The 42,966-nt window shown below is 67.1% G+C and carries 37 protein-coding genes; 21 read left to right on the top strand and 16 right to left on the bottom strand.

The features are described from left to right. Positions 1–27 precede the first annotated feature (27 nt). The 5 genes from HMPREF3114_RS00235 to HMPREF3114_RS21325 form a co-directional block, all read right to left on the bottom strand. A complete protein-coding gene (locus tag HMPREF3114_RS00235; protein ID WP_005416939.1) occupies positions 28–354 on the bottom strand; it encodes a thioredoxin family protein in 327 nt (108 codons plus the stop codon). Then, positions 326–793, bottom strand: a complete 468-nt coding sequence (locus HMPREF3114_RS00230) for a flavodoxin (RefSeq protein ID WP_080375118.1) — start codon at positions 791–793, stop codon at positions 326–328. Before HMPREF3114_RS00230 ends, HMPREF3114_RS00235 begins: the two co-directional genes overlap by 29 nt. 25 nt (positions 794–818) lie before the next feature. After that, a complete protein-coding gene (locus HMPREF3114_RS00225; RefSeq protein WP_005416944.1) occupies positions 819–1,859 on the bottom strand; it encodes a ribonucleotide-diphosphate reductase subunit beta in 1,041 nt (346 codons plus the stop codon). Positions 1,860–1,958: 99 nt separating this feature from the next. Beyond that, the gene (locus tag HMPREF3114_RS00220) at positions 1,959–4,322 is read right to left on the bottom strand and encodes a ribonucleoside-diphosphate reductase subunit alpha (RefSeq protein WP_053500920.1); all 2,364 of its coding nucleotides are present in this window, start codon (positions 4,320–4,322) and stop codon (positions 1,959–1,961) included. Positions 4,323–4,619: 297 nt separating this feature from the next. Beyond that, on the bottom strand, positions 4,620–4,754 hold the full coding sequence (locus HMPREF3114_RS21325; protein ID WP_256337620.1) for a hypothetical protein: 135 nt from the start codon (positions 4,752–4,754) through the stop codon (positions 4,620–4,622). Between HMPREF3114_RS21325 and HMPREF3114_RS00215 the strand changes: the two genes are divergently transcribed. Then, positions 4,753–5,730, top strand: coding sequence for a zinc-binding dehydrogenase (locus HMPREF3114_RS00215; RefSeq protein ID WP_053500918.1), 978 nt, complete (start codon positions 4,753–4,755; stop codon positions 5,728–5,730). The two genes, HMPREF3114_RS21325 and HMPREF3114_RS00215, sit on opposite strands and share 2 nt — an antisense overlap. A gap of 280 nt (positions 5,731–6,010) precedes the next feature. Continuing rightward, complete coding sequence (locus HMPREF3114_RS00210) at positions 6,011–8,638, top strand: TonB-dependent receptor (protein ID WP_053500100.1); 2,628 nt, start codon at positions 6,011–6,013, stop codon at positions 8,636–8,638. Between the two features lie 110 nt (positions 8,639–8,748). Here the strand turns inward: HMPREF3114_RS00210 and betT are convergent, their stop codons facing one another. The 4 genes from betT to HMPREF3114_RS00190 all read right to left on the bottom strand — a co-directional run bounded on the left by betT (position 8,749) and on the right by HMPREF3114_RS00190 (position 12,078). Further along, on the bottom strand, positions 8,749–10,728 hold the full coding sequence (betT, locus tag HMPREF3114_RS00205) for a choline BCCT transporter BetT (protein ID WP_053500102.1): 1,980 nt from the start codon (positions 10,726–10,728) through the stop codon (positions 8,749–8,751). A 196-nt stretch (positions 10,729–10,924) separates the two neighbouring features. After that, a complete protein-coding gene (locus HMPREF3114_RS00200) occupies positions 10,925–11,305 on the bottom strand; it encodes a VOC family protein (protein WP_021204273.1) in 381 nt (126 codons plus the stop codon). 96 nt (positions 11,306–11,401) lie between these two features. After that, a complete protein-coding gene (locus tag HMPREF3114_RS00195; protein ID WP_053500105.1) occupies positions 11,402–11,725 on the bottom strand; it encodes a DMT family transporter in 324 nt (107 codons plus the stop codon). After that, a complete protein-coding gene (locus HMPREF3114_RS00190; protein WP_053500107.1) occupies positions 11,725–12,078 on the bottom strand; it encodes an SMR family transporter in 354 nt (117 codons plus the stop codon). Before HMPREF3114_RS00190 ends, HMPREF3114_RS00195 begins: the two co-directional genes overlap by 1 nt. A gap of 159 nt (positions 12,079–12,237) precedes the next feature. Here HMPREF3114_RS00190 and HMPREF3114_RS00185 point away from each other — a divergent pair, with 159 nt between their 5' ends. Next, the gene (locus tag HMPREF3114_RS00185; RefSeq protein WP_053500109.1) at positions 12,238–13,089 is read left to right on the top strand and encodes a LysR family transcriptional regulator; all 852 of its coding nucleotides are present in this window, start codon (positions 12,238–12,240) and stop codon (positions 13,087–13,089) included. Positions 13,090–13,122: 33 nt separating this feature from the next. Here HMPREF3114_RS00185 and HMPREF3114_RS00180 read toward each other — a convergent pair whose 3' ends face one another. Then, positions 13,123–14,043, bottom strand: a complete 921-nt coding sequence (locus HMPREF3114_RS00180; RefSeq protein WP_053500111.1) for a M14 family metallopeptidase — start codon at positions 14,041–14,043, stop codon at positions 13,123–13,125. A gap of 131 nt (positions 14,044–14,174) precedes the next feature. On the opposite strand from HMPREF3114_RS00180, the gene HMPREF3114_RS00175 reads away from it, so the two are divergent. From HMPREF3114_RS00175 to HMPREF3114_RS00165, 3 genes are all read left to right on the top strand, one after another. Then, positions 14,175–16,256 (top strand): TonB-dependent receptor family protein, encoded by a 2,082-nt coding sequence (locus HMPREF3114_RS00175; protein WP_053500113.1) that lies wholly within the window; start codon positions 14,175–14,177, stop codon positions 16,254–16,256. Positions 16,257–16,318: 62 nt separating this feature from the next. Further along, positions 16,319–18,091 carry a chloride channel protein gene (locus HMPREF3114_RS00170; protein ID WP_053500121.1) on the top strand — a complete coding sequence of 591 codons (1,773 nt, stop codon included), beginning with the start codon at positions 16,319–16,321 and terminating at the stop codon, positions 18,089–18,091. Between the two features lie 101 nt (positions 18,092–18,192). After that, on the top strand, positions 18,193–18,909 hold the full coding sequence (locus tag HMPREF3114_RS00165; RefSeq protein WP_070488711.1) for an MgtC/SapB family protein: 717 nt from the start codon (positions 18,193–18,195) through the stop codon (positions 18,907–18,909). A gap of 1 nt (position 18,910) precedes the next feature. Here the strand turns inward: HMPREF3114_RS00165 and HMPREF3114_RS00160 are convergent, their stop codons facing one another. After that, on the bottom strand, positions 18,911–19,315 hold the full coding sequence (locus HMPREF3114_RS00160) for a MerR family transcriptional regulator (RefSeq protein WP_053500115.1): 405 nt from the start codon (positions 19,313–19,315) through the stop codon (positions 18,911–18,913). A 63-nt stretch (positions 19,316–19,378) separates the two neighbouring features. Between HMPREF3114_RS00160 and HMPREF3114_RS00155 the strand changes: the two genes are divergently transcribed. Continuing rightward, positions 19,379–20,206, top strand: coding sequence for a class I SAM-dependent methyltransferase (locus HMPREF3114_RS00155; protein WP_053500116.1), 828 nt, complete (start codon positions 19,379–19,381; stop codon positions 20,204–20,206). A gap of 80 nt (positions 20,207–20,286) precedes the next feature. On the opposite strand, the gene HMPREF3114_RS00150 is transcribed toward HMPREF3114_RS00155, so the two are convergent. From HMPREF3114_RS00150 to HMPREF3114_RS00135, 4 genes are all read right to left on the bottom strand, one after another. Then, positions 20,287–20,577, bottom strand: a complete 291-nt coding sequence (locus HMPREF3114_RS00150) for a DUF6959 family protein (protein ID WP_014037513.1) — start codon at positions 20,575–20,577, stop codon at positions 20,287–20,289. Positions 20,578–20,698: 121 nt separating this feature from the next. After that, complete coding sequence (locus HMPREF3114_RS00145) at positions 20,699–21,535, bottom strand: OmpA family protein (protein ID WP_053500118.1); 837 nt, start codon at positions 21,533–21,535, stop codon at positions 20,699–20,701. 61 nt (positions 21,536–21,596) lie between these two features. Continuing rightward, on the bottom strand, positions 21,597–26,921 hold the full coding sequence (locus HMPREF3114_RS00140; protein ID WP_070488708.1) for an ESPR-type extended signal peptide-containing protein: 5,325 nt from the start codon (positions 26,919–26,921) through the stop codon (positions 21,597–21,599). Between the two features lie 235 nt (positions 26,922–27,156). Beyond that, a complete protein-coding gene (locus tag HMPREF3114_RS00135; RefSeq protein WP_053500175.1) occupies positions 27,157–28,137 on the bottom strand; it encodes an AraC family transcriptional regulator in 981 nt (326 codons plus the stop codon). Positions 28,138–28,829: 692 nt separating this feature from the next. On the opposite strand from HMPREF3114_RS00135, the gene HMPREF3114_RS00130 reads away from it, so the two are divergent. The 13 genes from HMPREF3114_RS00130 to HMPREF3114_RS00070 all read left to right on the top strand — a co-directional run bounded on the left by HMPREF3114_RS00130 (position 28,830) and on the right by HMPREF3114_RS00070 (position 41,422). Next, the gene (locus HMPREF3114_RS00130) at positions 28,830–29,018 is read left to right on the top strand and encodes a Flp family type IVb pilin (RefSeq protein ID WP_005416979.1); all 189 of its coding nucleotides are present in this window, start codon (positions 28,830–28,832) and stop codon (positions 29,016–29,018) included. A gap of 89 nt (positions 29,019–29,107) precedes the next feature. Then, positions 29,108–29,653: an A24 family peptidase gene (locus HMPREF3114_RS00125; protein ID WP_053500173.1), complete on the top strand. Its 546-nt coding sequence runs from the start codon at positions 29,108–29,110 to the stop codon at positions 29,651–29,653. Further along, positions 29,650–30,126, top strand: a complete 477-nt coding sequence (locus HMPREF3114_RS00120) for a TadE/TadG family type IV pilus assembly protein (protein ID WP_053500170.1) — start codon at positions 29,650–29,652, stop codon at positions 30,124–30,126. The genes HMPREF3114_RS00125 and HMPREF3114_RS00120 overlap by 4 nt, the downstream gene beginning before the upstream one ends. A 25-nt stretch (positions 30,127–30,151) precedes the next feature. Further along, positions 30,152–31,186, top strand: coding sequence for a Flp pilus assembly protein CpaB (gene cpaB / locus HMPREF3114_RS00115; protein WP_053500168.1), 1,035 nt, complete (start codon positions 30,152–30,154; stop codon positions 31,184–31,186). 18 nt (positions 31,187–31,204) lie between these two features. After that, positions 31,205–32,563, top strand: a complete 1,359-nt coding sequence (locus tag HMPREF3114_RS00110; RefSeq protein WP_005416985.1) for a type II and III secretion system protein family protein — start codon at positions 31,205–31,207, stop codon at positions 32,561–32,563. A 28-nt stretch (positions 32,564–32,591) separates the two neighbouring features. Then, on the top strand, positions 32,592–33,848 hold the full coding sequence (locus tag HMPREF3114_RS00105; protein WP_070488705.1) for a CpaE/TadZ family protein: 1,257 nt from the start codon (positions 32,592–32,594) through the stop codon (positions 33,846–33,848). Next, positions 33,833–35,179 (top strand): TadA family conjugal transfer-associated ATPase, encoded by a 1,347-nt coding sequence (locus HMPREF3114_RS00100; protein WP_053500164.1) that lies wholly within the window; start codon positions 33,833–33,835, stop codon positions 35,177–35,179. The genes HMPREF3114_RS00105 and HMPREF3114_RS00100 overlap by 16 nt, the downstream gene beginning before the upstream one ends. A 2-nt stretch (positions 35,180–35,181) precedes the next feature. Further along, the gene (locus HMPREF3114_RS00095) at positions 35,182–36,138 is read left to right on the top strand and encodes a type II secretion system F family protein (protein WP_053500162.1); all 957 of its coding nucleotides are present in this window, start codon (positions 35,182–35,184) and stop codon (positions 36,136–36,138) included. Between the two features lie 28 nt (positions 36,139–36,166). After that, positions 36,167–37,102 carry a type II secretion system F family protein gene (locus HMPREF3114_RS00090; RefSeq protein WP_053500161.1) on the top strand — a complete coding sequence of 312 codons (936 nt, stop codon included), beginning with the start codon at positions 36,167–36,169 and terminating at the stop codon, positions 37,100–37,102. After that, positions 37,102–37,992: a tetratricopeptide repeat protein gene (locus tag HMPREF3114_RS00085; RefSeq protein WP_053500159.1), complete on the top strand. Its 891-nt coding sequence runs from the start codon at positions 37,102–37,104 to the stop codon at positions 37,990–37,992. Before HMPREF3114_RS00090 ends, HMPREF3114_RS00085 begins: the two co-directional genes overlap by 1 nt. Beyond that, positions 37,989–38,456 (top strand): DUF3613 domain-containing protein, encoded by a 468-nt coding sequence (locus HMPREF3114_RS00080; RefSeq protein ID WP_053500158.1) that lies wholly within the window; start codon positions 37,989–37,991, stop codon positions 38,454–38,456. The genes HMPREF3114_RS00085 and HMPREF3114_RS00080 overlap by 4 nt, the downstream gene beginning before the upstream one ends. Before the next feature lie 8 nt (positions 38,457–38,464). Further along, positions 38,465–40,618: a TadG family pilus assembly protein gene (locus tag HMPREF3114_RS00075; RefSeq protein ID WP_070488702.1), complete on the top strand. Its 2,154-nt coding sequence runs from the start codon at positions 38,465–38,467 to the stop codon at positions 40,616–40,618. A gap of 99 nt (positions 40,619–40,717) precedes the next feature. Next, a complete protein-coding gene (locus tag HMPREF3114_RS00070; protein ID WP_032954256.1) occupies positions 40,718–41,422 on the top strand; it encodes a DUF2968 domain-containing protein in 705 nt (234 codons plus the stop codon). A 74-nt stretch (positions 41,423–41,496) separates the two neighbouring features. On the opposite strand, the gene HMPREF3114_RS00065 is transcribed toward HMPREF3114_RS00070, so the two are convergent. Next, a complete protein-coding gene (locus HMPREF3114_RS00065; protein ID WP_005416995.1) occupies positions 41,497–41,883 on the bottom strand; it encodes a hypothetical protein in 387 nt (128 codons plus the stop codon). Between the two features lie 186 nt (positions 41,884–42,069). Between HMPREF3114_RS00065 and HMPREF3114_RS00060 the strand changes: the two genes are divergently transcribed. Beyond that, positions 42,070–42,894: an alpha/beta fold hydrolase gene (locus HMPREF3114_RS00060; protein ID WP_053500154.1), complete on the top strand. Its 825-nt coding sequence runs from the start codon at positions 42,070–42,072 to the stop codon at positions 42,892–42,894. Positions 42,895–42,966: the final 72 nt, after the last annotated feature.

The following is a 42,966-nucleotide window of genomic DNA, read 5'->3' as shown; positions in this document are numbered from 1 at the left end:
CGGAGAGCAGCCGAGCATGGCTCGGCTCTACAGATGCAGGGCGATCGCGGCCTCGATCTGCTGCGGCGACTGGAACCCGGCCAGGCGCGTGCGTTCGTTACCATCACGGAACAGGGACAGCGTCGGCGTCTGCCGCAGCCCCAGTTCCCTGAAGAACGCCTCACCCAGCACTTCCAGCTGCACGCGAAGCAAGGTGGTGCCCTGCCCCGCCACGCTGTTGGCCACGCGGTGCAGCGACACTTCCAGCATCCGGCACCCGGGGCACTGGTCCTTGTGGAAATCCACCAGCACCCGCGGGTGCTCAGCCAGCAGCTGCTGGAACTGCTCAGGCGTGGTGGCGTCGATGATCTGCATCGTGGTTGCTCCAGTAGTGGGCCAGGACCGCATCGGTCCAGGCGTCGATGGCTTCGGCATGACGCTCGCCATGCGGCATCTGTTCGATCTCCAGCGGCGGGTAGTCGCTGCGGAAATAGCGGATCAGCCGGTGCACGGCACCACAGTAGTACTCCTGCCCCCACTGCGTTTCGCCGGTGCCGAACACCGCCAGCTGGCGTGGCTGCTGACCGCGCTCGGCAATGCCAGCCACCCACGCCTTCATCTCCGCTGGCGTGCGCCCGGCGTTGTCGGTCCAGCAGCCCAGCAGCACCAGGTCAGCCTCGCCGGCAGCCAGCGGCGGCGCCTGCCGCAGGTCGTCGGCCTCCTGCCAGTGCACCGCATGACCTGCGGCGCGGCAGCGCTCGGCGATCTGCCGGCCGAGCTCGCGGGTGTTGCCGCTCAAGGAAGCGACCACCATCAGGATGCTCAGCGCGGTGCCGGGCTCAGAGGTCGTCGAAGCCGTTGTCGACGTTGGTCTTCTTGTAACTTGCATTGCGCATCTCGAAGAAGTCGGTCTTGGTCTCGGTGAAGTTGTCGGCGTAGGCCCTGATCCAAGGCATCACGTTGTCGGTGGTGTCGCTGTACAGGCGCTCGATGCCGAGCATGCCGGCCATCTTGTTGGCGCGGTACTTCACGTAGCGCACCATCTCGTCCACGTCGATGCCATCGATGCCATCCAGCACCTCTGACGACCACTGCGTCTCAAGTTCGATGGCATGCTCGAATGACTGGTGCACATAGGCGGTCAGCTCGTTGGTCTGCAGCTCCGGGTTCTCGCCGATGATGGCGCGGATCAGCTCACTGATGAACTTGGTATGCGCGAGCTCGTCGCGATTGATGAAGCTGATGATCTTGCCGGTACCGTTCATGCGGTTCTGCCGCACCATGTTGTAGAAGTACGCGAACCCGGAATAGAAATTGATGCCCTCCAGGATCGACGACTGGATCAACGACTTGAGCAGGGTCTCGGCGGTCTTCTCGCGCATGAAATCGTCATACGCGCCCATGATCGGGGCATTGCGCTTGATGATGGTCGGGTGGGTGCGGGCGATCTCGAAGATCCGGTTCTGGTTCGGCAGGTCGGTGATCGAGGCCAGCACGTAGCTGTAGCTCTCGTTGTGGATCACTTCCTGCTGGCCGATGATGGCTGCGTTGGCATGCGCGGCCGGGTCGGTGATGTACTCGGCCACGTTGTAGATGAAGCGGGTCTGCGGTGAATCCAGCGTGGCCAGCAGACCGATGATTGAATCGTAGGCGTTCTTTTCGCGCCCTGACAGCTCGCCGTACTGGCGCGCGTCCAGCTTCATGTCCACTTCGTCGGGAATCCAGAAGTTGGTCGACAGCTCCTTGTAGGCCCGATAGAACGACGGGTACGGGATATCGTTCCAGTTGAGGATGCCGCTGGTCTGGCCGTTGATGATGCCGGTGCTGCGGTTGGGGTGGCGTGGTTCGAGTATCTTGATGCGATCAAGGGGGGTTGCCATGGTGTTACCTGCAGGGGGTAGCGCCGGGCCATGCCCGGCGGAATGTGCGACGGCCGCGCGATGCGCTCGCCGGGCGTGGCCCGGCGCTACCGTGGATGGTCAACTGGCGCACCACTCGCATTCGCTGATGTCGATGTCGTTGGAGCGCACGTAGTAGGTGGTCTTCAGGCCTTCGCGCCAGGCGCTCAGGTGCAGCTCCAGCAGCGTGCTCGCACGGATGGTGCTGGGCACATACAGGTTGAAACTGATCGACTGGTCGACATGGCGCTGGCGGCGCGCGTTCTGGCGCACGCTGGCGAACTGGTCGACCTTGTAGGCGCCCTTCTCGTAGTACGGCCAGGTCTCCAGCGACAGGCCCGGCGCCGCCACCGGCCGCCGGAAGTCCTTCTTTTCCTCGTAGTAGAACGCGCTGTAGATCGGGTCGATCGATGCGGTGGAACCGGCAATCTGCGCGGTGCTCATGTTCGGCGCGACGGCCAGCAACCAGCCGTTGCGCAGGCCGTGCGTGGCGACCTCGCGGGCCAGGCTGTCCCAGGCCGCGCCGCTGTAGCCGCGGTCACTGAAATAGCGTCCGTTGTGCCAATCGCTGCCGGCGAACATCGGGTAGCTGCCCTTCTCCTGCGCCAGTTGCGCGCTGGCCTGGATGGTCAGGAAGTTGATGCGTTCGTAGAGATGGTCGGCCAATACTTCGGCATCCGGAGATTCCCACTGGATCGCCTGCTGCGCCAGCAGGTGGTGCCAACCGAACGTGCCCAGGCCGATGGCGCGGTACTTGCGGTTGGTGATCGTGGCCTGCGGCACCGGCAACGCATTGAGGTCGATCACGTTGTCGAGCATGCGCACCTGGATCGGGATCAGGCGCTCCAGCACATCGGTGGCCAGCAGGTCATCCGGCGCACTGATCGCCCGGCCGAGGTTGATCGAGGACAGGTTGCAGACCACGAAGTCGCCGGCACGGCGCGTGGTGACGATCTGGTCGCCGCTGACGATCTCCTGGATCATCCGCGTCGGGCTCATGTTCTGCAGGATCTCGGTGCACAGGTTGCTGGAATAGATCATGCCCGCGTGCTTGTTCGGGTTCCTGCGATTGACCTCGTCGCGGTAGAACAGGAACGGGTTGCCGGTTTCCAGCTGGCTGAGCATGATCCGCTTGAACAGATCGATGGCCTTCACCGTGCGGCGGCTGATGCGCTCGTCCGCCACGAGTTCGGCGTAGCGGTCGCGGAAGCTGCCCGCGCCGCGCGTCTCGTCGTAGAAGTCCTGCAGGTACCAGCCCTTGGCCTGCTTCACCTCGTGCGGGTCGAACAGGTACCAGTCGGCGCGGCGTTCCACCGCTTCCATGAACAGGTCGGGTACGCACACCGAGGTGAACACATCGTGCGCGCGCAGGCGCTGGTCGCCGTTGTTCAGGCGCAGGTCCATGAAGGCTTCGATGTCGCGATGCCAGATGTCCAGGTACACCGCCACTGCGCCCTTGCGCTGGCCAAGCTGATCAACCGACACCGCCGTGTTGTTGAGCTGCTTGATCCACGGCACCACGCCGCCGGAGGAGTTGGCCACGCCACGGATCGGTGCGCCGCTGCTGCGCACGTAGCCCAGGTAGGCACCGACGCCGCCGCCGTGCTTGGACACGCGCGCGATATCGGTGTTGGAGTCATAGATGCCCTGCAGGCTGTCGTCCACCGTGTCGATGAAGCAGCTGGACAGCTGGCCGCCCACCTTGCCGGCATTTGCCAGCGTCGGCGTGGCCACGGTCATGTACAGGTTGGACAGCGCCCAGTACGCCTCGCCAACCAGCTGCATGCGGCGTTCGCGCGGCTTTTCCTCCTGCATCAGGTACAGCGCAATGGTCAGCCAGCGCTCCTGCGGCAGTTCATAGACCTCGCGGCTGCGGTCGCTGGCCAGATAGCGCGTGGCCAGCAGGTACAGGCCGTTGTAGGCGAACAGGCGGTCGCGTTCCGGATCGATCATCTCACCGGCCTGCTGCAGCTCTTCCTTCGAATAGCAGCGCAGGATGTCGTTGCTGTAGATGCCACGATCGGCGAGGCTTTCCTGCAGGCCCACGTAGGAGCCGTACTTCAGGCTGACATCGTAGAAGCGGTTTCGGCTGGCACGCTTGTACAGGCGGCGCAGGTAGATGCGCGCGGCGAACTGTTCCCACTCGGGCGCGACCAGGTCCACCCGCGATTCGGCCTCGCGGATCAACAGATCGACCAGGTCATCGGCGCTGATGCTGGGCTTGCGCTCGACCATTGCCTGCACCACGCGGCGGTAGTCGCTCACATCCAGCTGCGGGAACTCGGCATGCACGGCATCGATGCTGCGCTGCAGGCGCTCGGCGTCGAACGGCAGGCGGCGGTTGCCGGCCTCCTTGGTGATCCAGGTCGGTACGCGCTCGCCACCGGCGCGCAAGGCGTCGCCAGCGCCGGCCGGATCGGCCACGCGGAAGGTACTGTCGGTCATGGTGGTGAAACTCCAGGCTCGCACGCGCATTGGCGGTCGATGCCATGGCGGCCCTGGACGCGATACCGGCGCACGGGGCGAACGGGTGGATTGCCAGGGTGCGGGAACGTAGGTCGTCGGCATCTGCCTGCGCCTGCGGCCGGTATCCGGGCCGTGGGGGCGACCTGCGTCCGCACGATGGCGGCCGCGTCGACACGGCAAGCCTTCAGGGGCGGGCCGCGGGACGTTTGCTGCATGTCCGGCGGCGGCGGCTGACCGGGAGTGACGGCCACAACATAGTGGGGATGACGCGCACCGTCAACACAAGATGCGGTAATCACGACATGCCGCGACGATCAGTCGCAGGATGCCGTGTTGCACCCGCAGCACCTTGTCGACGCGGCGCACATCCCCAGTCCGGTACAACATCACTTTCTCCGGAACCTCGCTCATGCGCGCTGCCCAGTACTCCTCCTTCGGCAACCCGGCCGACGTCCTCGCCATTGCCGATGCCGCCCTGCCCGAGCCCGGCCCCGGCGAGGTGCGCATCCGCACCGTGCTGGCCTCGATCCACAACCACGACCTGCTGACCGTGCGTGGCCTCTACGGGTACAAGCCGACCTTGCCGGCGATCGGTGGCAGTGAAGCACTGGGCGTGGTCGATGCACTCGGCGATGGCGTGGACGGCCTGCAGATCGGCCAGCGGGTAGCCGCCGCCTCGGTGCACGGCACCTGGGCCGAGGCCTTCGTCGCACCGGCACGCATGGTGATTCCGATGCCGGAGGCGATCCCGGACGAGATGGCCGCACAGTTGATCGCGATGCCGCTGAGCGCGCTGATGCTGCTGGAATTCCTGCACGTCCAAGCAGGCCAGTGGATCGTGCAGAACACCGCCAACGGCGCGGTCGGCAAGTCGCTGGCGATGCTGGCAAAGGCGCGCGGCGTGCACGTGGCCAACCTGGTGCGCAATGCCACGGCCGTAGCGCAGTTGCAGGCGCTGGGCATCGATCATGTATTCGACACCTCGGTGGACGGCTGGAAGGATCGCGTGCGTGAAGCGACCGGCGAAGCACAGGCCGCGGCCGCGGTGGATTCCATCGGCGGTGATGCCAGCGGTGACCTGGTCGACCTGCTCGGCCACCACGGCACGCTGGTGTCGTTCGGCGTGATGAGTGGCGAGCCGATGCACATTCCAGCCGGCGGCCTGATCTACAAGGAGGCCACGGTGAAGGGTTTCTGGGGCAGCAAGGTCAGCCAGGCGATGGCGGTGGAAGACAAGCGCCGGCTGGTGGGTGAGCTGCTGAAGCGTGCGGCCAGCGGCGAACTGACCTTGCCGGTGGAGCAGATCTTCGCGCTGGACGATATCGCCCAAGCGGCGAAGGCGGGCGCCGGTTCGGGCCGTAACGGCAAGGTGCTGCTGCGGCCGTGATCGTCTGACATTGCGTTCTGTAGAGCCGAGCCATGCTCGGCTGCTTTCCGGTTAGTGTGTGGAGCCGAGCGTTGGCTCGGCTCTACAGGGGCGTGCGGACCAACGGTCCGCACCCACCAAAGATCGGTCCGCACCCACCGAAGCATAGACCGCGCCGCCGAGAGCGCTTACTTTCGTTAAGAACCTGTGATGTATAACTGAATGCGCTTTCGTCATTGGAAGGCGCAGGTACCTGCATGCGGTACTGACGGCTCCTCCCCCGTTCGGCGTTGCCGCTTCCATGTACCGCACCACCCTGAACCTGCTTGCCGGCGCGATCGCGCTGAGCCTCACTGCTGGCACCGCCAGCGCCTCTGAAACCACCGATGCCGGCAAGGACAGCACCACCCTCGGCGCCGTGCTGGTGACCGGCTCCAACATCAAGCGCAGCGATACCGCCGGGCCCAACCCGGTGCAGATCGTCAGCCGCGAACAGATCGAGCAGACCGGCCGCTCCACCCTCACCGACGTGCTGCGCAATCTGTCGGCCAATGCCGGCAACAGCTTCGACGAGCAGTACACGGGCAGCTTCGCCGCCGGCTCTGCCTCGATCGGCCTGCGTGGCCTGTCACCGAAGAACACGCTGGTGCTGGTCAACGGCTACCGCGTGTCCAACTTCGGCTTCGCACTCAATACCCAGGACACTTTCGTCGATCTCAACGCGTTGCCGATCAGCGCCGTCGAGCGCATCGAAGTACTCAAGGACGGCGCCTCGGCGGTGTACGGTTCCGATGCCATCGCCGGGGTCATCAACATCATCCTGCGCAGGAACTTCCAGGGCGTGGAAGTCGGTGGCGGCTTCGGTACCGCCACCCAGGGCGGCTTGAACGAACGCAAGGCCAACCTGTTGGCCGGCTTCGGCGACCTGGAGCAGCAGGGCTGGAACGTGCTGTTCGGCTTGGACCTGCTCAAGCGCGATCGCCTCGACGCCGACCAGCGCGCCTATACCCGCAGCGGCGATTTCCGCGACAAGCCCGGCGGACGCCTGGCCGGCTGGTCCACCGCCGGTGGCAACTGGCTGTCCAACCCACGTGCACCTCAGCCGTTCGCCAACTGCCCCGAGGGCAGCCAGCTGCGCCCGTACAGCGACTTCGGCAGTACCCTGCCCGGCCAGGCCTGCGCCTTCAATGCGCAGCCGTTCAAGACCCTGCAACCCGGCGCCGAGCGCCTGCAGGCCTCGTTGAGTGCAACCTACCGCTTCAATGACAGCGTCGAGGCCTTCGCCGATGTGCTGTACAGCCACAACAAGGCCGACCAGATCTTCAGCGCGCCGCTGACCGTCGGCCCCGGCCTGCGCGCCTACAACCCGGCCAGCGGCACGCTGATCGACGTGCCGGCGGTGCTGCCGGTCGGCCATCCCAACAATCCGGGCAGCACGCCGCTGCCGTTCGAGTACACCTTCTTCGATCTCGGCCCGCGCCTGAAGGACAACACGCAGGTGTTCTACCGTGCCCTGGCGGGCGTGCGCGGCAGCGGCGAACGCTGGGACTGGGAAGTGGCAGCGCTGACCTCGCAGAGTGCGCAGCGCGAGTACGTCGACAACTTCGTCAATCGCTATGCGTTCGAGCAGATCCTGCGCGATGGTAGCTACAACTTCCTCAACCCGTCCAGCACGCCGGGCGCGCTGGATGCACTGCGCCTGCAGACCAAGCGTCCGGGCTGGTACAAGCTGCACGCGTTGAATGTGAAGGCCTCGACTTCGCTGTGGGAGCTGCCGGCCGGTGCGGTCGGCTTCGCCTGGGGTGCCGAGTTCCGCAAGGAATCGCTGGATGCGCGCACCAGCGCGCAGGTGCTGTCGGGCACCGAACTGCGCCCGGCCATCAACGTGGTGAACGGCGAGCGCCAGGTCAGCGCCGCCTACGCCGAACTGAGCGTGCCGCTGCATCGCACTCTGGAACTGCAGGTGGCCGGCCGTGGCGACCACTATGACGACTTCGGCGAGGCGTTCTCGCCGAAGGTGGCGCTTCGCTGGCAGCCGCTGGACAGCCTGCTGCTGCGCGGCTCGTTCTCGCGCGGCTTCCGTGCACCGTCGCTGCCGGAAATCGCACCCGGCCAGACCGTCAGCTATGGCTCGGTGATCGATCCGCTGGATCCGCTGCAGCCCGGCGGCAGCCGTGGCGTCACCAACATCCGCACCGGCAACCCCGACCTGAAGGCCGAACGCTCGCGCAACTTCAACGTGGGTGCGGTGTGGTCTCCGGATGGTGATACCAGCATCGGCCTGGACTGGTACCGCATCGAGCAGGACAACCTGGTCAAGCCGGACAGCGCGCAGTTCATCGTCGACAACCCGACCCTGTTCCCGGGCCGCGTGCAACGTGATGCGCAGGGACGCATCCAGTTCATCTCCAACCAGTATGCCAACCAGGGCGAGTTGACCACCTCGGGGCTGGACCTGGACGCCAGCCGTACCTTCCGCACCGACGGCTGGGGCAACTTCACCGTGGCCGGCAGCTGGACCCACCTGCTGAGCTTCAAGCAGCCGCTGGTGGCTGGCCAGTCGCCGTACGAAGGCGCCGGCAACAACCGCCACGGCGCACTGCCGCGTACGCGCGGCACCACCTCATTGAACTGGGCGGTGGGCGACTGGAGCAGCACGCTGAGCCTGCAGTACGTGAGCGGCTACGACCAGCGCGTGGCGACGGCGACCAGCAACCCGGGCCTGCGCGACCGCATCAAGCCGTATCACCAGCTGGACCTGTACGTGGCGTACGAGGGAATTCCGAATACCACGCTGTCGCTGTCGGTGCTGAACCTGACCGACAGGGATCCGCCGTTCGATCCGGCTGGCGGTTCCAACGGCTTCGACATCAGCCAGTACAACCTGCGCGGACAGTTCGTCTCGCTGGGTGCGCGCTATCGGTTCTGATAGGCCAGCTGTAGAGCCGAGACCATGCTCGGCTGCTCTTCGGCAACAGGAAGCCGAGCATGGGCTCGGCTCCACAGGGGTGTGCGGACCAACGGTCCGCACCCACCGCATCACCTGCTCAGGTGCAGGAACTGCAGGTGCCGTTCGTACTGGCTGATGATGTCGTTGATGATCTGCTTGCGGCTGTAGCCCACCAGGTCGTAGTCCTGGCTGCCTTCGAACAGATGCACCTCGGCGCGGTAGTAGCGCTGGTTGCGCAGCTGCTGCGCGGCAAACGACGGGGTCAGGTAGCCGCTCAGGATCACCCGGTACAGGAAGTCCTGCTGCTCGCCGTGGTTCACCGTCAGCTCCATGTCGCCAGCCTCGAAGCGGGTGGATACATCCCAACCCTGCCCGCGCAGCTGTTCGGCCACCGCCTCCATCGCCGGCTTCACGGTGTCATCCATGAAGCGGTAGACCTGGTCGCGCACCGGGAAGTGCATGGCCTGGCTCAGGCGCTGGCGCCAGCCCTGATGATGGCGATCGTCTCCGATCAACGGCGACGGCCGGTACTGCAGCGCGCGCTTGCGGTGCGACTCGTCACTGAACGCGCGGGTCAGGCCCCACATCATCAGCAGCAGGATCGCCGAGAACGGCAGCGATGCCAGCACCACCGCCGATTTCAATGCATCGATGCTGCCGGCCAGCAACAACCCTGCGGTCAGCACCGCAATCACCGTGCCCCAGAACACGCGCAGCCAGCGCGGACCATCGTCTTCGGGTGATCCACCATGCGACGACAGCGTGGACAACACCACCGCCCCCGAATCAGCGGAGGTCACGAAGAAGATGAAGCTCACCAGCACCGTCACCGCGATCACCGTGCGGCTCCACGGGTAGCCATCCAGCAGTGCGTACAACACGGTCGGTGGGTCATCCACCGCCAGCTGCGCCAGTTGCTGCTGGCCGTGGTGGAGCACCTGGTCCAATGCGCTGTTGCCGAAGATCGACAGCCAGGCCAGGGTGAAGCCGAGCGGGATCAGCAGCACCCCGAACACGAATTCGCGGATGGTGCGGCCACGTGAGATGCGCGCGATGAACAGGCCGACGAACGGTGCCCAGCCGATCCACCAGGCCCAGTAGAACACCGTCCAGCCGCCCAGCCATTCCGGTCGGCCGCCATAGGCGTACACATCGAAACTCTTGCCGACCACGCTGCCCAGGTAGTCGCCCAGGTTCTGCATCAGCGTGCTGAACAGGTACTGCGTCGGCCCGGCGAACAGCATGAACAGCACCAGCGCGATCGCCAGCAGCATGTTGATGTTGGCCATCCAGCGCACGCCTTTCTCGACGCCGGACACGGCCACGGCCACGGCCGCGCCCATCATGCTGACCACCAGGATGATCTGCACCAGGTTGGAGTGCGGAATGTCGAACAGGTGCGAGAGGCCGGCATTGAGGTGCAGCACGCCGAAGCCCATGTCGGCACCGATGCCGAATACGGTGGCGACGATGCCCAGCGCATCCACGGTGTAGCCGATCGGGCCATTGATGCGCTTGCCGATCAGCGGGTACAGCGCCGAGCGCAGGGCCAGTGGCAGGTTGTGGCGATAGGCGAAGTAGGCCATCGCCATCGCCGCCAGCGCGAACACGCCCCAGCCGTGCAGGCCCCAGTGCAGGAACAGCAGCTGCATGGCCTGGCGCGCGCCAGCCTCGCCTGCGGCCGGATCGCCCTGCGGCGGCTGCAGGTAGTGGGTCAGCGGTTCGGATACGCAGAAGAAGAACAGGGTGATGCTGATGCCTGCGGCGAACAGCATGCCGGCCCATGAGAGGTAACTGAACTCCGGCTCGTCATGGTCGGCACCCAGCTTGATGCCACCGTACTTGGACAGCGCCACGCCCACCACGAACACCAGGTACAGGGTCATGGCCAGCAGGTAGTACCAGCCGACGTTGAGGGCGGCCCAGTCCTGTGCCCTGAGCAGAAGGCGGCCCGCGCCGAGCGGGAACAGGCTGACGAACAGCGCGAACGCCACGACAACGATCGCCGCGAAGGCGAACACAGGCCGAAGGGTGCGCACCGGGGATTGTTGCGGCTCCAGTACTTCCATGGGGCGGCGTTCTCCGGTAGATCAAAGGGTTAGCCGACCGATTCTGGCTGAACCGCAGTGGACAGAGCATGAAGTTGCGGCCTGTGGTCGCAGGCCCGTCCGCTCATTCCGTGGTATCACGCGCGCGCTGCGACGCACCCTTGCTTGCGCGGGCCGCGCGCACCGCCTGCGGCGCGGCCACGCGCATCCTGTCCGATCACGACATTACATGCACCGCACACAGCTTGTTGCCATCCGGGTCACGCAGATAGGCCAGGAACACCTGCCGACCGGACATGTTGCGGACGCCGGGCGGATCTTCGATGGCGGTACCACCGTGAGCCACTCCAGCTTCCTGCCAGGCACGCACGGCCTCTGCACTGCCCAGACTGAAACCGATGGTGCCACCGTTGGCATGGCACGCTGGCTGCCCATCGATCGGCGCGGTTACACCGAACATCCGTCCATCCTTGAAGTACAGCAGCCGTCCCTTCTCGTCGAATACGCCCGCACGCGCGGCCATCGCAGCGAACAGGGCGTCGTAGAAGCGACGCGCGGCATCCATGTCGTTCGTTCCTACGGTGATGTGGCTGAACATGCGGGCACTCCATGTGGAAAACCGCAGTGTCGATGAGCGCGGGCCACTTCGCAAATCGCTGCATCATCGCCGCCCCGCTCGCGACCGGGCGTGCTGCTACCTGGCGGTGCTGAGCAGCAGTACCGCCGCCGTGACCAGGGCGATGCCAACCCAGCCGATCGGCCGCAGGCGGTTACCGAACAACAGGCGGCCGCAGGTGGCGGTGCCGATCACGCCGATCGCCCCCCACATCGCATAGGCCGTGGCCAGATCCATGTAGCGTACGGCCTGGCCCAGCAGGGCGAAGGCGATCCAGACCAGGACGATCGCACCGACGCCCCAGCGCCAACGACGGAAACCTTCCGACTTGGCCACCATCATGTTGGCGGCGACGTCGATCAGCGCCGAGCAGATCACGAAAAACAGGGCCAGGGTATTCATCAGTGCGCCTCCCCGAGGGTGACGCAGACGATGCCGGCCACGGCCAGCATCAGGCCGGCCAGCTGCTGCAGCGACAGGCTCTCGCCGAACACAGTGAGGCCGACCACGGTCAGCAGGGTCAGGCCAAGGCCTTCCCACACCGCGTAGGCCACGCCCACAGCAATGCGGCGCACCGACTGCGCCAGGAAGAAGTAGGACAGCGCCAACGCGCCGGCCATGATCAGGTAGCCGCTCCGGCCGCCGTCGCGGGCGGCATGGGCCATGAACGAGGTGCCGACCACCTCGGCGATGATCGCCACGGTCAGGCAGGCCCAGGCGGCCAGCGCGCCACGGGCGGGAACAGTACGGGACATGTGAAGCTCCTTGCAGGGCGGGGACCGCGCCGCCTCCTCAATGGGTCCACGGCATGCGTGGAGGGTCCGGAACGCCCGCAGACAGGGGCGACGACGGCCAGTATCATCGCCTTTTACGGTGGTATCAAAATAGATCCCATCGACAGGAGCGATGGATCAATGCCCTATTCCCCTGAATCCCTGCAGGCCTTCGTGGAAGCCGCCGCGCTGGGCTCGTTCTCGGCGGCGGCGCGCCGCCTGCGCAAGACCCAGTCAACGGTCAGTACCGCCATTGCCCATCTGGAGGCCGACCTGGGGGTGAGCCTGTTCGACCGCAGCGGGCGCTACCCCCGGTTGACCGAGGCCGGGCGCCAGGTGCTCGGCCATGCCCAGGAAATCCTCGCCGCCGATGCCCGCCTGCAGCAGTTGAGTGTGCGCCTGGCCGCGCCGGTCGAAGCGCGGCTGACCGTGGTGTTCTCCGACGTGTACCAGCTCGATCCGGAGCAGCGCTTGCTGCAGCGCTTTGCCGAAGCATTCCCGGAGATCGAACTGGAATGGCTGGATGCCGAAGGCGATGACGTGCTGGAGCTGGTCGGCAGCGGCCGCGCCGCGCTGGGCCTGCTGCCGCAACAGGAAAGCTATCCGGATGGCCTGATGGCCCGGCCGTTGGCCCATCACAGCGAACTGTCGGTGTACGTGGCGCGCGAGCACCCACTGGCCAGCGCCGGCCGTCGCAGCGCCGCACAGCTGGCGCGGCACCGGCAGGTGCGATTGAGTGCGGAGGTCGATCAATCCCACATCGTCACCGGCCTGGCCTGGACCGCCACCGACTATCTGATGGTGATGGAGATGGCCGAGGACGGCATCGGCTGGGCCGAGCTGCCGCGGGCACTGGTGCAACGTTATGACCGCGGGCGACTGGTGGAACTGACGCTGCCCGGCTGGCCGCGGCGCATCCACAGCGACCTGCTCTGGCGCCGAGACGCGCCGCCGGGACCGGCCGCACTGTGGTGGGCCGACGCGTTGGGGTGATACGCGTTGCCGGCCAGCGGCCGGCACTACCGGTCAACGATGGGCGAGCGCGTAATCCAGCGCCGAGCACACCGCCACCACCTGGGCGTCGTTGCACTGCTGCGGGGTTGCCCGCGGGCTGTCCGGGTAGACCTCGGTGGTGGTGGTGTACTTCGCGCCGGTAATGCCGGCGCACAGGCCCAGCTTCACCAGCGGGTACTCGATAACCCCATGGGCCACCACCGGCGAACCGATGATCTCGCCCTTGTCGTCGGCTGGCGCGATATGGGTGACCTTCTCCACCGCGGCGATCACCGCCTGCTGGAAGGCCGGCTGCGGGTTCTCGCTGTCATCCACCAGGTAGAAGCCATCGGGGATCAGGCCCGGTTCGAACGGCTTGCCGTCACGCGCGGCCAACGCCGGGCGGAACTCGCTCTCGTCGCTGTCGGTGGTCTCGTGCAGGTCGATGTGCAGCGCGAACTGGCCCTTGTACGGCGCGATCAGATCGATCACCGCCGTTGATTCACGCGCCGGGCCGTCGGCGCGGAAGTTGCGGTTCGGGTCGATCGCATCGAAGTTCCAGCGGTTGATGCGCTCGAAGCCCCACGGATTCACGCACGGTGCCACCAGCAGATTGGCCTTGCCGGCGTAGTCGGCGGCGTGCTTTTCGAGGAATTCCAGCGCGCCCATCACGCCGCTGGTCTCATAACCGTGCACGCCACCGGTAACCAGGGCAGCCGGCAGCGCCGGGTTCCAATCGCGGCTGCGCAGGGCGAACAGGGTGTAGGTCTCGCCAGCGTAGTCGAGCTGGCCATAGGCCACCTTGTCGAAGCGCGAGGCCAGCGCCTCGATGCGCGGCAGCACGTCCTCGTCATAGCGACGCAGGCGCTGCTGGCGGCCACGCCACGTCTCCCGTTCCGCCGCTCCCCACGGCTGGCCAGGGGTTCCGACGGGGTAGAAGGCGGCTTGGGACATGGCAGATCTCAGCGAGTCAGGAAGCAATCGCCCACTCTACCACCGGGGGAACAGCGTGAACCGGCGGCGCATTCCATTGGTGAATGGAATCAGCAATAATTCTCATTTACCGCCTTCCACAGCCCGCACCGATGCCCATCCCTGCCCTGCAACCGGCCCGCCTGCCGCTGGCCGCCGCCCTTACCCTGTGCCTGCTCCCGGCCGCCACCGCCTTCGCCCAGGACGGCGCCACCACGCTGGACAGCATCCAGGTCTCGGGCAGCTGGCTGGGCACCGGCCTGCATGACAGCGTGAAGAGCTTCGCCGGCGCGCGCACCGTGGTCGACCGCCAGCGCATCGAGGCCAGCGGCGCGGCCAGCCTCGGCGATGCGATGCGCCGCATCCCCGGCGTGCAGGTCACCGACAACTCCGGCACCGCGGGCAGTTCGGTGTCGCTGAACATCGGCGTGCGCGGCCTCACCGGGCGCTACTCGCCGCGCTCGACCGTACTGTTGGACGGCGTGCCGCTGGCGGTGGCGCCGTATGGCCAGCCACAGCTGTCGTTCGCGCCGACCAGCCTGTCCAACATCGAGTCGATCGACGTGGTGCGCGGCGGCGGCGCGGTGCGCTACGGGCCGCAGAACGTGGGCGGCATCATCAACTTCAGCACCCGCTCCATTCCCACCGAGGCCGGCCTGCACGGCGAAGCCGGCATGCGCTACACCGCCTACGACCATGGCGGCGGTGACAGCACCCAGTACAACGCCTTCCTCGGCGGTACCGGCGACAACGGCCTGGGCGCGGCCCTGCTGTACTCCGGCCAGGATGGTCGCGGCTGGCGCCGGGGCAGCGATGACCGCTTCAATGATCTCGCGCTGAAGTTCGCCTACGCCATCGATGCGCAGCAGGAACTGCGCGCCAAGCTGTCCTACTACGATGTGCGCTCGCTGACCCCGGGCGGCCTGACCCGCACCCAGTACGAGGCCGATCCGTTCCAGAACACCCGCCCCACCGATTTCTGGAAGGGCCACCGCACCGGCGTCGACCTGGGCTACACCAACACGCTGTCGGCCAACAGCGAGTTCGAGGTACTGGCCTATTACAACGAAAGCAGCCGAGCCAGCTCGCTGATCAACGCCGCCAATACCCAGCTGACCGTGCAGCCGCGCGACTACCGCGTGCTCGGCATCGAGCCGCGCTACACCCAGCGCCTGCATTGGGGCAGCACGGTGCATGACATCACCGCCGGCTACCGTTTCCTGCGCGAGCGCGGCAACGACCGCAGCTACACCGTCACCCGCCGTACCGGCGTGGCCGGTAGCACCACCCGTTTCGACAACGCCACCGATGCCCATGCGTTCTACATCGACGACCGCATCGCGATCGGCCAGTGGCGGATCACCCCGGGCGTGCGGATGGAATGGATCGACATGGACCGCCGCCAGGCGGGTGGTGCGGCGACCTTCAGCCGCCGCAACGACAAGGCGCTGCCCTCGCTCAACATCGCCTACCTGCTGACCCCGCAGCTGACCGTGTTCGGCAACTACACCACCTCGTTCGGGCCGGTGCAGAACATCCAGCTCAATTCGCAGACGGCCAACAACCCGCTGAACCCGGAAATCGCCAGGACCACCGAACTGGGTGCACGCTGGCAGGACGGCGCACTGCGCGCGGAAGTGACCGTGTTCAAGATGCGCTTCGACAACCAGATCCTGCAGGTGCCGGGAATCACCCCGCCGACCTTCCAGAACATCGGCGCCACCGACCACAAGGGCGTGGAGAGCGCACTGGAGTACCACTTCGCCGAGGACAGTGCGCTGGCCGGGTTGGAGCTGTACGCCAACTACACCTGGACCAAGGCGATCCAGCAGTCGGGTGACAACCGTGGCCTGGACGTGCCGTTCTACTCGCGCGACACCGACAGCGTCGGCGCCCGCTACGCGCTGGCCGGCTGGACCTTCAATGTCTCCAGCACCCACCAGAGCGGCCAGTTCTCCGATGCCGCCAACACCTGGGAAGAAACCGCCGATGCGCGCGTGGGCCGCGTGCCGGGCGTGCGCCTGTGGAACGCGCAGGTGGCCTGGCAGGTGCCGGGCCTGGGCGACAGCGAGATTGCGCTGGGCGTGAACAACCTGGCCGACACGCGCTGGTACACCCGCAACGTTGATGGCAACGCCGGCCGCATGGTGGCCGCGCCGCGCACGTTCTACGTGCAGGGCCGCTACCGCTTCTGAGGCGGTAGCCACCCGATGCGGTGACGGTGGCGCTCACGGTGGCGGCGTATCATGCCGCCACCATGTCACTGCCTGTTTCGCCATCGCGCCTGCATCTGGCCTTCCAGGGCCTGCGCCTGCGCCTGCGTGGCAGCGACCTGTGGTTCATCGCGCTGGCGTTGCTGGTCGGCTTGATCGCCGGCTACCTGACCCTGCTGCAGTCGGGCATCGCGCGCTGGCTGCAGGGCACGCTGTATGGGCTGGACGACGGTATGCGCCTGAGCTCCCTGCCCTCGCTGACATGGACCGCGCTGCTGGTGCTGCCGCTGGGTGGCCTGCTGGTGGGCCTGGTCAGCCTGGCCGCGACCCGGCTCAAGCGGCCCCTGCTCGATGCGGTGGAAGCCAATGCCCTGCATGGCGGCCGCATGTCGATGCGCGACAACCTGATCGTGCTGACCCAGACCCTGCTGTCCAATGGCTGCGGCGCCTCGGTGGGTCTGGAGGCTTCGTATACGCAGATGGGCGCCGGCAGTGGTTCGCAGCTGGGCCGGGTGATGCGCCTGCGCCGCAATGACGTGCGCATCCTGGTCGGCGCCGGTGCCGCCGGCGCCATCGCCGCCGCCTTCGGTGCGCCACTGGCGGGCGCGTTCTATGCGTTCGAGATCGTCATCGGCGCCTACACCCCGGCCGCACTGGCGCCGGTGGCGGTGGCTGCACTGGCCGGCGCGTTCGTGGCCGACCAGGCTGGCATCGAGGCCTACCTGCTGCCCGCTGCCTCGACCATCGACGTTCGCGCCGCCGACTACGCCATCTACGGCCTGCTCGGCTGCTGCTGCGCGATGGTCGGCATTGCCATCATGCGGCTGATCGCCTCGATCGAGGGCACGGTCAAGCGCAGCCCGCTGCCTGCCTGGGGTCGGCCGGTGGTCGGTGGACTGCTGCTGATACCGCTGGCCCTGGCCAGCCCGCAAGTGCTGTCGTCCGGCCACGGCGCGCTGCATCTGGACCTGACCACGCACCTGCCGCTGATCTGGATCGGCGGCCTGTTGACCCTGAAGTGCCTGGCCTCGGGCATCTCGCTGGGCTTCGGCTTCCGTGGCGGCCTGTTCTTTGCCTCGCTGTTCATGGGCACCCTGGTCGGCGCGCTGTTCGCCGGCCTGCTGGCCATGGCCACCGGCGTGCCGGTGGTCGACGCCACCTCCGCCGCGCTGGCCGGCATGGCGGCGCTGGCCGCAGCCGTGGTCGGCGCGCCGATGACCATGGCCATGCTGGTACTGGAAGGCACCCACGACTTCCTGCTGACCAGCGTGGTGATGAGTGCGGTGCTGGTGTCCAGCACGCTGGTACGGCAGTGGTTTGGTTATTCGTTCTCGACCTGGCGCATGCACCTGCGCGGGGAGACCATCAAGAGTGCCCGCGACGTGGGCTGGGTACAGAACCTCAACGCCGGCCGACTGATGCGCAAGGGCGTGGCGACCGCCCCGTCCGACCTTGACGCCGCCACGTTCCGCCAGCGCTTCCCGCTGGGCTCGGGCAGCCGGGTGATCCTGATCGACAGCGAGGGCCACTACGCCGGCATCGTGCAGATTCCGCGCGTCTACAGCGACGGCGTGAAACCGGAGGCGGCGATTGGCGAGCTGGCCGAGAACCGTGACGTGTCGCTGTCGCCGTCCGCGGACGTGGTCAGCGTGATGCAGCGCTTCGACCAGACCCAGGCCGATGAACTGGCCGTGGTCGGCGCCGACGGCCAGGTGCTGGGCGTAGTGTCCGAAGCCTTCGTACGCAAGCGCTACGCCGAGGAGCTGGACAAGCGCCAGCGCGAACTGATGGGCGAGCGCGTCGACGACACCGACTGACCCCACAAAAAGGGGACGGAGGGGATTAAGTCGCTTCTGGCACTTCCGAAATCCACGCATGGCGTGGATCTACTGTCACCTCGACCGGGTAGACTCCGGCCATGCGCTTCATTGAGACCTTCCAGGCAGGTCCCTTCGCCGACACCGTGGTCAGCCTGCTGGCCGCCTTCGTGCTGGGTACGTTGATCGGTGCCGAGCGCCAGTACCGGCAACGCACCGCCGGCCTGCGCACCAATGTGCTGGTGGCGGTCGGCGCCGCCGCCTTCGTCGACCTCGGCATGCGCATCGCCGGCAGCGCCGAGGCAGTACGGGTGATCTCCTACGTGGTCTCCGGTGTCGGCTTCCTCGGTGCCGGCGTGATCATGAAGGAAGGCATGAACGTGCGTGGCCTGAACACCGCCGCCACCCTGTGGTGCTCTGCAGCGGTCGGCAGCTGCACCGGCGCGGACATGCTGGCCGAGGGCGTGCTGCTGACCGTGCTGATCATCGCCGGCAACACCCTGCTGCGGCCGTTGGTGAATGCCATCAACCGCATTCCGATCAACGAGGCAGCGACCGAAGCCACCTACGAGGTGCGCCTGAGCGTGGATGCCGAAGCCGTGCCGCGGGTGCGCGAGCGCCTGGTCGATGCGCTGGAAGCGGCGCAGTATCCGGTGGGCGATGTGCAGGTGGTCGAGCATGCCGACGCGCCTACCGATGTGATCGCGGTGCTGGTCAGTACGGCCGTGAGTGCCGATGAACTGGACGTGGTGCTGGCACGGATGGAGCAGGTGCCGGGCGTGCTGCATGCCACGTGGGAAGTCAGTACCCGCGATTGATTCAACCGCCCATCCGCTGCTGCGCGCGCAACAGTTTCCGGAACGAACCGCACTTGCGGGCATCCCCCGCCTGCGGGCAGGCCGCTGCGCGCTGCAGGTGCCGCCGCACCCGCTGCAACCGGGTGATCTGCCGCTGCAGCACCTCGGCTTGTGCCAGCAGTGCCTCGCGGTCGAGTGAGATGCACCCCTGCTGTGACGGCAGCGATGCACCGATCTGCTGCAGCGACAGCCCGGCCGCCTGGCCCAGGCCGATCAGCGCCAGCCGTTCCAGCACCTGCGCGTCGTACTGCCGGCGCAGGCCGCGGCGCCCCAGCGCATGCAACAACCCCAGCTGTTCGTAGTAGCGCAGGGTCGAGGCCGGCACGCCACTGCGCTTGACCACCTCGCCGATATCCAGTTCGCGCACGGGCTTGACCTCAAGTGACCTTCAAGCACCAAGCTATGGGCAACTACCCGGCGAGGCAAGGCCATGGCAAGCACATCTCCCATTGATCAGAACGCCCTGTGGAACGGCCCTGGCGGCCAGGCGTGGGTTGCGCAACAGGCTGTTCTTGACGGCCTGTTCCAGCCGATGGCTGACCTGCTGGTCACCGAACTTCCAGAGACCGTTACCGAACTGCTCGACATCGGCTGCGGCACCGGCGCCAGCCTGCTGGCCGCGGCCGCAGCGCGCCCCGCGGCACATTGCACCGGCCTGGACATCTCCGCGCCGATGCTGGCGCTGGCCCATCAGCGCGCCAAGGCGGCAGGACTGGACGCGGACTTCATCGTGGCAGACGCGCAGCGCCATCCGCTGCCGCCCGCGCACTTCGACTGGATCCAGTCGCGGCTGGGCGTCATGTTCTTCGAGGACAGCCAGGCCGCGTTCGCCAACCTGCATCGTGCCACGACACCGGGCGCTGGGCTGCGCTTCATCGCGTGGCGCAGTGCCGGGGAGAATCCGTTCATGACCACCGCCGAGCGCGCCATTGGCGATGAACTGGATCTTCCGCCCCGCGTACCCGGCGCACCGGGACAGTTCGCTTTTGCCGATGGCGAGCGCGTGCAGCGCCTGTTGCAGGCCGCCGGCTGGAATGACGTGGAAGTGGTTGCGGTGGACCTGCCCTGTTCGCTCGCCCGCGAAGACCTGCCGACCTATGTCGGTCACCTGGGACCGTTGGGACTGGCCCTGCGATCGATGCCGGAAGCCCGCGCCGCAGTGCTTCGCGAAAAAGCACTGGCCGCATTCGCGCCGTTCATCGAAGGTGACCGCGTTCGTGTGGATGCCGCCTGTTGGTTGATCCGCGCCCACGCTTGAAAAAAGGGGACGGAGGGGATTAAGTCGCATATGCCCCGGTTGTGCCGGAAACGACTTAATCCCCTCCGTCCCTTTTTTTGCTAGAGGGCCTCGCCGGCGTCGGCCAGGCGCGATTCGATCAGTGCATACCACTGCTGCAGCACGTCGATCAGCATGTCCAGCTCGGCATCGGTGCGCTGTGCGCGGCCACTGCGCAGGCAGGCCTGGGCTTCCTGCAGCTGGGCCAGGAACCCGGCCACGGTATCGGCCTGCAGGATCAGGCCCGGCAGGCGCCGCCCGGGGATGCGCACCACGGCATGGTTGCCGAGCTGGCCATACACGCTGAGCGTAGCTTCCGTCTTCATGGAGAGGGGCAGGAATTGGGCATTCATCGCGTGCACCGTTTGGAAACCTGAGCCGCCGGCAGGCGTGGACGACGGGGGAGACGTTGCCACGCCTGCCGGCGGTCAGGGGGGACTCGGGATGCCGGGGCATCGCCCCGGCGCAGGAAGGTCAATGTGGCTGTGCCATCCCGGCGATCTGCACGCGCCGGTTCGGCGCCAGGCAGGCAATCAGCTCGCGCCGGTTGCGCTGCTCGCACTGCACGATCGGCTCGGCCGCACCGCGTCCTTCGGCACTGATGCTGGCTGCGGGCACGCCCCCCTGCACCAGCGCGTTGCGCACGGCATCGGCGCGGCGCTGCGACAGTGCCTGGTTGTAGCTGGCGCTGCCAATGCGGTCGGTGTAGCCGGTTACCTTGATCGACTGCACCTGCGCGGCCTCGCGTACCTGCGCCAGGATGCCCTGCACCGCCTGCTGGCCTTCGGCGCTGAGTACCGCGCTGTCGAATCCGAACAGCGCGTCGGCCGACAGCCGCAGGGGCTGCTCCGGCAGCGGTGCCGGTGCCAGCGGCGCTGGTGGCCGCGGCGGTTCGAGCACGGCCGCGCACGACTCCGGCTTCCAATAACCGCCCTGCGCGATGCCCTTGCTGTCGAAGCGCACCTGGAACTGGCAGGTGAAGTACTCCGCGCCCTGCGCGGTGCGGAAGTTGAACAGGTAGTTCCACTCGCGCACGCCCCACATGCCTTCATTGAAGTGCGGCGTGCCCAGCAGCGTGTACAGCTGCCGCTTGCTCATGCCCGGCGCGAAGCGGCGCAGGTCGGCGACGTCGGGATAGATACCTTCCTTCAGCGAGGCCTTGGAGGCCTCCGGGAAGTGCACGGCGGTGGCTTCGGCAGGACCGTCGGCGGCCGGCGCATGGCTGCGGCAGGCGGCCAGCAGGCCCATCCCCAGGATCAGGCCCAGCGTGGCGGCACATTGGCCGGCGCGGGCGATGCGATGCTGTTTCATGTCGTTCCCCCTGTAGACGTTTCCGCGATGCCGGGCCGCGGGTGCGGCCCGGCGGCGGGGATCACCACTGGATGCCGGCACCGACGGCCACACCGGCCTCGCCACGGCTGTTGGTCGAACCGCTGAACTTGTAGATCCAGCGGCCGCCTTCGGAGACACCGGAGATACCGACCGCCACGCCCGATTCGCCGTTGTAGCTGCCGGCGGCGATCGAGGCCATGCTGCGGCCCGCCTCGCTCGGCTGCGGCAGCGCTGCGGTGGCCATCGCCGAAGCGATACCGGCCGAAGCGCGATTGTCGGTCTTGCGCAGGTCGCGCTCGAAGCCGCCCATGCGCTCGTCGGTGTAGGCCTTGGACCAGTCCAGGGTCTGCGCCATGCCCGACTTCAACTGGTCCACATTGACCGCGTCGGTACCGGCGGTGCCGGCGGCAACGTTGCGGACCGTGGTCGGGCCGCTGCTGGTGCTGCCCAGGGTGACACTGTTGTAGTTGGTCGCGCCGTTCACCGTGGTGTCGTAGCGGATCGTGCCCTGCTGCGAAGCCTGCAGCTGGCGCACGTTGACCGCATCGGTGGCCTGCGAGCCGTCTGCCACGTTGACCACCTGGCGTTCGGCACCGGCGGCACCGACCGAGACCGTGTTGGCCCGGTTCGCCACCGAGCCCGCACCCAAGGCCACCGAGTTGTCGGCCTGCGCCTGCGAACCATTGCCCAGCGCGGTCGAGTTGGCACCGGCGGCAGTGGAGCCTGCACCACCGGCGGCCGAATTGGCGCCGCTGGCGGACGGGTCGGCCAGGTTGTTGGTGTTGTTGGCGCGGAAGCTGCCGGCCACGTTGGTGATGTTCTGGATCTTCTGGTCGGTGTACTTCTTCGACTCGTCGATGGCGTAGTTCACGCCGTTCTTCAGTTGGCCGACATTGGTCGCGTCGTAGGTGTCCGAGCCATCGGCCACGTGGGTGATCTTGCGTTCGCTGCCACTGCTGCCGACCGAGACCTCACCGGCCGAATTGCTGGCACCAGTCTGCCCGTAGGCGCCGGTGTAGCCGCTCTGTGCACCGACGCTGGCGACCGAACCGGCACCCAGCGCCACGCTGTTGCCGGCACTGCTGCTGGCACCGTTGCCGACCGCCACGCTGTTCGCACCGGCTGCGCTGGCCTGCGGGCCGACCGCCACCGCTTCCGCACCCGCCGCGGTGGCTGCGGCCGCCGTTGAGTTGACCGCCAGGTACGCACTGCCACCACCGCCATTGGTGATGCGCTGGTTGAGGACCTTCAGCGAGCCGTCGACAGCGGTGAAGGCGGCGGTGACGTTGTTGTAGTCGCCGCTGGTGAAGGTGCCATCGGTGGCGATGCTGGAGATGCTGAACGTCGGCGCGGTCCACACGTTGGTGGTGCCGTTGTAGGCGGTGGTGCCGCCGAAGTAGGTGGCGATGGTGCTGTTCGTGCTGAACAGCTGGTCGCCGGTGATGGCATCACTGCTGCCGGCCAGGATGCTGCCGGCGGCGACGTTGGTGATCTTCACCGCGCCGGTGCCGGTACCCGTCAGCGTCACGCTGTTGAGCACGTTGCCACTGCCATCGACGTCGTACTTCACGGCCAGCTTGTCGATCTCGCCGGTCTGGTCGGCAACGTTGGCCAGCGAGTTGCTGACTGCATCGAACGCGGTGCCAACATCGTTGTAGCTGCCCTTGGTCACGGTGCCGTTGGCGGCGACGTTGTTGATCGAGTAGGTCGGTGCGGTCAGTACGCCGTTGGCATCGACCGCGGCACCACCGCCCAGATGGGTGGCTACCGCCTGGTTGGCGGCAAACAGCTGGGCACCATTGATGGCCTCACTGCTGGTGGCACTGACCTGGCCCGGGCCAAGGTTGCGCAGCGTGGTTGCCGTGCCGGTCTGGCCCAGCGTGGCGCTGGCGTAGTTGACACTGCCATCGGCGTTGAGGTCATAGCGCAGCGCGCCCTGTTCCGATGCCTGCAGCTGGCCAACATTGACCGCGTCGGTCGCAGCAGTACCGGCCGCCATGTTGGTGACCTGGCGCTCGGCACCGGCCGCACCGATGGACACGCTGTTGGCACGGTCGGCCAGGCTGCCGGCACCCACCGCGATACTGTTGGCGGCAGTGGCGCGGGCGTTGGTACCGACCGCGATCGAGTCGGCGCCGGTGGCCAGCGCCTCGGTACCGGTCGAGTTCACCCGCAGGTACTTGGTGCCACCGTTGCGGATGTCGGTGATCTGCGTATTGAGGTTGACCAGCGAGCCATCGACTGCGGCGAAGGCATCGGTGGCATTCTCATACAGGCCCTTGGCGATGGCACCGCCAGTGGAGATCGTGCTGATCTCGAACAATGGTGCAGTAAAGATGCCGCTGGCCGGATCGAAAGCCGCACGACCACCGAAGAAACTGGCGATGGCACTGTTGGTAGCCGCCAGCTGGCCGCCGTTGACCGCCTCCAGGCTACCGGCGGTGACCGCGCCGGCGGCAAGATTGCCGATGGTGGTGGTGCCGGTGCCTGCGCCGAGCGTGACCCGGCGATAGTTCGGGTTGCCCGAGCCGTCCAGGTCATAGGTGACCGCTGCGGAGGCCACATCGTCGATCAGACTGATGGCGCCCTTCAGCTGGGCCACGTTGACAGCATCGGTATTGGCGCTGCCCGCGGCAAGGTTGGTGATCTGGCGCTCGCCGCCACCGGCCGTGCCCACCGACACTTCGCCGGCCGAAACCTGGGGTGCGGTGAGGCCGTACGCGCTGTAGCTGGCCTGAGCGCCGCGCAGTGCAGCGGAGCGGTAACCCAGCGCGACCGAGTTGGCCTGGTTCGAAGTGGCTTCGGCACCCAGCAGGGTCTGTCCGTTGGCGGTGCCGACGGCACTGTCACCGACGACGACCGAGTGGCCCATGCGGGCGGCATAGTCGGCCGTCGGCACGCCGGTCGGATTGCTGGGATCGTTGACGCCATCGCCGGGGAAGGCGACATTGGCATCGACCTTCGGCAGTTCATGGCGTGCATTGGCACCGATCACCACTTCCTTGGACCCGTTGGCGAAGGCGCCATCGCCCATCAACACCTGGTAGTCCTGTGCCGCGTTGACCGCCCAGCAGGAAATATCGGCCAGCGCGATGTCCAGGCACTTGGCCGCCCACGCCGGCGAGTCGGTTGGCAGAAGCAGGCCCAGCAGGCCACCGGGATTGCCGTTGTTGATGTTGTAGATGTAACTGTCGGAAGTCACGCCACCGATCAGGGTCAGGTGCGAGCTGCCGCCCGTGGCTGCGCCGCCCAGGCCATTGAGCGTGCTGCCGACCGGCGACAGGTTGACCACCGGCAGGCCCAGCACATTGACCGTCGAATAGGTCTGCATGACGTTGGCGTTGCTGAGCTTGAGATTGCCGTTGCTCAGGTAGCCGTTGCCGCCGAACAGGCTGGTGGTGGTCGGCCCGATCAGCTGGCCGACATTGCCGACCAGGCCACCGGTGCCGATGATCAGGCCAGCATTCGGGTCGGCCGGCGCGGGCGCCTTCGGACTGGTTGGCGGAATCGCCGAGGGTTGGGTCAGGCCGAGGCTGCCCAGCGTGCCTCCCACCAGGCCACCCACGGCGGTGCCCAGGTTGCCGACGGTGCCATTGAGATTGCCGTTGAGCAGGTTGCCCACCGCGCTTCCGACACTGCCCAGCGTGCTGCCCAGCACGCCGCCCAGGTCGCCGGTGGGGCTGCCGGTGGTGCCGTTGAGAATGCCGCCCACGGCGCTGCCGACCTGGCCGACGGTGCCGTTCAGTGCGCCGCCAACTGCACTTCCAACGGTACCGACAGTGCCGTTCAGAGCACCGTCCACTGCGCCGCCGACCTGGCCGACGGTGCCGTTCAGAGCACCACCCACTGCACTGCCGACGGTACCGACAGTACCGTTCAGAGCGCCACCGACTGCACCGACGGTGTTGTTGAGCGTGCCACCCACGGCGCCGCCAACCTGGCCGACGGTGCCGTTCAGTGCGCCGCCCACTGCACTTCCAACGGTACCGACAGTGCCGTTCAGAGCACCGCCAACTGCGCCACCGACTGCGCCAACCGTGTTGTTGAGCGTGCCGCCCACGGCGCTGCCGACCTGGCCAACGGTGCCGTTCAGTGCGCCGCCCACTGCACTTCCAACGGTACCGACAGTGCCGTTCAGAGCACCGTCCACTGCGCCGCCGACTGCGCCTACCGTGTTGTTGAGCGTGCCGCCCACGGCGGTGCCGACCTGGCCGACAGTACCGTTCAGAGCACCGCCAACTGCGTCACCGACTGCGCCCACCGTGTTGTTGAGCGTGCCACCCACTGCGCTGCCAACCGTGCTGACTGTGCCGTTCAGCGCGCCACCCACCGCGCTACCAACTGCACCCGCGGCACTGTGAAGCGTCCCACCGACAGCACCCACCGCACCACCCACCAGGTTGCCGACGCCCAGTGCGCTGTGCTGCGCCGCGACGGTCGCCTGTCCGGCCAGCTTCAGGTTGCGATCGGCCACTACCTCCTGGCCGTCCGGCGCCTGCACGCGCACCTTGCCGGCGACGCCGGCATCGAAGGCGGCGTTGATGGCACGATCATGGGCTTCACCCGGCAGCTCCTCCTTGGCCGGCAGCGTGACTGCCGCCGTCGCCCGGGCCTGGCCCTGCCCTTCGATGTGATGGCCAGCGACCGCCAGATGCGTGTCGGCCTTGCCGTCGACGGTGGCTTTCAGCCCAGGCAGTGATCCGGCGGCTGCACCGCTGAGGCCGGCGGCCGCCCGGGCACCCGTATCGATCGAAGCGACCTGGCGGCCAGCGATGCCGACCTTGGCCTTGGCGCGCGTATCGGCAGCGACGCCCAGCGGCGCCTGGGCGCCGGGCGCAACGTGCGCAGCCAGCGATGCATCCACCTGTGCCGCCCTGGCCGCAGCGTTGCCCACGCCAACATTGGCGCGGACATCAGCCGCCAGCGCCGGCACGGCCACTTGCTTCGGCACGGTGTTCGCCGCCAGCTTCACCTGCACGGTGGCCGGCAACACGTCAGGTACCAGCGGCAGCGACGTGGTATTCAACTGCAGGCCCAGACGAGCATCCGCACTGATTGCGGGGCTGTTCTGCGCCTGCCGCGCGGCGGCAGCCAGGGCCACTTCCGCGTCAACCTTGACCGGCATCGGCTGCGCATACTTTGCCGCGAGTGCTTGCAGGTCACGCAGCGATTGATTGGTTTCCGAGGCCCCAGCGTGACCGCTGGCCAGCGCACACAGCAGTGCCAGCGCCAGGGCCGTGGGCATCAGCAGGAAGCCTCGCGGATCGCGTGCGGCGCTGCCGCCGCTGTCGCCGGTGGCCAGTTCCGAGGCCACAACCAGAGCATTGAGCTGGCGGTTCCATACACGCCGGTAGATGCGGTTCATGAGCATTTCCCCCGTAGGCGAACAACTGGAATGTCAGTGGACTTGCCGCTAGGCAGGTGACTGACATTTCAGCGGTTGCAACGAGGGCGGTGCACTTCAATCCGGCACGGCAATCGCGCATTCCGGCAAATCCACGGCCGGAATCGGCAGCCGGCTATGCATAAGCGGCAACACGATCGGCAAGCGGATACGCAATTCCGGCATAAACACCGCAAAAACCCTTGCCGGGCCTGGATCAGGCCGGTTGGCCGATCTGCGCGGGTGCGCGCATCAGGGTGTCGCGCGGCAGTTCGCCGAATACCTTGCGGTAGTTGTCAGCGAAGCGCGACAGGTCCCACAGCCCGCAGCTCAGGGCGATCGCCTTGACCGAGCGACGGCTGGAGTCTGCCATCGACAGGCTGCGGCAGGCCGCGCACAGGCGCAGCATGGAGAGGTAGCGGTTCGGCGAGGTTCCAAACAGGTCCTCGAACGCATAGCGCAGGCCGCGCTCGCTGACGCCGGCGGCATCGCAGATCTCGTTCATGTAGATGTTGCGACGCAGGTTGAGCCGCATGAAGTTCTCTGCACGCTGCGCGATCAGATAATGCGTGCGCCGCGCACGGGTGCAGCCCGGGCGATCCGCCGCACCGGCGCCCAGCAGGGCCTGCACATGCTCATGCAGCAGGTTCTCGGTTTCATCCGGCTGCAGCCCGGCCCCCTGTCCCAGCTGCAGGTGCAGCTGCTGGTAATGGCGCGCCAGCGGCGTGGCGTCGCTGGCCAGGTTGAACAGCGAAAGTGCCTGGCCAGCAGGTGGCGTGCTGCGCAGGCTCAGTTCGGTCAGCTTGCGCTGGACGCGGGCCACCGGCACCAGCATCAGGGTCATGTGCGTGCCCGGGCTCAGGGTGAACTCACTGATGCCCTCCGGCATGATCGTCAGCGCCATGCCCGGCGTGAGCGGCACGCCGTGGCACCAGCTCATCGTTTCATCGGTGGCGTGCAGGTACCCCAGCATCGCCCAGTCCGGCGGCAGCATGAAGCGGCCACGGCAATGGAAGCCGCAGCTGATGCTGCAGAACAGGGCTTCCTCGTGCACGCGCGAAGCGAACGCCGCCCGTGGCCCGTTGCCATCCAGCAGCAGCAGTTCGACATCACAGACGCGAAGCACGCCGCTCAGCGTGGCCAGGTCTATGGACCGAAGGCCGCTGTCGTCGCTGTCCTCTACCCCACCATCGACCATGACAGTGTTGTCCCCCCGTTGATCCGCCATCCGCTGCGGCCCCCACTGCCTGACAGGGCGCGCAACGATCCAGAATCCATTTCCGTTGCCACGCCGGCAGCGCCGGCGTCGATGCGATCGTACAAATCAATGCAAGAGCTTGAATGCGAGTATGCCCAATAATCGGCAAAGGTAAACCCGCGGCCCGGCATGATGAAAATGGATACACAAGTGAAGAAAATGTCGGAGCGGCTGGCACGGTTTTCGCATGGACCACAAAGCGAATCACATTATCTGCACGACAATGAATCGTTTTGCGTGCGAACGGATTTTCGTCACAGAAACCATCTGAAATTTTCAGGCTTCCGGGGTTTCTGCCGAATTTGCATATAGGTTCCGGTTGCAGCCAACCGCCATTCAGGCAAAGTCGACATTACGGTGATCCGGCCATCTGATCTGGCCGCACCCAGGGGGACAGCATGACCACGCACGCATCACTGGATGCCTCGACCACCGGCCCCGGGCCGTCCGGTCGCGACCGTGCGGCCGATGTCCCGCCTGGAAACGATCACCCTGCTTGAGCACAGCGGGCCAGTCCCGCCGTGCCTCCTCCGCCAGGACGCGCGGAGGCCCACGGACGATCCCGGCGGAGCCGGGCCACCGCCCAACGCAGGTGTACTGCATCCGCAGACAGGTAGAGGGAGACATTGGTCATGAACGCATCGATCCGCAAATTCCTGAAGGAAGAAGACGGCGTCACCGCGCTCGAGTACGGGCTGCTGGCTGCCGTCATCGCTGGCGTCCTGATTGCGGTCGGCAACGACCAGATCAAGGGGTTCTTCGAAACGCTGTTCAAGAACCTCTCCGCACTGGCCACCAAGGCGTCGGGCTCGACGACCTGAGCGGCGACCGCGCGCGGCCGGCAGGGCCGCGACGGCGGGGCCCATGGAACCAGGCGAAGACCGTCCAGTGACGGACGATGGAGTGTGCGATGACAGTGCTGGGATTGTTGGCCATCGGCGTCTGCCTGCGGATCGCGATCAGTGATCTGTATGCCCGTCGGGTGCCCAACACCTGGCTGGTCGCCGCATGCGTGATCGCCACTGCGGTGATCGTGGTCGGCCAGTTCAGTGCGCCGCGCCAGCCGTGGCTGCCCCACCTGGCCGGCGCGGCGATCGGCCTGTTGGCGCTGCTGCCGTTCCATGCCCTGCGCTGGATGGGCGCCGGAGACGTGAAGTTCTTCGCCGTGGTGGGCCTGATGCTGGGCTGGCAGGCGCTGCTGCCGGTCTGGCTGGTAGCGAGCCTCACGGCTGGGTTGCATGCCGTGCTGGTGCTGGCCGGTCGCCGCCTGGGCGTGCTGCTGCCCGGTCACCTGCAGATGCAGGTCAATCGCACCAGCACGCAGTGGCAAGCGCATCCGGTGCTGCGTGACATGCAGGCCGCCCGCCAGGGACGACGTGGCATTCCCTATGCAGCCTACCTGGCACTGGCCGCCATCGGCTGGGTGCTGGCCAGCATCTACGGAGGTGCACCATGAACATCCGCAGCCCACGCCTGCAACGCGGTGTCGCCAGCATCGAGTTCGCCCTGATGCTGATGCTCGGCCTGTTGCCGCTGCTGCTGTTCACCTTCTCCGGGGTGATGATCATGGCGGCGCAACAGACCCTGGCCACCGCCTCGGCCGAAGGCGCGCGCGCCTCGCTGCGCTACGGCACCGCCAGCGAACGACGCACAGCCGCCTGCGTCGCCGCACGCACCTCGATGCAATGGTTGCTGCAGTTTTCCAAGCAGAACGTGGACTGCAGCGCGGGGGGCAGCAACGCCATCGTGGTGTCGGCACAGGCGCCCTGCGCCGGTCTGGCCACGGCCCAGTGCATGACCGTGACGGTCAGCTACGACTACGCCAACCATCCCTTCCTGCCCGGCACCGCCACGCTCTACAAGTGGGTGATGCAGGCCCCCATCCGCAGCGTCGCGGTCGCGCAGCTCGATCTCGGCAGCGGCAATTGATGATCGGTACTTTGGAGACGGTTCCATGCTCAAGTTGACCCGCATCGCTGCCGTCGCCCTGATCGGCCTGGCCGTGCTGCTGGCGCTGATCGCCTTCATGATCGGGCGCAAACCCGCCGCACCTGCAACGGTCGCACCAGTCGCTCACAGCGAGACGCAGGCGATCACCGTGGTCGAAGCCGTGGCACGCCTGCCTGCGGGCGAGCCGATCAGCGCCAACGGCCTGCGCCTGGCCCAGCGCACCTCACCCGTCCCCGGCGCCGCTACCAGCATTGCCGCCGTGACCGGCAAGGTGCCGGTGCAGGACATTGCCGAAGGCAGTGTGATCAACGGCAGCGCGTTGGCTCAGGGCTTCTCGCTGCAGCTGCGGCCGGGCGAGCGTGCACTGGCCGTGCCCGTGGACGAACTGGTCGGTGCCGGCAACCGCATCCTTCCCGGTGATTTCGTCGACGTCTTCCTCAACCTCCGCAACGCCCAGCCCAACATCAACAGCCCTGGCGAAGCCGCGCAGACGCGCCTGCTGCTGTCGCGCCTGCGCGTCCTGAGCTACGGCCAGCAGGACATCGTGCCGGTGGCCACAGAGACTACTTCCGACAGCGAGGCCGACACCCGCAACGACCCGCGCGCTGCCGACATCACCGGAAGTGGCAGCACGCACAGCAGCAATGAAGCGCCGCAACCCGCACGCAGCGCGGTGCTTGCGGTACCGGTGGCCGACGCCAACCGGCTGCTGCTGGGTGCGCAGCAGGGCAAGCTTTTCCTGGCCCTGCGCAATCCCGCCGATACCGGCCTGCCCGACCTGGCGTTGTTCCCGCAATCGCGCGGAGTGATCGACCCGCTGCGTGGGCTCGACGCCGAACAGCAGCTCGCCCTGCAGCGGCCGGAGAACCACGCTTTTGCCGGTATCGACAGCGACGCGCTGGCCGGACGTGGCAGTGCACCGCAACGCGGCACCCCGGATTCACCGGCGCGCGCGCCGGCGCCACGTCGCAGTGCACCGCGCGCGTCGGGGATCGAGATCATCCGCGGCGACAGTTCCGCATCCCGTGCCTCCCTTTGACCTGCATCGAGTGCATCCATGACCGAACGTCGCCGCCGTCCACGCCTCTCCCTCCGCCAGCGCTGGCTGGCCCTGCTGCTGGTGCTGCTGGCGCCGGCAACGAGCGTGGCCGCCGATGACCTGGTGCTGCAGGCGCGCGAGCAGCGTCCCTGGACCCTGCCGGCCGACCTGGAGCGGGTGGCCATTGCCGACCCGGGTGTGGCCGACATCGTGATGCTGCGCGGGCAGCGCCAGGCGCTGCTGGTCGGCAAGATGCCCGGTACCACCACCCTGCTGCTGTGGCACCGCAGACAGGCCGAGCCACAGCGGTTGACGGTACGGGTGCAGAGCGCCGTACAGGGCGCTGCCAGCACCGGCGGTACCGGGCTGGTGTTCACCCAGCAGGACCAGCAGGGCCTCCTGCAGGGAAGCACCGACAGCATGCTCACGCACATGCAGGAACAGCGCACTGCGGCGATGGCGCTGGGCAAGGACGGCATGCTTGCCGATGCGTCCACCATCAACAGTGGGGGCGTGGTCCAGGTCGAGGTCAAGGTGGTCGAGTTCAACAAGACCGCGATGAAGCAGATCGGCATCAACTTCCAGAACCGCAACGGCGGCTTCGCCTATGGCTTCGCGCGACCCGGCACTGGCCTGCCCGGCAATACCGGCCTGCTGCCCGGCATGAAGGAAGGCAACAGCAGCAACGAGGCCGTGTCGCCGATTTCATCGGCGTTCCGGCTGGTGTTCGGCTCGACCAAGGGACTGTGGAACGCCGATGTCGAACTGCTGCAGAGCAATGGCATGGCGCGCGTGCTGGCCGAGCCGACGCTGGTGGCACTGTCCGGCCAGAGCGCCAGCTTCCTGGCCGGTGGCGAGCTGCCGATCCTGGAGCCGCAGGGGCTTGGCACCACCACCATCACCTACAAGCCCTTCGGCATCGGCCTGACCGTGACCCCAACGGTACTGGCGCCGAACCGGATCGCGCTGAAGGTGGCGCCGGAGGCGAGCGACCTGGACTACAGCAACGCGATCGTGCTCAACAACGTGCAGATTCCCTCGATCACCACCCGTCGCGCCGATACTACGGTCGAGCTGGGCGATGGCGAGAGCTTCGTCATCGGTGGCCTGGTCAGCTCCAACATCGTCTCCAACGTCAACAAGATTCCACTGCTGGGCGACCTGCCGATCATTGGTTCGTTCTTCCGCAACTTCGACTACAAGCGCCAGGACAAGGAGCTGGTGATCATCGTCACCCCGCGTCTGGTGCAGCCGCTGGCACGCAATACCGAACTGCCGCTGCCTGGCGAGCGCGAAGCCAAGCCGCATCTTCCCGAATGGGGATCGTGGTTGCTGGGGCCGGTCAGCCAGGACCCGGTGCCCGGCTTCTCGCGCTGACTTCCATGACGCCTGTAGAACCACGCCCATGCCCTACGCCACCGCCCAGCCGCTGCATCCGCAAGGACCGCCGATGAACCTGGTCCTGTACGGCATCGACCGCGAACTGCTGCCCCGGCTGGTCGCCAAGCTGCCGCCGACCACCACCCTGCACTGGCAGGACAGCAGTGCGCCGACGTCGGCGCAGGACCTGCAACGCGGCCCGCAGAGCCTGGTGCTGCTTGACTTCCGGCCCGAGCACGCGGCTGCCTCGAGCGTACTGGCACAGCAGCTGCAGCAGACCCAACCGGACCTGGCGCTGGTCGCGGTCGGCGCCACCAGCGCCGGCCAGGTCGAAGGCGTGGTGATCGCGCTGCGCGCCGGCCTGCGCGATGTGCTGGACCTGGACAGTGACAACGCCGGCATCGAGGCGGCCCTGCGGCGCGCACTGTCACCGCGCCCGGCCGCGGTGGCGCAGCATGCGCACAAGGCGCGCCTGATCGTGCTGCTGGGCGTGCGCGCAGGCGTCGGCACCAGTACCCTGGCCGCACATCTTTCGGTGCTGGCGCAACAGACGCGGGCCCTCGCCCAGGGCGATGCAGTGCAGCAGGACGGCCTGCTGATGGAACTGGCGCAGCCCGCCGGTGACCTTGCGCTGTACCTCAATCTCGACAGCCGCTTCCACTACGAGGATGCGCTGCGCAACGCCAGCCGCATCGACGCCACCCTTGCACGCACCGCGATGGCGCGCCATGACTCCGGGCTGGTGCTGCTGGACCGTGCCGGCGGCAGTGATGCCGTGCCCCCGTCCGACCCTGGCGCGCTGCTGCAGCGCCTGCGCGGGGTGTTCGCCAGCGTGCTGTGTGATGCCGGCGGCTGCCCGCTGCGGCAGCTGCCGCCGCTGTTGCTGGACCAGGCAGACGAGATCTGGCTGGTCACCGATGCGTCGATCGCCACGCTGATCTCGCTGGACCAGGCACTGAAGCATCTTGCAGGCCAGCGCGAGCGCGAGAAGCGCCTGCAACTGGTGATCAACCGCCACGACGACAGCAGCGGCATGAGCCCGGAACAGATCGCACGCCGCTTCGAACTGCCGTTGCTGGCGACATTGCCTGAACGACCGCGTGTGCGCCTTGCCGCCAGCCAGGGCCGCCTGCTGCTGCAGGATGCGCCGCGCGATCCCTACCTGCGTGCCCTCGCCCCGCTCGTGTCACGGCTGGACCCGGCTGCCTGCCCGGTCCAGCCGCATGGCCTGCGGGAAAGACTCTCCCTTGCCCTGGGTGGATCGCAATGGAAGACAAGGTAACCCCGTTCCCGCATGCCGTTGCCCGCCCGCTGCTGCACGAAAGCCCAGGCCACCTGCCGTTCGCACAGACCGAGCAGTACCAGAAGGTGCTGTCGGCCGCGCATGAGCACCTGCTCAACAGCATCGAGGACGAGCGCATCGACATCGATTCCTGGGCCCCGGACACCATCGCCCGCTGGGTGCAGGTACAGACCGTGGGCTTCATCCAGGAATGGCGCATCCCGATCAACGAAGAAGAGATGCAGGTGGTTGCCGAGGGCCTGGTCAAGGAGCTGACCGGTTTCGGCCCGCTGGACGACCTGCTCCACGACCCCTCCATCGAAGACATCCTGATCAACGGTTTCAAGGACGTGCACGTTTCGCAGGGTGGCCAGCTCCGGCGTGCCACCCAGCGCTTCACCGATGACACCCACCTGCTGCGCATCCTGCGCCGCATCCTCGCGCCGCTTGGCCGCCGGCTGGATGATTCCAATCCGATGGTCGATGCGCGCCTGCCCAACGGCGGCCGCCTCAACGCGATCATCTCGCCACTGGCGGTGGACGGGCCGATGGTGTCCATCCGCAAGTTCCGCAAGGACCCGTTCACCCCCGACGAGCTGCTTGCCAAGGGCACCTTCGACGCACCGATGCAGGCCCTGCTGAAGGCGATGGTGCTGGGCCGCTGCAACATCCTGGTCTCCGGCGGCACCAGTTCCGGCAAGACCTCGCTGCTGAATGCGCTGGCCAGCTACGTGCCACCCAGCGAGCGCGTCATCACCGTGGAGGACACCGCCGAGCTTTCGCTGAACCATCCGCACGTGGTGCGCCTGGAAAGCCGCATCGGCGGCGCCGAGGGCCAGGGCGCGGTCAGCATCCGCGACCTGGTGCGCAACAGTCTGCGCATGCGCCCGGACCGCATCGTGGTCGGCGAAGTGCGAGGCGCTGAAGTGCTGGAAATGCTGCAGGCGATGAATACCGGCCATGACGGATCGATGGCCACCATCCACGCCAACACGCCACGCGACTGCCTGTACCGCATCGAGATGCTGGCAGGCTTTGCCGGCTTCCAGGGCAGCGAGGACAGCCTGCGCCGGCAGATTGCCAGCGCCATCGACTTCATCGTGCAGATCTCGCGGCTGGGCAGCGGGCGCCGGGTGCTGGTCTCGATCACCGAGATCACCGGGGTCAGCGACAACCTGATCACCACCCAGGAAATGTTCCGCCACGAGGTGCAGATCGACGCCACCGGCCGCGAGACCGACCGCTGGATCGGCCTGGGCTTCCATCCGCACTCGCACAAGCTGGAGCCGTTCCGCCAGCAATTGCGTGAATCGCTCTACGGGGACTTCTGAGCATGGGCACCGGCCTGCTGCTGGGCGTGTTGAGCATCATCTCGGTGCTGCTGGCGCTGGCCGTCTGGCTATGGGGCACCGCCGCCAGCCGTGAGCAGCGCCAGGCCTCGCTGCAGCATGCCGAGCAACAGCTGGCGCGCGGCAGCGCGGCCGGCGCGGTACCGGCCGGGCCTGCCGTTGCGGCGGCCAACGATTCGACCCGCCCGGCCAGCACCGGAACCCGTGTACTGCCGTGGGACGGTGTCCTGCAGCGCGCCGGCCTTCGGCCGGGCTGGAAGCTGCCACTGATGCTGCTGGTGCCGGGACTGATGCTTGCGGTCGTGGCGGCGATGCGGCTGGGCACGGCCTGGATGTTTCCGCTGACCCTGCTGCTGTACCTGCTGGGCTGCTGGCTGTGGGTGATGCGCCGGATCACGAAGCTGCGCGCGCAGCTGCTGCACCAGATGCCGGACTTTCTCGACAACCTGGTCCGCCTCACCGCGCTGGGCAACAGCCTGCAGGCCGCGTTCCAGGTGTCTTCGATGCAGACCAGCGCGCCACTGCGCGGCCTGCTCGACACCACGGCGCGCTATGCGCGCAGCGGCATGGACCTGGATCGTGCATTGACCCTGGCCGCGCAGCCGTACCGGATGGACGTACTGAAGGTGCTGGCAGTGGTGATCGGCGTGAGCGTGCGCATCGGTGGCCGCGCCGACCAGATCCTGCAACGCATGGGCGATTTCATGCGCGATCTGGAACAGGCCCAGCAGGAACTGGCGGCCACCACCTCGGAAACACGGATGTCGGCCTGGGTACTGGGGCTGCTGCCGCCCGCCAGTGCGGTGCTGATGGCGATCTCCAGCCCGGCGTTTTTCCAGCCGGTGCTGCACGACCCGCTCGGTCACAGGATCCTGTTGATCGCGCTGGGCCTGGAACTGCTAGGGGCGTTCCTGCTGTACCGCCTGGCCAAATCGCTATGACCGCCCACAGCCGCCCCGGAGGTGCCCGATGAGCGCCAGCGCCTGGTTCGCCCTTTCGCTGCTGGTGCTGGCGGCCGGCGTCGCCCTGCTCGGTATCGCCGGCTGGGTGCGCAGCCATCGCGAGCACCGCACCTCAGCCACACTGAAAACCGCGCTGCAGCCGCGTGAGGAAGGCCGCGACACCGAGGCCACGCGCCGCGACTCGCTGGGCTGGATCGAGCGCTTCGGGCGCTCGCTCAGTGGCGGCCGCCTGGAGGCTGCGCTGCTTGCCAACGAAGACAAGCTGCTGTTGGACCTGGCTGGCTGGAACACGCGCCGTGGCACCGCGATCTATCTCGGCCTGCGCCTGCTGCTTGCCCTGTTGGTGCTGGCGCTGGCGCTGGCGTTCAGCAGCGCGCACGGGCTTGCCAAGGTGATGGTGGTGATCGGTGCGCTGGCGGCCGGGCTGCTGCTGCCCAAGTTCGTGCTGTCGTCGTGGGTCAGGCGCCGCCGCCGCGCGGTCGAGAACGAGCTGCCCCTGCTGATCGACCTGCTGCGCCTGCTGCAGGGCGTGGGCTTCAGCATGGACCAGAGCCTGCAGACCCTGGGTGACAAGCTGCGCGATGCATTGCCGGTACTCGGCGGCGAACTGCAGGAAGCCAATGTGGCCTATACCCATGGCCGCACGCGCGCGCAGTCGTTGCGGCGTCTGAGCGAGGTCTACGCCGATGATGACCTGGCCAGCCTGATGCAGTTGATCCTGCAGGTGCATGCGCACGGCGGCGCAGTGCAGGAGCCGTTGCGCCAGTTCAGCCTCCGCCTGCGCGAACAGCGCCGCAACGCGTTGAAGGAAAAGGTCGGCAAGCTCTCGGTGAAGATGACCGTGGTGATGATGCTGACCCTGTTGCCGGCACTGATGCTGGTGCTTGCCGGCCCGGCGCTGGTCGCGCTGGCCACCACCCTGTCCAAGATGGGATCTCCCTGATGCCTGCCCTGCGCACCTCCTGCCTGCTGCTTGCCGTCGCCCTCGCCGCCCTGGCCAGTGGCTGCGCCTCGACCACACCGAAATATGTGCGGGCGCCCAGCCTTGCGCCGCCGGAACCCGATCCGCAGGACAGCCGCAACGCCTATCTGGAGCTGATCGAACGCATGCAGCAGCAGGGCGCCTGGTATGCCTCGCTGGCCCACGTGGAGGCCTTCCGCCAGCGCTATGGTGATCGCCCTGCCCTGCGCCTGCTGCAGGCCGACGCACTGCGCGAGACCGGCCAGGCCGACGCGGCGATCGCGCTGTATCGCGAGCTGTCCAGCGGGCCGCAGGCCGCGGCGGCCGCCCACGGCCTGGGCCTGATCGCTGCACGCCGCGACGACGACGCCGGAAGCGAACAGGCGCTGGCGCGCGCCACGCAGCTGCAGCCCTTGAACACCGACTACCTGGGTGACCTGGGCTATGCACGGCTGCGTGCCGGCCAGTTCGATCAGGCCCGCGAGCCGCTGGCCAAGGCCCTGGAACTTTCACCGGGCAACGCCAAGGCAACGGCCAACCTTGCACTCTGGGCGGTACTGCGCGGCGACCAGGCGACGGCGGAGCGGCTATCGGCACAGGCCAGCCTCAACGAGGAAACGCGCCGAAGCATCCAGCAGCAGGCCCAGCAGATCCGCACGCGCCTGCAGCAACGACAGGCCGCTGCCGCAGCCAACGCAGCCACATCTGCACACACGGCCAGCGTCGAGAGTGGCGCTCGTGCATCGGGCGGCGCACGGCTGGCGGGCGAACCCCGCCCCGACCCGCGCGTCCAACGCGATCCGCAGCGCCTGCCACCCTCGATGCTGGAACGCTTCAGCGCCACCGACCACCCGACCGGAAGCACACCATGACCACGATGCGCCAGATCCGACGCCTGTTGCCCGTGCTGTGCTGCCTGCTTGTTGCCGGTGCCGTGCAGGCGCAGCAACAGCCATTGACCGGACAGATGCTCGGTGGCCCCTCGCTGTCGGCACCGGCCACGGCGCCGATGCAGGCCGAGCCGCTTCCCAGCCTGGACATCGCCGCTCCCTCCGCATCCGCCGGGGGGGCCACGGCGCAAGCGACGACCATCGCAAACGACGTCGCACCAGCATCGCCCGCGGCACCGCGCGCGCGCCTGCCCAGCGGCGAGGCGACCCGCAACCTGTTCCGCCTGCAGGCCTCCGGGCAGCAGGCCGGCCAACGGCTGCCGATCCTGGGTGACCAGGCCACGCTGAGCTATGCGCGTTACCTGAAGAGCTTTGAACACGAGATCCCGGACTTCTTTGAGACCGATGTCTCCCGGTCCAAGGACGCCTCCTCCTCCGGACGCTGAGGTCGGCCATGAAACGCCCACGCCAGTTCAGTTTCAGCCGCGCACGCGGCGGCATGTCGGTCACGATGATGCTGGTCATGCTGGCGCTGGTGGCCATGCTGGGCCTGATCGAGATCGGCTATCTGTTCTGGGCCAAGCGTGATGCGCAGAAGGTGGCCGACCTTGCCGCACTGGCCGGCGCACAGCGGCTGGAGCTGTGCAGCCCGGACAACAGCGACAACAACGCGGCCCGGCAGAATGCGGTGGTCCAGAACGGGTTCGCAGGCACCCTGCAGATCCGCTGCGGCAACTGGAGCGCCAGCCGTGGCACCGGCACCCGCTTCGTCACCAGCGTCGATGCCAGCAATCCCCGCAATGCGGTTCAGGTGATCGCCGAGCGCAGCGTGCTGCCCTTCTTCGGTCAGACTTCCAGCCTGCCCACCGTGAGGGTGCAGGCCGTGGCGCGCCGTGCCGAACCCACCGCGGTGTTTGCGGTCGGCTCGCAGCTGCTGCGGACCAATGGCGATTCAGTGCTGCTGTCCACCCTGCGCCTGGTTGGCCTGGACGTCACCAATGCCACGGTGCTGTCCTATGACGGCCTGGCACAGGCCAACGTGACTCCGTCCGGCCTGCTGAAAGCGCTCAACATACCGGTAAGCGCCAACCTCAGCGTGGCCGACTTCAATCGCCTGCTGTCGGTCAACAAGATTTCGCTGGCACAGCTGGTCGATGCTACCGCCACCGTGGTCGGCCGTGACTCCGCAGTGGGGGTGCAGCTGCGCGCCCTGTCCGATCTGGTTGCCACCCAGCTGGACATCAACAAGCTCAACATCGTGCTTGGCAGCCAGTCCGGCGGCGGTGGCCTGTTTGCCGAAGTTGTCTCGCCCGACGGCACGGTCGGCAGCGCACTGGAGTCACAGATCAACGTGCTCAACCTGATCAACACCGCGATCTCCATCGCCAACGATGGCAACGGCGTGGCGGTCAAGGGACTGGACCTGCTGGGCATCAGGATCCAGGCCGGCGTGGTCGAGCCGCCATCGATCGCCATCGGCGGCGTCGGCAGCCGTGCCTACAACGCGCAGGTGCGGCTGATGGCGGACGTGGACAGCAACAACCTGTTCGCGCTGGGGCCGCTGCTGAACCTGCTTGGCACGCGCCTGCACCTGCCGTTGCACGTCGACGTGGCCAACGGTATGGGCACCTTGACCGGCATCCAGTGCGGCGGCAGTCCACCCAAGGCCACGATCCAGGTGGACTCGTCGGGGCTGCGCGCCTGCGTCGGCAATGTCGACCCCGCACAGCGCTTCTCCAAGGCCAATGTCTGCGATGCCACGCTGCAGGACGAACAGCTGCTGAAGCTGCTGGGCCAACCATTGATCAACGACAGGATTACCCTGCCCGCCCTGACCAGCACGCAGACCCTGACCCTGGCCGCCGGTGAGACCGGCTCGACCCGGTTCAACCCGCTCGCGATCGGTGACGCAGTGTCGAGCCTGGTCAACGAACTGCTACGGGTGCTGTCGGGCATGCTCAATTCGCCCAAGCAGGGCATGAACGCCAACGACACCGCCAAGGCCCTGGCCGATCGCTATCTGCAGGCGGCGTTTCCCACGGGTGGGCGCTACGACATCGACAAGCTCATTCCACTGCTGCGCGACGGCGATCCCGGCAAGCAGCTGGCTCCGCTGAACAGCTGGACCGTGCCGGGTGGGCTGCCATATGCGTGCGGGCTGCTCAACCTGACCACCTGCCACAAGGACGGGCCGGTCTGGGATGCGCTGAAGGTTACGGTCACCGGCCAGGGACTGGGCGTGCTCGATGGCCTGCTTGGCTCGCTGGTCGGCGGCCTGCTGATCAACCGCTGCGACAGCCTGCTCGGCAACCTGATCGATTACAACGGCTGCGTGCGCAACAATCTGGCGTCGTACATCCAGACCGCACCGGCCGGCTTTCTCGATGGTGCGGGGGGAACGGGTGTCACCAACCCCGATGGCAGCGTCAGCTGCAGCGGCCTGCTGTGCACCGTGCTGAAGCCGATCCTGGCCGCACTGCGGCCGGTGCTAAACAGTGTCGGCACCCTGCTGACCAACCTGCTGGCCAGCGTGCTGGGCCTTGAACTGGGCCGGACCGACGTCAATGTGCAGTCGATCCAGTGCAGCACCGCACAACTGGTCTACTGACCGGTGACGGGCGCCCTTGGCGGCGCCCACACCCATGCTAGACTCCCGGCGGGGAACCACCTTCATATCAACCCACACTCATCCGTGGATGGTCTAGACATGCGAGAAACTTCAGGGGGCGCGGTCTTTGCCCGGCACGCGCGCAGCGCGGCAGTGCTGGCCGTGGTCATGATGCTGGTGGCACCGGCAGCGATGGCAGCACGTGGCGACCGTGAGGCGGCAGCCGAACCGGCGCGCAGCGCGCCGGTGGTGCGCAATACCGTGGACGAACTCAAGCAGTTGATGGACTCGCGCCAGCTGACCGAGCTGCGCACCACCTACAACGGCAACTACGGCGCCAGCCTGCTGTTCAATGCCAACACCCTGACCTACTACGTCGCCCTGTTCCAGGAGAAGAACTTCTGGCGGGTGATCAAGACCGATGCGGTGGACAACGCCGAGCGCGTCTACCGCACCTTCGCGCAGCAGTCCGAACAGCTGGCCCAGGTCTACATCGACACCACCCGCCTTGAAGCCGGCAAGCGCTACACCGAGCGCTTGGTGGCCTACAACGAAGAACGCCTGCGCACCCTGCAGCAGGAAATGGAACAGCAGCAGGCGCAGTCGGCACAGGTCAGCGCGGCCCTGCAGCAGGCCCAGCAGCAGGCCGTGAGCCTCAGCACCGACGTGCAGAGCACCAACAGCCAGCTGGACGCCCTGCAGCGCCGCATCCAGATCCTGCAGGCCGAACAGGGCAACCCGGAATTGAGCCTGCCCAAGCCGGACAGTGTGCCCGCACCGGCCGCCGCAAGCGACGGTCGCTGAGAGCTGCACTCACGGTACTCACGCGACGGCGCCCTATGGCGCCGTTGTCGTTTTCGGCACTTCAGCGTCCCGCATCACTGGCAGGCGTCGTAGACCGCGTCATCCAGCTGCCGGCGCTGCACGAAATCCAAGCGCCGACGCTTGAGCAACGCCTTCTCACGATCACGCCGGGCACGCTCGCAGGCTGCCGCATCCGTGCTGATCGTGATCAGCGCACCGTGCGCCCGCGCCGCACGCCGTGGCCGCGGCGTTGGCTTCGGTGTCGAGGCCGCTGGCGCCACAGCGCCGCGGGACAATGACTGCTCCGCGGGCACGTCCCAGCGCCATGCGGCACGCCCCTGGCAGGGTGTCTGCTGGTAGACCGGGTGCGGTCCATCCACGCACTTGTAGACATGGGTCTGTGCCGGCGCTGCCATGGGCAGCAGCAGGCACAGCATCAGCGACCATCGCATGGCGGGCATCCGTGCGTTCCTGTGGCGGGCTGCGCTCATCCTCGGCATACGGCTCCCGTCCTGCCAGAGCGATACGCGTCACATCCGATGCAATCCAGCACAGCCGTGCAAGTCGGTCGCCTGCGCCTGCGCTGTACTGCCGAAGGCACCGGCATCCTGCCGAAGCCTTCCCTCCCTTCCGCCAAGGAACCTGCAATGAGCAACTTCGTCACCGTCGCCGATGGCGCCCGCATCTTCTACAAGGATTGGGGCACCGGCCAGCCGATCGTGTTCGCCCACGGTTGGCCGCTGTCTTCCGATGCCTGGGATCCGCAGATGCTGTTCATGGGCCAGAACGGCTTCCGCGTGGTCGCCCACGATCGCCGCAGCCACGGACGCTCCAGCCAGACCTGGAACGGCAACAACATGGACACCTATGCCGATGACCTGGCCGCGGTGATCGAAGCGCTGGACCTGAAGGACGCGATCCTGGTCGGCCATTCCACCGGCGGCGGTGAAGTGGCCCATTACATCGGCCGCCACGGCAGCGCGCGCGTGGCCAAGGTGGTGCTGGTCGGCGCCGTGCCGCCGCTGATGCTGAAGACCGCTGGCAACCCCGCCGGCACCCCGCTGGAGGTCTTCGACGGCATCCGCAAGGGTACCGGCGGCGACCGTTCGCAGTTCTTCAAGGACCTGACCACCCCGTTCTTCGGCGCCAACCGGGATGGCAACAACGTCACCCAGGGCATGCGCGATGCGTTCTGGCTGCAGGGCATGCTCGGTGGCGTCAAGGGCCAGTACGACTGCGTGCACGAATTCTCGGAAGTGGACTACACCGAGGACCTGAAGAAGATCGACGTGCCGGCGCTGGTCGTGCACGGCGATGACGACCAGATCGTGCCGTTCGATGCCTCGGCCAAGCTGTCCTCGCAGATCATCAAGGATGCCGAACTGAAGGTGTACGCCGGTGCGCCGCATGGCCTGACCATCACCCACGCCGACGAGTTCAACGCCGACCTGCTGGCGTTCGCACGCAAGTGAGGTATCGCGGCGGCGCTACCCAGCGCCGCCGCAAAAAAGGGACGGAGGGGATTAAGTCGTTTGTGCATAAAC

The organism is Stenotrophomonas sp. HMSC10F07 (genome assembly GCF_001807895.1).
GTDB lineage: Bacteria > Pseudomonadota > Gammaproteobacteria > Xanthomonadales > Xanthomonadaceae > Stenotrophomonas > Stenotrophomonas sepilia.
This window is presented reverse-complemented; position numbering and strand designations above follow the sequence as displayed.

Excerpts from the sequence above, each read along its gene's own strand:
- HMPREF3114_RS00105 (WP_070488705.1), top strand. The coding sequence starts at position 32,592 with ATGCCCTACGCCACCGCCCAGCCGCTGCATCCGCAAGGACCGCCGATG.
- HMPREF3114_RS00235 (WP_005416939.1), bottom strand. The coding sequence starts at position 354 with ATGCAGATCATCGACGCCACCACGCCTGAGCAGTTCCAGCAGCTGCTG.
- HMPREF3114_RS00140 (WP_070488708.1), bottom strand. The coding sequence starts at position 26,921 with ATGAACCGCATCTACCGGCGTGTATGGAACCGCCAGCTCAATGCTCTG.
- HMPREF3114_RS00060 (WP_053500154.1), top strand. The coding sequence starts at position 42,070 with ATGAGCAACTTCGTCACCGTCGCCGATGGCGCCCGCATCTTCTACAAG.
- HMPREF3114_RS00125 (WP_053500173.1), top strand. The coding sequence starts at position 29,108 with ATGACAGTGCTGGGATTGTTGGCCATCGGCGTCTGCCTGCGGATCGCG.
- HMPREF3114_RS00185 (WP_053500109.1), top strand. The coding sequence starts at position 12,238 with ATGCCCTATTCCCCTGAATCCCTGCAGGCCTTCGTGGAAGCCGCCGCG.
- HMPREF3114_RS00135 (WP_053500175.1), bottom strand. The coding sequence starts at position 28,137 with ATGGTCGATGGTGGGGTAGAGGACAGCGACGACAGCGGCCTTCGGTCC.
- betT (WP_053500102.1), bottom strand. The coding sequence starts at position 10,728 with ATGGAAGTACTGGAGCCGCAACAATCCCCGGTGCGCACCCTTCGGCCT.
- HMPREF3114_RS00225 (WP_005416944.1), bottom strand. The coding sequence starts at position 1,859 with ATGGCAACCCCCCTTGATCGCATCAAGATACTCGAACCACGCCACCCC.
- HMPREF3114_RS00215 (WP_053500918.1), top strand. The coding sequence starts at position 4,753 with ATGCGCGCTGCCCAGTACTCCTCCTTCGGCAACCCGGCCGACGTCCTC.
- HMPREF3114_RS00100 (WP_053500164.1), top strand. The coding sequence starts at position 33,833 with ATGGAAGACAAGGTAACCCCGTTCCCGCATGCCGTTGCCCGCCCGCTG.
- HMPREF3114_RS21325 (WP_256337620.1), bottom strand. The coding sequence starts at position 4,754 with ATGAGCGAGGTTCCGGAGAAAGTGATGTTGTACCGGACTGGGGATGTG.
- HMPREF3114_RS00175 (WP_053500113.1), top strand. The coding sequence starts at position 14,175 with ATGCCCATCCCTGCCCTGCAACCGGCCCGCCTGCCGCTGGCCGCCGCC.
- HMPREF3114_RS00145 (WP_053500118.1), bottom strand. The coding sequence starts at position 21,535 with ATGAAACAGCATCGCATCGCCCGCGCCGGCCAATGTGCCGCCACGCTG.
- HMPREF3114_RS00150 (WP_014037513.1), bottom strand. The coding sequence starts at position 20,577 with ATGAATGCCCAATTCCTGCCCCTCTCCATGAAGACGGAAGCTACGCTC.
- HMPREF3114_RS00180 (WP_053500111.1), bottom strand. The coding sequence starts at position 14,043 with ATGTCCCAAGCCGCCTTCTACCCCGTCGGAACCCCTGGCCAGCCGTGG.
- HMPREF3114_RS00120 (WP_053500170.1), top strand. The coding sequence starts at position 29,650 with ATGAACATCCGCAGCCCACGCCTGCAACGCGGTGTCGCCAGCATCGAG.
- HMPREF3114_RS00065 (WP_005416995.1), bottom strand. The coding sequence starts at position 41,883 with ATGCCCGCCATGCGATGGTCGCTGATGCTGTGCCTGCTGCTGCCCATG.
- HMPREF3114_RS00110 (WP_005416985.1), top strand. The coding sequence starts at position 31,205 with ATGACCGAACGTCGCCGCCGTCCACGCCTCTCCCTCCGCCAGCGCTGG.
- HMPREF3114_RS00210 (WP_053500100.1), top strand. The coding sequence starts at position 6,011 with ATGTACCGCACCACCCTGAACCTGCTTGCCGGCGCGATCGCGCTGAGC.
- HMPREF3114_RS00170 (WP_053500121.1), top strand. The coding sequence starts at position 16,319 with ATGTCACTGCCTGTTTCGCCATCGCGCCTGCATCTGGCCTTCCAGGGC.
- HMPREF3114_RS00190 (WP_053500107.1), bottom strand. The coding sequence starts at position 12,078 with ATGTCCCGTACTGTTCCCGCCCGTGGCGCGCTGGCCGCCTGGGCCTGC.
- HMPREF3114_RS00230 (WP_080375118.1), bottom strand. The coding sequence starts at position 793 with ATGGTGGTCGCTTCCTTGAGCGGCAACACCCGCGAGCTCGGCCGGCAG.
- HMPREF3114_RS00165 (WP_070488711.1), top strand. The coding sequence starts at position 18,193 with ATGCGCTTCATTGAGACCTTCCAGGCAGGTCCCTTCGCCGACACCGTG.
- cpaB (WP_053500168.1), top strand. The coding sequence starts at position 30,152 with ATGCTCAAGTTGACCCGCATCGCTGCCGTCGCCCTGATCGGCCTGGCC.
- HMPREF3114_RS00090 (WP_053500161.1), top strand. The coding sequence starts at position 36,167 with ATGAGCGCCAGCGCCTGGTTCGCCCTTTCGCTGCTGGTGCTGGCGGCC.
- HMPREF3114_RS00195 (WP_053500105.1), bottom strand. The coding sequence starts at position 11,725 with ATGAATACCCTGGCCCTGTTTTTCGTGATCTGCTCGGCGCTGATCGAC.
- HMPREF3114_RS00085 (WP_053500159.1), top strand. The coding sequence starts at position 37,102 with ATGCCTGCCCTGCGCACCTCCTGCCTGCTGCTTGCCGTCGCCCTCGCC.
- HMPREF3114_RS00130 (WP_005416979.1), top strand. The coding sequence starts at position 28,830 with ATGAACGCATCGATCCGCAAATTCCTGAAGGAAGAAGACGGCGTCACC.
- HMPREF3114_RS00155 (WP_053500116.1), top strand. The coding sequence starts at position 19,379 with ATGGCAAGCACATCTCCCATTGATCAGAACGCCCTGTGGAACGGCCCT.
- HMPREF3114_RS00070 (WP_032954256.1), top strand. The coding sequence starts at position 40,718 with ATGCGAGAAACTTCAGGGGGCGCGGTCTTTGCCCGGCACGCGCGCAGC.
- HMPREF3114_RS00080 (WP_053500158.1), top strand. The coding sequence starts at position 37,989 with ATGACCACGATGCGCCAGATCCGACGCCTGTTGCCCGTGCTGTGCTGC.
- HMPREF3114_RS00200 (WP_021204273.1), bottom strand. The coding sequence starts at position 11,305 with ATGTTCAGCCACATCACCGTAGGAACGAACGACATGGATGCCGCGCGT.
- HMPREF3114_RS00075 (WP_070488702.1), top strand. The coding sequence starts at position 38,465 with ATGAAACGCCCACGCCAGTTCAGTTTCAGCCGCGCACGCGGCGGCATG.
- HMPREF3114_RS00220 (WP_053500920.1), bottom strand. The coding sequence starts at position 4,322 with ATGACCGACAGTACCTTCCGCGTGGCCGATCCGGCCGGCGCTGGCGAC.
- HMPREF3114_RS00095 (WP_053500162.1), top strand. The coding sequence starts at position 35,182 with ATGGGCACCGGCCTGCTGCTGGGCGTGTTGAGCATCATCTCGGTGCTG.